The sequence below is a fragment of the Lentilactobacillus sp. TOM.63 genome, from assembly GCF_030361045.1.
Classification (GTDB): Bacteria; Bacillota; Bacilli; order Lactobacillales; family Lactobacillaceae; genus Lentilactobacillus; species Lentilactobacillus dabitei.
Genome location: NZ_JAUCAP010000006.1, coordinates 1 through 57671, shown reverse-complemented (window position 1 = coordinate 57671; position 57671 = coordinate 1). Strand labels below are relative to the sequence as shown.

Annotated in this window: 44 protein-coding genes, 6 pseudogenes and 1 other annotated feature (1 of these 51 running past the window's edge); of the genes and pseudogenes, 36 read left to right on the top strand and 14 right to left on the bottom strand. The window is 42.2% G+C overall.

The window, feature by feature from the left end:
- Window positions 1-751, bottom strand: the 5' portion of a protein-coding gene (locus QUF07_RS02140; protein ID WP_217162674.1) for a DHA2 family efflux MFS transporter permease subunit. 692 nt of this gene lie to the left of the window's left edge; only the first 751 of its 1443 coding nucleotides appear in the window; its start codon is at window positions 749-751; its stop codon lies off the left edge, out of view.
- A 295-nt stretch (window positions 752-1046) separates the two neighbouring features.
- Here QUF07_RS02140 and QUF07_RS02135 point away from each other — a divergent pair, with 295 nt between their 5' ends.
- The 4 genes from QUF07_RS02135 (at window position 1047) to QUF07_RS02120 (ending at window position 4998) form a co-directional block, all read left to right on the top strand.
- On the top strand, window positions 1047-1169 hold the full coding sequence (locus QUF07_RS02135; RefSeq protein ID WP_283812267.1) for a hypothetical protein: 123 nt from the start codon (window positions 1047-1049) through the stop codon (window positions 1167-1169).
- Between the two features lie 276 nt (window positions 1170-1445).
- Window positions 1446-3140 carry an oleate hydratase gene (locus tag QUF07_RS02130; protein ID WP_217162673.1) on the top strand — a complete coding sequence of 565 codons (1695 nt, stop codon included), beginning with the start codon at window positions 1446-1448 and terminating at the stop codon, window positions 3138-3140.
- Window positions 3141-3578: 438 nt separating this feature from the next.
- Entirely contained in the window at window positions 3579-3911 is a 333-nt protein-coding gene (locus QUF07_RS02125; protein WP_217342402.1) for a hypothetical protein, read from the top strand.
- Between the two features lie 223 nt (window positions 3912-4134).
- Window positions 4135-4998, top strand: a complete 864-nt coding sequence (locus tag QUF07_RS02120) for an SDR family oxidoreductase (RefSeq protein WP_289426685.1) — start codon at window positions 4135-4137, stop codon at window positions 4996-4998.
- Between the two features lie 266 nt (window positions 4999-5264).
- On the opposite strand, the gene QUF07_RS02115 is transcribed toward QUF07_RS02120, so the two are convergent.
- Both QUF07_RS02115 and QUF07_RS02110 read right to left on the bottom strand, forming a co-directional pair.
- Window positions 5265-6839 (bottom strand): MFS transporter, encoded by a 1575-nt coding sequence (locus QUF07_RS02115; RefSeq protein WP_217162667.1) that lies wholly within the window; start codon window positions 6837-6839, stop codon window positions 5265-5267.
- A gap of 36 nt (window positions 6840-6875) precedes the next feature.
- Complete coding sequence (locus QUF07_RS02110; protein ID WP_289426684.1) at window positions 6876-9371, bottom strand: DUF5695 domain-containing protein; 2496 nt, start codon at window positions 9369-9371, stop codon at window positions 6876-6878.
- A gap of 196 nt (window positions 9372-9567) precedes the next feature.
- On the opposite strand from QUF07_RS02110, the gene QUF07_RS02105 reads away from it, so the two are divergent.
- Window positions 9568-10491, top strand: coding sequence for a helix-turn-helix domain-containing protein (locus QUF07_RS02105; protein WP_217162663.1), 924 nt, complete (start codon window positions 9568-9570; stop codon window positions 10489-10491).
- 213 nt (window positions 10492-10704) lie between these two features.
- Complete coding sequence (locus tag QUF07_RS02100) at window positions 10705-10869, top strand: hypothetical protein (protein ID WP_289426683.1); 165 nt, start codon at window positions 10705-10707, stop codon at window positions 10867-10869.
- 255 nt (window positions 10870-11124) lie between these two features.
- Here the strand turns inward: QUF07_RS02100 and QUF07_RS02095 are convergent, their stop codons facing one another.
- Complete coding sequence (locus tag QUF07_RS02095; protein ID WP_217162659.1) at window positions 11125-12063, bottom strand: helix-turn-helix transcriptional regulator; 939 nt, start codon at window positions 12061-12063, stop codon at window positions 11125-11127.
- Window positions 12064-12416: 353 nt separating this feature from the next.
- Between QUF07_RS02095 and QUF07_RS02090 the strand changes: the two genes are divergently transcribed.
- The 3 genes from QUF07_RS02090 (at window position 12417) to QUF07_RS02080 (ending at window position 18466) form a co-directional block, all read left to right on the top strand.
- Window positions 12417-14597: a beta-L-arabinofuranosidase domain-containing protein gene (locus QUF07_RS02090; protein WP_289426682.1), complete on the top strand. Its 2181-nt coding sequence runs from the start codon at window positions 12417-12419 to the stop codon at window positions 14595-14597.
- Between the two features lie 29 nt (window positions 14598-14626).
- Complete coding sequence (locus QUF07_RS02085; protein WP_217162655.1) at window positions 14627-16993, top strand: hypothetical protein; 2367 nt, start codon at window positions 14627-14629, stop codon at window positions 16991-16993.
- An 81-nt stretch (window positions 16994-17074) separates the two neighbouring features.
- Window positions 17075-18466, top strand: coding sequence for a glycoside-pentoside-hexuronide (GPH):cation symporter (locus QUF07_RS02080; RefSeq protein ID WP_289426681.1), 1392 nt, complete (start codon window positions 17075-17077; stop codon window positions 18464-18466).
- A 249-nt stretch (window positions 18467-18715) separates the two neighbouring features.
- Here the strand turns inward: QUF07_RS02080 and QUF07_RS02075 are convergent, their stop codons facing one another.
- Together QUF07_RS02075 and QUF07_RS02070 are read right to left on the bottom strand one after the other, a co-directional pair.
- Window positions 18716-19051 carry a helix-turn-helix domain-containing protein gene (locus QUF07_RS02075; protein WP_289426690.1) on the bottom strand — a complete coding sequence of 112 codons (336 nt, stop codon included), beginning with the start codon at window positions 19049-19051 and terminating at the stop codon, window positions 18716-18718.
- On the bottom strand, window positions 19048-19656 hold the full coding sequence (locus QUF07_RS02070) for a cupin domain-containing protein (RefSeq protein WP_289426680.1): 609 nt from the start codon (window positions 19654-19656) through the stop codon (window positions 19048-19050). The genes QUF07_RS02075 and QUF07_RS02070 overlap by 4 nt, the downstream gene beginning before the upstream one ends.
- A 363-nt stretch (window positions 19657-20019) precedes the next feature.
- Between QUF07_RS02070 and QUF07_RS02065 the strand changes: the two are divergent.
- The 3 genes and pseudogenes from QUF07_RS02065 (at window position 20020) to QUF07_RS02055 (ending at window position 22966) form a co-directional block, all read left to right on the top strand.
- Window positions 20020-21997, top strand: a pseudogene (locus QUF07_RS02065) (glycoside hydrolase family 127 protein).
- A gap of 281 nt (window positions 21998-22278) precedes the next feature.
- Window positions 22279-22386: pseudogene (locus tag QUF07_RS02060) on the top strand (SDR family oxidoreductase); the annotation flags it as partial.
- A gap of 1 nt (window position 22387) precedes the next feature.
- Window positions 22388-22966, top strand: coding sequence for an SDR family oxidoreductase (locus QUF07_RS02055; RefSeq protein ID WP_289426689.1), 579 nt, complete (start codon window positions 22388-22390; stop codon window positions 22964-22966).
- Between the two features lie 65 nt (window positions 22967-23031).
- Here the strand turns inward: QUF07_RS02055 and QUF07_RS14175 are convergent.
- Together QUF07_RS14175 and QUF07_RS14170 are read right to left on the bottom strand one after the other, a co-directional pair.
- A pseudogene (locus QUF07_RS14175) lies at window positions 23032-23166 on the bottom strand (DapH/DapD/GlmU-related protein); the annotation flags it as partial.
- Window positions 23167-23417: 251 nt separating this feature from the next.
- Complete coding sequence (locus QUF07_RS14170) at window positions 23418-23552, bottom strand: maltose acetyltransferase domain-containing protein (RefSeq protein ID WP_430673522.1); 135 nt, start codon at window positions 23550-23552, stop codon at window positions 23418-23420.
- Between the two features lie 284 nt (window positions 23553-23836).
- Here QUF07_RS14170 and gdhA point away from each other — a divergent pair, with 284 nt between their 5' ends.
- The 5 genes from gdhA to QUF07_RS02025 all read left to right on the top strand — a co-directional run bounded on the left by gdhA (window position 23837) and on the right by QUF07_RS02025 (window position 30126).
- A complete protein-coding gene (gene gdhA, locus QUF07_RS02045; RefSeq protein ID WP_289426679.1) occupies window positions 23837-25183 on the top strand; it encodes an NADP-specific glutamate dehydrogenase in 1347 nt (448 codons plus the stop codon).
- 267 nt (window positions 25184-25450) lie between these two features.
- Window positions 25451-26002 (top strand): LemA family protein, encoded by a 552-nt coding sequence (locus QUF07_RS02040; protein ID WP_289426678.1) that lies wholly within the window; start codon window positions 25451-25453, stop codon window positions 26000-26002.
- Between the two features lie 21 nt (window positions 26003-26023).
- Window positions 26024-27025 carry a M48 family metalloprotease gene (locus QUF07_RS02035; RefSeq protein WP_217162645.1) on the top strand — a complete coding sequence of 334 codons (1002 nt, stop codon included), beginning with the start codon at window positions 26024-26026 and terminating at the stop codon, window positions 27023-27025.
- Window positions 27026-27393: 368 nt separating this feature from the next.
- Complete coding sequence (locus QUF07_RS02030) at window positions 27394-28572, top strand: trans-sulfuration enzyme family protein (RefSeq protein ID WP_217162639.1); 1179 nt, start codon at window positions 27394-27396, stop codon at window positions 28570-28572.
- Window positions 28573-28653: 81 nt separating this feature from the next.
- Window positions 28654-28894: a binding site (T-box leader), on the top strand.
- 230 nt (window positions 28895-29124) lie between these two features.
- Complete coding sequence (locus tag QUF07_RS02025; protein ID WP_217164277.1) at window positions 29125-30126, top strand: ketopantoate reductase family protein; 1002 nt, start codon at window positions 29125-29127, stop codon at window positions 30124-30126.
- On the opposite strand, the gene QUF07_RS02020 is transcribed toward QUF07_RS02025, so the two are convergent.
- A complete protein-coding gene (locus QUF07_RS02020; protein ID WP_289426677.1) occupies window positions 30114-30956 on the bottom strand; it encodes a prephenate dehydratase in 843 nt (280 codons plus the stop codon). The genes QUF07_RS02025 and QUF07_RS02020 overlap by 13 nt on opposite strands.
- A 285-nt stretch (window positions 30957-31241) precedes the next feature.
- On the opposite strand from QUF07_RS02020, the pseudogene QUF07_RS02015 reads away from it, so the two are divergent.
- The 6 genes and pseudogenes from QUF07_RS02015 (at window position 31242) to QUF07_RS01990 (ending at window position 37480) form a co-directional block, all read left to right on the top strand.
- Window positions 31242-32177 (top strand): annotated as a pseudogene (locus QUF07_RS02015) (alpha/beta hydrolase).
- Between the two features lie 293 nt (window positions 32178-32470).
- Window positions 32471-34222 carry a pyruvate oxidase gene (spxB, locus tag QUF07_RS02010; protein WP_289426676.1) on the top strand — a complete coding sequence of 584 codons (1752 nt, stop codon included), beginning with the start codon at window positions 32471-32473 and terminating at the stop codon, window positions 34220-34222.
- A gap of 355 nt (window positions 34223-34577) precedes the next feature.
- Window positions 34578-35051 (top strand): hypothetical protein, encoded by a 474-nt coding sequence (locus QUF07_RS02005; protein ID WP_217164279.1) that lies wholly within the window; start codon window positions 34578-34580, stop codon window positions 35049-35051.
- Window positions 35052-35410: 359 nt separating this feature from the next.
- Window positions 35411-35956: a DUF6933 domain-containing protein gene (locus tag QUF07_RS02000; RefSeq protein ID WP_217164280.1), complete on the top strand. Its 546-nt coding sequence runs from the start codon at window positions 35411-35413 to the stop codon at window positions 35954-35956.
- 138 nt (window positions 35957-36094) lie between these two features.
- Entirely contained in the window at window positions 36095-36961 is an 867-nt protein-coding gene (locus tag QUF07_RS01995) for a DegV family protein (protein ID WP_217164281.1), read from the top strand.
- A gap of 60 nt (window positions 36962-37021) precedes the next feature.
- The gene (locus QUF07_RS01990; RefSeq protein ID WP_217341764.1) at window positions 37022-37480 is read left to right on the top strand and encodes a DUF1836 domain-containing protein; all 459 of its coding nucleotides are present in this window, start codon (window positions 37022-37024) and stop codon (window positions 37478-37480) included.
- A 107-nt stretch (window positions 37481-37587) separates the two neighbouring features.
- Here the strand turns inward: QUF07_RS01990 and QUF07_RS01985 are convergent, their stop codons facing one another.
- The gene (locus QUF07_RS01985; protein ID WP_289426675.1) at window positions 37588-38562 is read right to left on the bottom strand and encodes a 2-hydroxyacid dehydrogenase family protein; all 975 of its coding nucleotides are present in this window, start codon (window positions 38560-38562) and stop codon (window positions 37588-37590) included.
- 179 nt (window positions 38563-38741) lie between these two features.
- Here QUF07_RS01985 and QUF07_RS01980 point away from each other — a divergent pair, with 179 nt between their 5' ends.
- The 4 genes from QUF07_RS01980 (at window position 38742) to brnQ (ending at window position 43618) form a co-directional block, all read left to right on the top strand.
- Window positions 38742-39446 (top strand): B3/B4 domain-containing protein, encoded by a 705-nt coding sequence (locus QUF07_RS01980; RefSeq protein ID WP_217164283.1) that lies wholly within the window; start codon window positions 38742-38744, stop codon window positions 39444-39446.
- 32 nt (window positions 39447-39478) lie between these two features.
- Window positions 39479-40711 (top strand): PTS transporter subunit EIIC, encoded by a 1233-nt coding sequence (locus QUF07_RS01975; RefSeq protein WP_249778663.1) that lies wholly within the window; start codon window positions 39479-39481, stop codon window positions 40709-40711.
- Window positions 40708-41577, top strand: a complete 870-nt coding sequence (locus QUF07_RS01970) for an alpha/beta hydrolase (protein ID WP_217342442.1) — start codon at window positions 40708-40710, stop codon at window positions 41575-41577. Before QUF07_RS01975 ends, QUF07_RS01970 begins: the two co-directional genes overlap by 4 nt.
- Window positions 41578-42214: 637 nt before the next feature.
- Window positions 42215-43618, top strand: a complete 1404-nt coding sequence (brnQ, locus tag QUF07_RS01965; RefSeq protein WP_217164286.1) for a branched-chain amino acid transport system II carrier protein — start codon at window positions 42215-42217, stop codon at window positions 43616-43618.
- Between the two features lie 91 nt (window positions 43619-43709).
- Here the strand turns inward: brnQ and QUF07_RS01960 are convergent, their stop codons facing one another.
- Both QUF07_RS01960 and QUF07_RS01955 read right to left on the bottom strand, forming a co-directional pair.
- A complete protein-coding gene (locus tag QUF07_RS01960; RefSeq protein WP_217164288.1) occupies window positions 43710-43880 on the bottom strand; it encodes a hypothetical protein in 171 nt (56 codons plus the stop codon).
- Between the two features lie 485 nt (window positions 43881-44365).
- Window positions 44366-44982 (bottom strand): annotated as a pseudogene (locus QUF07_RS01955) (isochorismatase family protein).
- Between the two features lie 191 nt (window positions 44983-45173).
- Between QUF07_RS01955 and QUF07_RS01950 the strand changes: the two are divergent.
- The 7 genes and pseudogenes from QUF07_RS01950 to QUF07_RS01920 all read left to right on the top strand — a co-directional run bounded on the left by QUF07_RS01950 (window position 45174) and on the right by QUF07_RS01920 (window position 50698).
- Window positions 45174-45821 (top strand): peptidoglycan recognition protein family protein, encoded by a 648-nt coding sequence (locus QUF07_RS01950; RefSeq protein ID WP_347339417.1) that lies wholly within the window; start codon window positions 45174-45176, stop codon window positions 45819-45821.
- A gap of 112 nt (window positions 45822-45933) precedes the next feature.
- Window positions 45934-46839 (top strand): metal ABC transporter solute-binding protein, encoded by a 906-nt coding sequence (locus tag QUF07_RS01945; RefSeq protein WP_289426674.1) that lies wholly within the window; start codon window positions 45934-45936, stop codon window positions 46837-46839.
- A gap of 166 nt (window positions 46840-47005) precedes the next feature.
- On the top strand, window positions 47006-48154 hold the full coding sequence (locus QUF07_RS01940) for an ArgE/DapE family deacylase (protein ID WP_217164294.1): 1149 nt from the start codon (window positions 47006-47008) through the stop codon (window positions 48152-48154).
- Between the two features lie 16 nt (window positions 48155-48170).
- Window positions 48171-49688 carry a YfcC family protein gene (locus QUF07_RS01935; RefSeq protein ID WP_217164296.1) on the top strand — a complete coding sequence of 506 codons (1518 nt, stop codon included), beginning with the start codon at window positions 48171-48173 and terminating at the stop codon, window positions 49686-49688.
- A gap of 317 nt (window positions 49689-50005) precedes the next feature.
- The gene (locus QUF07_RS01930; RefSeq protein ID WP_289426673.1) at window positions 50006-50137 is read left to right on the top strand and encodes a hypothetical protein; all 132 of its coding nucleotides are present in this window, start codon (window positions 50006-50008) and stop codon (window positions 50135-50137) included.
- Window positions 50138-50158: 21 nt separating this feature from the next.
- Window positions 50159-50485, top strand: a pseudogene (locus QUF07_RS01925) (DUF2975 domain-containing protein); the annotation flags it as partial.
- 9 nt (window positions 50486-50494) lie between these two features.
- A complete protein-coding gene (locus QUF07_RS01920; protein WP_054748295.1) occupies window positions 50495-50698 on the top strand; it encodes a helix-turn-helix domain-containing protein in 204 nt (67 codons plus the stop codon).
- Between the two features lie 406 nt (window positions 50699-51104).
- On the opposite strand, the gene QUF07_RS01915 is transcribed toward QUF07_RS01920, so the two are convergent.
- Both QUF07_RS01915 and QUF07_RS01910 read right to left on the bottom strand, forming a co-directional pair.
- Entirely contained in the window at window positions 51105-52241 is a 1137-nt protein-coding gene (locus QUF07_RS01915) for a GH25 family lysozyme (protein ID WP_289426672.1), read from the bottom strand.
- Between the two features lie 285 nt (window positions 52242-52526).
- A complete protein-coding gene (locus tag QUF07_RS01910) occupies window positions 52527-53477 on the bottom strand; it encodes a helix-turn-helix domain-containing protein (RefSeq protein WP_502878954.1) in 951 nt (316 codons plus the stop codon).
- A 531-nt stretch (window positions 53478-54008) separates the two neighbouring features.
- Here QUF07_RS01910 and QUF07_RS01905 point away from each other — a divergent pair.
- Entirely contained in the window at window positions 54009-55979 is a 1971-nt protein-coding gene (locus tag QUF07_RS01905) for a glycoside hydrolase family 127 protein (RefSeq protein ID WP_289426670.1), read from the top strand.
- Window positions 55980-56296: 317 nt separating this feature from the next.
- Window positions 56297-57493 (top strand): MFS transporter, encoded by a 1197-nt coding sequence (locus tag QUF07_RS01900; RefSeq protein ID WP_289426669.1) that lies wholly within the window; start codon window positions 56297-56299, stop codon window positions 57491-57493.
- Window positions 57494-57671: the final 178 nt, after the last annotated feature.

Genomic DNA, 57671 nt, shown 5'->3' with positions numbered 1-57671 from the left:
CCAGGGTGCCAATCACTTCAAGTGATGCCCAACCGGCTTCACTGGCTAAGCTGACACTGGTTACTAAGCCACCAAAGCCAAGTGCCGACAAGATGATTGAGAAAGTATCAACTTTTGGTTTTGAAACATTGCCAACGTTAGGCAAATACTTGAAAGCTAAATAGAAACCAACAAGCAGGAATGGAATAAATAGCCAAAAGATCCAGTGCCAGGTTAATAAGCCGAGGATCATGCCGGCTAAGGTAGGACCAATGGCTGGGGCGAACATGATGACGAGCCCAATCATGCCCATTGCGGAACCTAACTTATAAGGTGGGAAGATCAGGGTCGCAACGGTGAACATTAAGGGTAGGATCAATCCGGTGGCGATTCCTTGAATCATTCGGCCAACGAGTAAAATGGCAAAATTAGGTGCCATTGCCGAAATGATGGCGCCAACGATAAAGTCGCCCAAGGCAAATAAAATGAGTTGCCGAGTTGAAAACCAGCGTGAAAGCAGGGATGACATTGGCAGGACAATCCCGATAACCAACATGTAGCCAGTTACCAGCCACTGAATAGTTCCGATGCTGACGTGAAGCTCAGTCATCAGACTTGGTAGAGCGATATTGAGAGAGGTTTCAGAAAGCATCCCAACAAATCCACCGATTAGCATCCCAATCATGGCTAAAAATGGTTTGGCTACCGGTTTAGCGGCAGTTTGTTTCTTTTCTTTTGTTAAGACTTGATCTGTGTTTAATGATTTTTCCATGTGATAAAAATTCTCCTGTTCTAAATAAATGGACTGGACACAATCGATTACACTACCATAAATAAATTTTTCTCGTAAGCATTATTTTTATGAATACGTTTTCCAAAATGAAAACAGCTACCACGTTTCATGGCCGTTGAAACTGTTCTATGAAAGCGAGTTGACTGAATTAAATGTGGGTAATTCGTTCATTTTGGTGCTAGATCACTTATAATTAAGGTAAGTGTAGCAACTAATTTGATGGGTGCCACACAACTAATTTTAGATTAAATCAATCGGGCAAGGAGCGGATAATATGAAACACAAAAAGCTTTTGTTCACCGGTTTGGGCTTGATGGCTCTTACCATCTATTTCTTAAAATCAATCGGTTGGTTCGAGGACGACTCGCACTTGTATGATGAGTACGAGGCGAAGTAATTTGATGGAGTGAAGGACAGCTCCTCCAGGCAGAAACTTACGCCTAAGCACCCTAAACAAAAATTCCAGAACCGGGAATTCCTGTTTAGGGAGACTTACGCTCCAGTTTCTAACCGCCTGGATCCGCTCACTTATCTTAGGACAGCTGCGCAAAGCAGGAGTCTACACGTAAGCACCACAAACAAAAATCCTAAAAACCAGGATTTCCGTTTGTGGAGACTTACGCTCCGACTCCTAACCGCTTTGCTCCGCTCACTTTAAATTGGAGGAGATTACATGACAAAAAATAAAGCAATTATGATTGGTGCTGGCTTGGCCAATATGGCCGCGGCCGTATATTTAATTCAGGAGGGTCACTGGAAAGGCGATCAGATTACCTTCTATTCGATTGATGACCATGGCTCGAATGATGGCTCGCCAGCTAATGAAGCAGCTGGGGAATATTGGAATAAAAATCATCCGTTGGAAAACACCAAAGGCTACATTGCTCGGGGTGGCCGGATGCTGAATTATCGAACCTATGTTGATTTGATGGATCTCTTAGGCCGGGTACCATCGGCCACTGAACCAAATATGACTGCGGCAGAGGATACTCACGATTTCGATGCCAAACACCGGACATTTGACAAGGCCCGATTAATGGAAGGCGGCAAAGGAATCATTAATGGCGGCAAGCTTGGTCTTAATAATAAGGATCGGATGAAGTTGACCGAACTGATCTTGATGCCGGACTCTAAGGAAGAAAAACTCGATAACGTTTCAATTGCTGATTATTTTAAAGATGATCCGCATATGTTCACGACCAACTTCTGGTACATGTGGGAGACGACCTTTGCCTTTAGAACCCAGAGTTCAGCGCAAGAATTACGTCGTTACATGCACCAAATGATTTATGAATTTACTCAGATTGAACATTTGGTTGGCGTTAACCGAACTCGTTACAACCAGTACGAGAGCATTATGCTGCCTTTGATTAATTATTTGAAGAAGCAGGGTGTCAATATTGTCTTGAATCGACGGGTAACTGATTTTGACTTTAAGGATACGCCGATGCAAGATGAGATTACGGTTACTGGGTTAACGATGGAAAATACCGAGTCTGGTGAAACTGAGCACGTTGATGTCGATGACGACACAGCAGTGATCTTTACTAATGGTTCAATTACCGATTCGGCTACGATTGGCGATTTTAATACACCAACTGGTGAGAATATGGACTACGGCGCCGCTGCTGGGCTGTGGAAGAAGGCAACGGAACGATTCTATAATCTTGGTAATCCTGACAAATTCTTTGCCGACAGAAATGCCAGTGAGTGGTCCAGCTTTACATTGACGACCAGCAACCATATCCTACTCAATGAAATTACGAGAATTACAACTCAAGTTCCTGGAAATGCACTCAATTCGTTCATTTCCACTTCGCCGATAACTCCACTTGGCGACAAGGACGTCAACATGTCGATCGTGGTCCATCATCAACCACATTTCACAACTCAGAAGCCAAACGAGTCCGTTATTTGGGGCTATTTCCTGTACCCACGACGGAAGGGTGAATTCGTTGATAAACCATATATTGAGATGACTGGTAAAGAAATGGCAGAAGAATTAATTGGTCAATTATCAAAAGTTGATCCAGGCCCAGGCAATATTATGGATAAGAAACAAGAAATTATGGATAGCATCATTAACAATATTCCAGTTTATATGCCGTATGCATCGGCATTGTTTAATAACAGAGCCAAGGCAGATCGGCCAAAAGTTATTCCAGAACATTCAACTAATTTGGCCTTCACTGGTGAATTTGTTGAACAGCCATACCAAATGGTCTTCACGGAACAAAGCGCGGTCCGTTCGGGAGAAATTGCGGCTTACCACTTCGCCGGTGTGCCAATGGCTAAGTTAGTGAAAAATAAGCGCTACGATAAAGATCCAAAGACCTTGGCGAAGGCGACGAAGAAGATGTTTATGTAAGTAGTGTGCGGAGAGAAGCGTTTAGCTGCGGTAATATAAGGGCATCAACCCGAAAATCCTGGTTCTGGGATTTTTGGGTTGATGCCCTTATATTGATAGCAGCTGCTTCTCGGAGCACAATTCCACTATGTAACAAGGGTCCCGACCACAACCTTAGTGTGGGATTTTTGGGGCAATGCTCTTATATTGTTCGCACCGGTTTCTCTGCGCACGATTAGTCAATATAATTAATGGGAGGCTAAATAATGGGTGGGGATAATTTCCTGATACGATCATTGATGGGCGAGAACCTTTTGACTTTGGCCTCACTTCTTGTGAGTTATTATAAATTTTCGTGTAGATTATGGATTACTTATTAATGAAACTCACTGTACACTAATATTGAAAGCGATCTCACTTTCTTTGAGATCTGGGTTACTTTAATCAAGGAGATAGAGAATGAATAAATTTGTTTATGCACTTAGAATTTTATTCCAGGCCGTAATAATTGCTGGGATTTACTTTTTATACTGTTCCAATGCTAACGGTACTTTCACCCTGCGGCTTGATTTTGTTTTCGGCTGGCTGATTCTGTCATTAATAAGTCAGATCTATTTAATGCGGTTCCCGGGCTTATATCCAGTTTCGAAGGCGGTTGCCGAAGAAAAGGGTGAGCATATCGGTGAGTTTAATTTGTTTGTCGCGGTTGGCTTATTCTTGGTCTATGCTTTCTTAGGACCACTGGTTGCAGTGGGATTTTATTTTTGGAATAAACGACTTAGTGTAAATTGAAGCAAGCTATGTTCAAAGTTATTACCGGCCAACATCGCATTATGAACGGCTAACCCTAACCATCAGCGTCTGACATCGTAGGCAATAATTTAAAAAAATCGATCATCGCTATTGTGAGAGTTAAATCACATGCAAATGATCGATTTTTTACATTCGCCTTGTATTTTTGCAGGTAAACTAGCTATAGTAGAGTTAAGAAATTGATTTAGGAGGTATCGTGATTATGAAATTTGCTGTCACTGGTTCAACGGGTCATTTTGGTCAGTATGCGATGAAGTTTTTGCAACAAACCATCGATAAGGATGATGCTGTTGTGGCGCTGGCCCGAAATACTGATAAGGCCAAACAGCTTTACCCACAGGGCGTTGATGTGAAGCCTGGGGACTACGACGATGAAGCTCAATTAGCTGATTCATTAGCCGGTGTGGATCGGCTCCTGTTTGTTACATCCTTGCCAGGTGGCAAGACACCACGAGTTGATCAACATCGTAACGTGGTAAACGCTGCTAAAAAAGCGGGCGTTAAGTTCATCGCCTACCTCAGCTTTCCAAAGGCGGACACGTCGACAGCCCCGTTGGCTGCTGACCATCAAGCAACTGAAAAAATAATTCAGGAAGCTGGAATTGCCCATGCCTTTTTGCGAAATAACTGGTACGTGGAAAATGAAGGGACTTTCCTTCATGAAGCTAAAACTGGGGCTCCGTTTGTCTATGCTGCCGGGGATGGTAAGGTTGGCTGGGCGCCTGAAAAGTTATACGCGCAAGGTGCTGTTAAGGTTCTAACAACCGATAACCCTAAAGAAGTTTATGAGTTTGCTGGACCCATGAGCACCTATGCCGATTTGGCAGCTGCCATGAAGAAAGCTATCGGTAACGACTTTGAAGTGGCTAGTGTTTCTGACGACGAATACATGGCCAATTTACGCAAATATGTTCCGGATCAGGTTGATGCAGCATTGTCAATGATCCAGAAATTAATCCGTAACGGGGCTTTGGAAGAGTCGACCAACGATTTGAGTGATGTATTGGGAAAGCCGTTGCCATCACTAGATGAGGCAATTGCTGACTATCTTAAAGAGAACCGCTAATCAACTAATTGAATTTTTAGGATATAAGAGATTGGGACGAAAGGCGATTTGATCCCAGAATTTAAGTGAAAAAAAGTAATGCATTCTGGTTTTGGAATGCATTACTTTTTTGGCTTAAATTCTGGGATCAGCCGTTTGTCGTAAGTTTTATCAATATAAGCAGGGAAAGCTAAGTTACATCTATAAACACTTTGCCGACTAATGTCCCAGCCCCTTAATAGCAAATTAGGAGTTACTGTTCGGCTTTGTTTGAATCAAGTTCCTAATTATTTGTCCCAAACAGTGATTGAATCGTAATCTTCACCGGTTAATTCTTTTGTAACCGATTTGACTTTGCTTGAGGCTTCGGACATTTTGCCACCAGATTTTAGGCGAGTCACTTCCGCACTAATCAAATCCAACTTCGATTTATCCGCTCTGAATGAAAGACCATTGTATAAAGCAATTAAGAAGAAGAATCCTACTCCAACACTAATCATGAGCGTTAAAGTTAATTGAACAGTTGGTGACTGATTCACAGCACCAGTAGTACTACTCTTGAACCCAGCCAACTGAAGGATTCCTTCACCAAGAATATTGGTGATTACAAAACCGCCTTGTTCAAATAAGCCCGCGAGCGATGAAAAGGTTCCGGCTCGATTTTGACCTGTAAGTAAAGTATCTAAGACGGGTAAGGATGGAAAGACTGTTCCGGGGATGAATCCATATAACTGACCGCCAAAGATTGAGAAGGTTTGAACGATTAATAACCACATTACCATATGATCTGGTTTAATAAAGCCAAGCAGGCCAAAACCAACACAGGATATCATGGCCATTCCATAGGCAACACCGTACATATATCTTGGTGCATACTTATTAATCACGTAGCCAGCTGCAATCATTACGAAAATACCAACAAAAGTACTTAGTGATGACAGGTAGGCGGTTACTGACGCATTTAATCCTAATACATTAACGATGAAATACGTTAATATCAGGCCGCCTAAGTTTCCGGCCATTTGATCAGCACCATCAATGAATAAGTGTTTTCTAAAACTTTTAATTTTGAAAATTGAAAGGTAATCATGGGCGGTTTCTTTGAACTTGGTCCAGCGAGAGGCGGAAATATTAGTCCCTTGATTGTGTTCTGCTTCCATGAGGGCAGCTTCGTTCTTAGTAACAAAGTGTTCCCAAGTAGTGTAGTAAGTAATCAGAGCAAAGATAATTCCGACTGCTGAAAGGCCAATCTGGAGATACAGGTAAATCTTGGGATCGTTTTTGGGCCAGTTATTCAAGATCTGAGCCACAACGAAAGCAGCAATCGTATTGAGCAAAGCAGCAACGACACTGCGGACGGTTCCCATGATGGTTCTTACTTTAAACGAATCCGTCATTTCTGAGGGTAACGTTGTCCATGGTAAATGGATTGTGTTGAAAAACGCTAGTAAGACTGAGTAGGTAATAAAATAATACCAGAAGTTTAATCCGCTAATGGGAATCAGTGTCGCGTATACAAAGAAAGGAATGGTCATTAGGATGAAGAAATGTCGCCGGCCGTACTTGCGACCGAATTTAAACTTATATAGTGAATCTGAAAAATGACCAATCCAAAGGGCAACGCCAGAGGCTAACACCCGCCCGAAAATTAACATAAAAGCCACTTGTAATGGGGTTAACCCACAAAAATAGGTATAAAAATACGAAATATAATTATAGCAGATTAAACCAACTGCAGAGCCAATAAAGCCATACATACCAAAGCCGGTTGATCTTAAAATACCAATTTTACCCCGGGGCGTATAAATCTTTTTGCTTTGATATTCGTTCCAACCATCATGAATTTCATTTGTTTTTTGCATGTTTCCACTTCCCTAATTATTTAGAAACCAATTTCATTAATTGACGTTGTTTTTTGGTGATTTATTTGCAATGCTAAACGTGACTTCATCGCTAGTACGACTAAATTCATATGCACCACGGATTGATTGGGCACTGCTTGTGGGAATCAGATTAGCTGACGTTTTAACCCGGATGTTTTTGGGAGCAACGTCGCAGTTAGCAAAATGAAGTTGCAGCATTCCCTCACTAAGATCAAGGACAGCTGATTTGATTGGGACAACTTCTGAATCAATTTCCACGTCAAAATTGATAGTGTGGATAAACATGCGGTGTCTAAATGCATCAGTTGGTTCAAAGATAATCTGGCTATTATTCGTATTGAAATTGCCACCAAACGAAAGCCAACGAGTCGCGGATTGTTGGTATATATACTGCCCTGCGTCATGGGCATAGCCATAAAAAGCTTGGCCATAGTCCGATGTGTAAGGTTCAAATTCCATGAATTCAGGATCAGTTAGAAAGGCCATGGAGCCAAAGCCCTTCTGATCAATTGAACTTAAAGCGCTGGTTGAGGCAGCGTAGCCAACTTCCAGCTTAAATAAATTGGCTGAATCATGATATTTATAATTATCGAGAATGGGGATTGCGTTGAGGCTTGAACCGTAATGGTTAAATTCTCGGGTTATTTTTTCTCGTTTACCATATACGAAGGAATCAAAGTATCTCCTAGCGTCACCGTTATAGCCCCAGTGAGGGATGAGTGGTGTATATGCTAAGATGGCGTTAACCGTTTTGACCGCTTTGGGTTGGTCACCAAAATAATCACACCAGGTATAAACCTCTTCTTGACCGGTGGAGTCCCACGGCATTTCACTACCATATGGATATTGTAAGTTTGCCCAAATGTTATAGCGATATTTCATGTATGATTCAAAGTGATTGGCTTGTTTAGTCCACGCTTCATTCTTTAAGTCCTCAAGGATTGATTTATGAATACTGCCAACCATTAAGCCATATTGTTCCAAGTAAAGAAACGCATCCTTGCCGCAGAATTGATGCATTGCCATGACGGTTTGATAGGCTTGGTTTAGGTACCATTGCCAATCATGGTTGGTAACTAGGCCATCATAATTTCTTGCAAGTCGATACATCACCCAATAAATAGTAGCTTGGTGAGGATAGTTATAAGCACGCCAAGTTTCTTCAGAGCGGGATTTATTCCAACTGTACATGATGTCGTTGTTCATATAATACAAACTGGCCCGAATGCTGTAATCTTTGTTTTGCAAGTGCCTCCAAAGAACATCATCAACATATTGTTCTAACATGTGGACTTGGTTTTTATTTGGCATATATAAGTTCTTAATTGCCATTAGAAGATTGGGACCGGCACCGGCTTCATCGGAATCACCTGAAATGTATGATCGAAATTCGTCCAGTACTTGGCGGTTTGTTTCATTATCATAGGTGACAAATGAGTGTTGGCGACCGTATTTATCCGGTTCAGCAAGCCATTGGTGAGTTTCGTGGAATCTTGCTAGTTGCTGCACTAATTGTTCGGCCGCGTCTGTAACATAATAATTAATGGTCTGGGTTGTATGATCGGAATATTCAATCACAATGCGGGCTTGACCAAAGTAGTCATGTAGCCGGCTAAGCAGATAAGCATGGTGAGAAGAGCCGTTTGTAATCTTAATTGCAGTTTCTGGGTCGGCATGGATTCTAGCGATATCTTTATCGGTGTGAATTGTTAATTCTGCTTGTTCTTGGCCGTGGAGTACATAACCTGGCAGACTGGCAACACTGGGAATGCTGTTTTCGATTAATGTATTGGCGATTTTATCTGGAGTGGTCACATCAATGAACTTTAAGGTAAATGTCTTAGCCTCACCAGTTTTTAAGATAAATGAGCTGGGGGTGTTCCACTGACGCTTACCATCCCAATTGGTATCGAAGTAGGCTTTGGAAAACGCAGTCCATTCATAAAATCCTTCAAAGTGAACATCGCGTTTGGTTTTATCATCGTTAAGGGGGCGGTAAGCTTCAAATGGTGTGTTACCACCATTAACAACTAGTAACGTTGGCTTTCGACCATTGAGCCGTGCAACTTGGAGATAGCCAGCATCCTGGCCGATATATGGGTCAACAAACGAGCTATTGTTATGGCTTTCCTCAAGTGAGTTATCCGTAAAGATTTGATTAAAGATCATTGCAAAGCCCAAGCCACCAACTTCAATGTTATTTTTGCTTGAATTTGTTATTCTAGTAGTGAATAAAACGCTATCATTTTTTACGATCCAATCACGATCAATCTTGAGAGGGGCAGTTGTCAAATCTTGATCATCTTTTGTTGTGTAAAATGACCACTGCTGTTGGTTGACCGGCCGAAGGGCTAACTGGACATCACCCAGTTGGTAGTAATCCGAGCCGGAGCAATTGACCTTGGCCTTACTGGTGGCAAAATCAAACCACTCTTGGTTCTCATCTTGGGCTGCAAGTGTCTTTAACAGATTGGAATTAGATTGAAAACTTTCGATTTTTAGGTTTGCCATTTTAATTTTCCTCAATTCTTTGTTCCGAGAATATTGTGGTACAATTCATACTCGTCAGTATGAACTTGTAAGCGATCACCTACGAGTTAAATTGTAAGCGCTTGTTCTTTTTATAAAAACTCACATTTTCGTATAAAAAGTATCTTTTTTCACTTTGTTGATGAAGTAGTGAAGATCATAAAGGAGGATAAAGCTGATGGAATATGGTTATTATCAGTTGGGTTATCCTATGAAACTAGTGGAGTGTGGTCACTTCATTACTAAGCGGGGGTGGACCCATAAGGTGTCTACTCGAAAATCTGATACTGAGATTCTAATTGGTCTCTCTGGGGATATCCCGCTTGCAATTGGCAGCGAAAAATTTAACTTAACTGCTGGAAAAGTCTTGATTAATTTTCCGACTGAAACAATTTTTGGGAGTACCCCGGTAACGGTGTCTTCTGATTTCTTTTGGATCCATATTATCAATCAGGCACCGCTTAATATTGCAAAAGAAGGGCCAACCAAGCCTATTCCGGAGAACTTAGCAATTCTACCGAGATCTTTTCAAATGACTGAACCTGATCGCTGCTTGGTCCTGGCAACGCAATTACTAGACATTGCCCATCATCAAGGGCATGCCTCATCGGCGGATTATGCGGCCACTTTATTGGTGACTGAACTTGCTAATGATTATTTGAATCAGGTACAATCTGATACCACTGATGAAAGTAAAGTAATGCAAATCAAGGAGTGGAGCCGGCTAAATATCAATAAAGAACTAACGGTTCGAACCATCGCTGATCATTTTGAAATCAACCAAAATTATCTGGCTGCTATCTTTAAAAAAGTAACGGGTTCAACTGTTAAGAAGTATTTGAATAAACTTAAAATCGATCAAGCCAAGTACCTATTACTGACGACTACCTTATCGGTGCAAGAGATATCGGAGAAAAGCTATTTTAACGACTACAAATATTTCTTTCGAATTTTTAAAAAGAATACTAATTTAACACCGGCAAAATATCGTAATACGTTTACAAGCACATTCCTGAATAACCCAGATATTGATCCTGGCTATGACATCGGTAAAATTGTGTCGGTGCTGGAAAAGGGAATTGATGAAAAGAAGCTATTTTAAAAAATGAGATGTTGGCTATTATAAAAACAAACTGATGAGGGCGTAGGGATATCTGGATGAATGACGTGGATGCTTCACTTAAATACCCAAATAAAGTCAGGTAGCTCTTAGAAGAAGTCAAAATAAAGCACCAAACGTGATCTTTTGTGAGTGTCATTTTGGTAAATAAAGAACGATCATGAATATGAGGGATCATTATTAGACGGGGTTGGGGTGCTTCAAACCGAAGATGTTCAAGTGGCTCGAGAAAATGAAGATGAACTTTATCTAACTGATGAGATTACTTGGTCCCCAACCAATATGAAGTTAATTCCTTATTATGCATGGGCGAACCGAGCGGAGGGCCAAATGCAAGTTTGGCAAGCCATTAATCGGTAGTTAAAGTTCTCAATATGGGCTTAAGGTATATTAACCACAGAATTGCTCGGTGCTTCATTAATTGCCGGTGCGAAAATCGATTTGACCTCAGAATTTAACGAAAAAGACCAATTATTCCTGATTTTGGAATAGTTGGTCCTTTTCGTTAGCCGCTTGTCGCAGCTTTTATCTTAGGTGGTCAGGACGATTTAAGTGAATGATTACCGACTGGAAATTAATAGATGCGCCGGTCTTCGATCCCAACGAAAAAAGGCTTTAAATTAATTGGGTGCCATGGGAACTTTCCGTTGTTGTGTGAAGCTTCAAGCTGATGTATTTCTTTCGGTACTGGGATGGTGACATACCGTAGTGCTTTTTGAAGGCCATTGAGAAGTAGTACACGTTTTGATAACCAACTCTAGTGGCAATCTTACTAATTTGGTCCGAAGTTAATAGTAGGTACTTGGTGGCTTCTTCTAGCCGATATTTGGTTAATAACATATTAGGGGTAATTCCGAAAGTTTTCTTCATATAAATGGATACAGAATTAGGGTGGATATGAAATTGCTTTCCAAGTTCTTCGTAAGTGATCTTTTCATCATAATGATCTTCGATGTAACGTTGAATTTTGTTGGCAATCATAACGGTTGGCGATTCCTGAGGGGCCTGGACCTGAATCAATTGCAGTAAATCAATGAAAAGCTGTTGCGCTTTCCAGAATTCAATTGAGTTTTGAGTGGTGTCCGAGTGATTCTCGTTGGATTTGCGACTATTGGTAAAGATTTTTTCAATCATTGAAAAAATAGTTGCTTCATTAGGAATGGGCTGCTGTTTTTGGAGAAACAACGTTACCATTGAAGTGTAGTAGTGAATTGCGGGGACTGGAATTAACGACTGGACCTGCTTGGGTTCGTTGGATTGAACATAGTTACCAGCCGTTGCAAAATGGATCCAATAATATTCCGTTGTTTCATCGATTGGTTTCCATGAATAATGATGATGCTGAGGTTGTAAAATAAACATTTCACCAGCACGAACGGTATACTGATTGTCATCTTCGGCAATGTATAGGGCTCCACGTTGCATAAACATCATGACGAAGAATTGAAAATTTCTACGATTAGGGTGACGTTCACCTGGTTTGAAAATGACATGCCCACTCTGAATATAAGTTGGGGTTGGCAGACACGAAATTGACAAAAATTGTTTAGCCATATTAGACTCCTCCACTTGCTTAGCGAGTGATTAATTATTTGCTGTTAATATTAGTATAAAAAATCGTTTGGATATCATAAAAATAAGGCAAATTTATCTGTTTGTCAAATTGCTGATAAGTGATTTTATTGTAAAAATCACCATAAATGCCGGTATTACCGCCCGAAACCCTTGTGCAGCAATAAACAAGGCAAAATGGCCAAATATATATTTTTTTATAAAAAGGCGCTCTAATATTGGATTCTAACCACTGCGGTTATGTTGTATTCTATTAATCGTAAGCGGTTGCAATGATATGCAAATTCATAACGACGTTGTTGAAACCCATTTTTTATCAGAAAAGACGAATCAAAATGAAACCGGTGTCATATTATGATGTTAAATATTTACCAGGTTCGACTTTAAAAGAGAAGTTCGAGCGCAACGTTAATTGGATGTTGTCCCTCACACCTGATCAGTTACTGTATAACTATCGGGTAAATGCAGGACTAGATACTAAAGGCGCTACGCCACTAACGGTATGGGAATCACCAGACTGGTTCTTTAGAGGTCACTTTACTGGTCATTATCTTTCAGGGGCTTCTAGAAGTTATGTTGAACTCAACAATATGGAAGATACCAAAGAAGCGAATGAACTAAAAGATCGGGTCAACCAAATTATCGATGGCTTGAAAGAATGCCAAGAGAGATTCGATACATTTGAAGAATTCCCAGGTTACTTAGCTGCTGAACCTTCAAAGCGCTTCGATGATGTTGAAAAGCTTCGATTCAATGGTAACCATTATGTGCCATATTATGCTGTTCAAAAGTTAATGGATGGCTTGATGGACGCTTATGAATATGCTGGTAACCAAACTGCCTTGGAACTTGTCATGAACATGACTCATTACTTTGAGAAACGAATGGAACGGCTTACGCCAGAACAAATCAATGCAATGATTGATACTCGGTGGTACCAAGGCAAAGGCCACTACATTTATCACCAAGAATTTGGGGCCATGCATCGAACATTACTCCGCTTGTATGAAATGACTGGTAAGAAGCAAAAAGATATTTTCGATTTAGCTGAAAAATTTGATCGTAAGTGGTTCCGTGACATGTTAATCAATAATGATGATGAATTAGGCTACTACTCATGTCACGCAAACACCGAATTAGTTTGTGCCGAAGGAATGCTAGAATATTATCATGTGACTGGCGACGAGAATTATAAAAAAGGCGTTGTCAATTACATGAACTGGATGCACGATGGCCACGAATTACCAACTAAAGGCATTTCAGGTCGTTCAGCATATCCAGCACCTGCCGATTACGGTTCAGAACTATATGACTACCCAGAAATGTTCTTTAAGCACTTATCTAAGTTAAACGGCGAAAGTTGCTGCAGCCATGACTTGAACTTCTTGAGCTCAGAATTATTTGCTGATACTAAGGATGCTACTTTGCTTGATGATTATGAAATTCGGTTTGTGAATGCAATCATGGCTCAGCAGAATAATGACAGCGCTATCGCTGAATACCTGTATAACTTGAGTGTTGCCCCTAACTCAACCAAGGAATACAGTCACACTGGCTTCTGGTGCTGCACTGGTAGTGGTACTGAACGTCACTCAACCTTAGTCGACGGAATCTACTACACCGACAATCACGATATCTATGTTGGTCAATACTTCGATTCAATTCTTGATTTGAAGGACCAGGGTGTCACCCTTACTCAAGATTCTCATTTCCCAGAACAACACTTTGCTCACATCACTGTTGAAGCTGCAAAGTCACAAGAATTTACGATTTATCTGCGAATTCCAAAGTGGAGCAAGACAACGACAATTTCCGTTGATGGTGAAACTGTTGATGCAGAACCCAAGAATGGCTTTGTTGCTATTAAGCGTACTTGGGGCAAGAAAGCTGAAATTACCGTTAACTTTGATTTCGAACTGCGTTATCAAACCCTTGCTGATAGATTTAACCGAGTTGCAATCTACTACGGCCCAATCTTATTAGCAGCTCAAACAAAAGACTTACCAGCCTCAACCAAGCCTGCTAAGGAATACTTGAAGGATCTTGTTAAGGTTGAAGGTAAGAATCAATTCCGGCTTGCCGGCACCAACATCATCTTTAAGTCACTGCCAGCAATTCCTGGTAGCACCCCATATAACGTTTATGTAAAAGTTCCTGACGAAAAGGTTGCAACTGTGATTGATACTCAAAACGATAGCGACAAGCCAGTGAATGAAGAACGTGAATGGACATTGGCCGTTGACCCAGAAAAGAAGAACTATTTGAAGATTACTTATGATCGCTTAGATGGTGATATTTATAGTTTCCAAATTGAAGATGATCAAAAGGTTCTCTTTACTCAGACCATGAAGAGTGAAGAATGGCCAGAAGATTCATACTACATCTATCCACTACCATTAGATGCAACTAAAGGCAAAAACAAACTCAATATTAAGATCAAGCCACTCGATTACGAAGGTTTGAACTTTGATATTGCAAACATTAACAAGATTGAATCAATGGTTGCAACAAAATAATTAATCAAGACGCCAGGAGGGTTTTATAAATGAAGTCGGATTTTCTGACAGTAGCACAAAGTAAACGAGGAGCAATTACCAGCTTTAAGCTCAACGACGACAAATCAAATATGAACTGGGTGATTGACCCGGATTATCTCGAGTCCCTCGGATATGATGACTTAGATAAACTCTTTGGTGAATTCAATATTACTGTAAATGGTCAAAAGCATCGAAGCATTGACCAGATACCTGAAGTTACCGGTGATGATACCCATAGTACGGTGACTTTCCAAGTAGCCGGGTTAACGCTGAAACAGAATTTCGAACTTGAAAAGGACGCATTTAAATGGGACTTTTCAATTCAAAATGGGACTCAAGAAGATGCCACTATTGAAAACTTAGGCCTTTGGATTAGCTTAGCTTACGTCATGTTTAGAGATAAAAATGTTAAGCGTAATGCGAACCAATCAGTTGCCGTTTTCCCACAGATTTCTAAGAATTACACCAAATTGGCTGCTGTCCGTCGTGACAATACCAACCCGAATCTGGGAGTCTACCAAACCAAGGGAAAAGTGCTCTCAGTGGGAACCTTCAACGATTACACCAATCGGTTCTTTGAAAATGTTTCGCCTTCATTAGATGGTATGTTGTTCCACGAAATTGTCCTGGCAGGTGGGTATGACGATGATCGTCGGCCACACCACGACTGGATTTATCCGCAAGATAGTCTAATTCTTAAAGCTGGTGAGACGAAGGATTGGGAGTTCTACCTCAAGCCATTTACCAGCCACCAGAACTTCTATGACATTGCAACTAGGGACTTTGGTCATCCTCGGTTCTCGTTTGAACCAATGATTTCTCAAGGCTCCGATCAGATCTTTACTGTCAAGTTGGCAAAGGATCAGAAGCTTCAAAAGATTTCAGTTCGTTACAAATCCGGCCATCAAACAATTGACCAGGATATGACCAGCGATTTGAAAGACGGTCGCTTGGTCTATCAACCTGAAGGCTTGGGAGAACATCAAGTGATCCTATCATTCGATGATGGTACGGTTGATATGGGTGTCTTCAACGTGATGAGTTCAATCAATGAGCTGTTGCGCAATCGAGCAAATTACGTTTCTGAACACTCATATGCAGGCAAAGACGGCAAGGTTCCATACAGCTTCGGCCCTGTTTCTAATCAAGGCGAGTCGCTTGGTAAGATGACCTTCATCCTTCAGGAATGCCTCTTGGATGACAAAGTAAAGGACGCCGACAAACAAATTGCTCAGGTTGAAGAAAGTGCTGTAAAGTACGTCCGCGAAAAGTGGTTCGTCAATGGTGACTTCCGAAAGCCAGCTAAGCTCTACGGTGACTTTTACCGCTTGATGGATCTTGAGTACATTGCCCATATGTTCTACCTGTTGTCGAAATGTCCAGCAGCTTCATTAAAATTGAACAAGCCAAATGATTACTTATCATGGGCTGCTCAAGTGTTCGATGTTCGGGTCAACCCGGACTTGAATGAAGATGAGCGGGCTAAGACTGAGGCACAGATGCTTGGAACCTATGGTTTATATATTGAAGATTTACTAGCAGATTTAAAGAAAAATGGTTTGGATAAAGAATACTCAGAAATTTCGAAGTCATGGAAAGCCGTCACAGACCGGCTGGCTAAAACCAGCAGTACCTTAGATGCTGCAATGACTGAACATTTCTTTGACAATGCTGGCTTTGGTCCAGCTGCCAGCGCATTAGCCCTTACCGGCAACGTTGGCGCAGCTAAGACCTATGGCGAGTTGCTAAAAGCCAATATTGGTTTTAGTAACGACTTCCGGTCACAGAGTCCAGATCGTTGGTGGGAAGCATTATCTTACATGATTCACGCACTATGGGGTGGCTTAACCGCCGCATCTGCTCAAATTACAGGTGAAGAGCTTGCCGATCCTGAACTCGTTGAAGCAGCTTATCGGGCAACCGGTGCGATCCTCTATATGTATGATTCAAATGCAACAGCAACTGATCGAATGCTTGAACCAGGTGAGGCCGCTTCGACTTATAGCATCGCGGGTCCCAATTTGAACAGACCTGATCTTTCACGGAATCGATTCGGACAATCAATCTTTGCTTCAGACGGTGGCATTTTTGCCAGATTGTTCCCCGATGGTTACACGGGAGAGGATGACTGGGACATGGGTGAAGAACTCGTTGCCTTCTTAAATGGTTTTGGTCAAAAGACTTACATTTATCAAGACAAGAATAAAGGACTGACAGCAATCAATGGTCGAATCAAACCGCTAGACGATAATCGCTATGAGGTCCAAAGCTTTGCACCATATATCAGTGAATACATTAATTTGGACAAGAAAGATGTATTCAAGAGTAATCAAGACAATGTCATATTCAACGCCGCTACAGGAACGTTCGAATAGGCTGATGATTCACTTGGGGAGGTGATGACAAGATCCACCTTGTTCTGCAATTATAAACTTATATGATAGGAGATATTCATCATGGACAATACTGCCAAAGCATCAAATGCCGGCAAAGACAAAGCGAATGTCAAACTATCAGTTTGGGAAAAAACAGCTTATTCCTTTACTGATATGGCCGGTAATTTACTATATGTTACAATTTCTAGTTACATTCTTTACTTCTACACCGATGTGTTCGGAATTACTGCTGCAGGTGCCGGAATGATTTTGCTGGTTGCACGTTTCTTCGATGCAATTAGTGCACCAGTTTGGGGCTCAATCGTTGACCACACCCATACTAAATGGGGTCAAAGTCGACCTTACTTCTTATGGTTAGCCATTCCATTTGCCGTTGCAACATTCTTAGCCTTCACTGCGCCAGGATTGCACGGATCTGCTAAGTTATGGTATGCCGGGTTTACTTACATCCTAGCTGCCGGAGTTGTTTATACTGGTATTCAAACACCAATTACTGCTATTCTTCCTAGTTTGACCACGAATGGTCAGGAACGGATGAATGCCAACTCATTCCGAATGGTTGGTGGTGCCCTTGGTTCATTTATCACAAGTACCTTCGCTTTGCCTTTAGTTGCTTTCATGGGTAAAGGTGACGATAAAGTTGGTTTCATGTGGACAATGTTCTTCTTCGGTATCTTAGCCGTTATCTTGCTCTTCTTAGCATTTAAGGGTATGAAGGAACGAACAATTGCCGTTCAAAAGCCAATTCCTTTCAAAGATTCTTGGAAAGCTACTGTTGGTAACGCACCTTGGTACATTTTGGTTGTTTCATTTGTTATTTACTGGGTTGCTCAATCAACTCGTAACGGAATCTCAGTTTACTACGCTAAATACAACTTGGGTAACGAACAATTAACTTCTGTATTTAACGGTCTCCAAGTCCTTGGTATCATCGCTACTATTTCAATTCCATTTATTGTTAAAGTAACCAACAAGACGATGACCATGATTATCGGTTTGGCAATTGGTGCCTTTGGTCAATTAATGATGGGATTTGTTGGTAACAACTTCACTCTTGTTATCGTTGCTTGGATTATCGGTATCTTCGGTGCTTCAATCGCCGTTGCCATGCCATTTGGTATGTTAGCTGATACTGTTGACTTTGGTGAATGGAAGACAGGTATTCGAGCTCCTGGATTCTTGACTGCCGTTGGTTCTGCCTTCTGTATTCAATTAGGTTCAGGCTTCGGTGCCTTCATTCCTTCAAAGATCATGGCTGCTGCTGGCTTCGTTGCTAACAAGACTCAATCTGCTCATGCTTTGAGTGCCATTCACTTCACATTTATTTACTTCCCAGTTATCGTCTATGCGATTGTTGCTGCCATTATGTGCTTGTACTTCAAGTACGAAAAGATGGAGCCACAAATCAAAGCAGACTTGGCTGCTCGTCATGCTAAGGAAGCAAAAGAATAATTTCGAATTAATTAAGTAAGATTATGTGGGCATCCTTCCTATTGGATGTTTCAAGCGAAACCCCATTCGTCATAATCGATACTCAAAAGATTCAAGAGGATTTGTTTGATGCACACTTTCTCTCGTTCAAGAAAGTGACAAAAGGTTGTTATATAGGAAATAAAATGGTTGGAACCATCTCGCAGGGATGCTGGACGGTTCCAACTATTTTTTATACAAAAATTTAATCCCTGGTAGTTGCCTGCTTTTTTACGATTCTTTAGGCGTTCCCGGATCCTTATCATGATCCAATTTCTGGGTGATTTCTTCTGGGATGGGTAAAACGGGGTCAATGACTTGATTATTGTGGTAGATCTTGCGGTACTCACTTCGAAATGAGCTCGGGGTCACCCCGGTCACTTGTTTGAATTGCTTCATAAAAAGCTTGTCGTTCGAGAAATAGGCGTACCCACTAATTTCTTTGATGGATAAATTCGTTCTAATAAGCAGTGCTTGGGCAGTCTGAATTTTTAGTTGGATCATGTAATGTTTTGGGGACATACCGACAAACTTTTTGAACAGCCTGGAAACGTATTGGCGATTCAGTTGGGTTTCGTTTGCGATATCAGTGAGGGTTGGTGATCGATAAATGTTCGCTCTAATCCATTCTTTGAGCTGATTGACAACTGTCCGATTTTTTCGTCACTTTCAGTTTTGTTAGCCAAATTACCAATAACGGTTAGGATAAGCGTCATTAACAGATTCTGTTGCTGAGTGCTGTATGTGCCTGAAACGTCGACTGCCAGCAACTGATGGGTGAGGATCAGTAACTCGTCTAAACTTTGGAGGTGGTAGCTGTTATCGATGATGAGATTTTGAATCTCATGTGGGTTGTCGAGACTCTGTGATTGATCTTGGCTAGCAGCTGGCTTCGTTGGCAGCAGAAAATGAAGCCAGTAGAATTCAATTGATCGATCGCTTGGTTCGGTTCCTTTCATTGACGTGTAGGGCGGCACAATGTGAATATCATTCGCATTTAAGGTGACAGTTTCATCTCCGACTAGCAGGTTGATTGGCCCTTTCACGCAAATGATTAATTCATAATCACCATGGTGATAACGAAGTTTATGTTTCCAGCCAGCATCGGCCGAAAAATTGCCACCAATCATAAATGTCACAATTTCATTTTTGGGAAACATAACGCTATCCAACGTGAACACCTCCATCTTTTGACTGTCTAAACTCAGTGATTTAATTGGTATCGTATTTATCCACCTAAAATCGATTTTGGCTTCCCAATTAATCAACAGGTAAATTCAGTAATTTTTACGTCGTTGTACCACGGGGAATTAAAAATCTCCTAGTGAATAATTCTGTCAAATCAAGCTTACCACATTGGAAATGAGAGCGGTAACGGAAAAGCCACTTTTTGACACTAGATGTATTTTTTTATAAGTGTTAATCCGTACTTGGAACCGCTATCATTATAAGTGTAATCAAGCCTGATTAATTGAGATTAACACATTGATCAATCATGCCAAATTGATTGGTCGTTTGAAAGGATGGATTTAACGATGAAACAATTAACTAAAATTCAATTAAATGGTGTTCAAATTACTTCGGATTTTTGGAACCGCTATCGTAATTTAATTGCCAAGGACTCCGTTCCGTTTCAATGGGATATGATTAATGACAAAGGCAAAATGGATGTGATGAATGCTGACGCGGCTGGTGGAGCAGCTGATCACAGTGGCGCCATTGAGAACTTAAAGATTGCCGCAGGACGGGCAAAAGGCCATCACTTTGGGTACCCATTCCAAGATACCGATGTATACAAGTGGTTGGAAACGGTTGCCTATGTTTTAAAATACAATCCAGATCAAAAGATGAAAGAGGAAGCTGATTGGACAGTTGATTTGATTGCCGATGCCCAAGATCCTGATGGTTACTTGTCAACTTACTTCCAAATCGATGCGCCTAAACGGAAATTCAAGCGGCTGCAACAATCCCATGAGCTTTATTCAATGGGACACTATATTGAAGCTGGGGTTGCTTATTATGAATCAACGGGCAATCAAAAAGCACTAGATATTGCTGAAAAAATGGCCAGCTGCATCAATAATCATTTTGGCCCTGAAGATGGCAAAATTCATGGATACGATGGTCATCCTGAAATTGAATTGGCCTTAGCCAAACTTTATGAAACAACCCAAAATAAAACATACTTGAAATTGGCGGAATATTTTGTTACCCAACGGGGCCAGGATTTGAATTTCTTCAACGCCCAAAATGAGGCTGATGGAATTGATAACGACTTCTTCCCAGAGCTTCGGACAATTGGCGATCGTTATTACTTTGCAGACAAGCCAATTACTGAACAGACGGATGCTCATGGACATGCCGTGAGAGTGCTCTACTTCTGTACCGGATTAGCTCATGTGGCCAGAGTTAGCCATAACAAGCCGTTATTAGACGCTGCCAATCGACTCTGGAACGATATCGTTAAGAAGCAGATGTATATAACAGGCAATGTGGGTCAAACCGCGACTGGCGAAGCATTTACTTACGATTATGACCTTCCAAATGATACTGATTATGGTGAAACATGTGCTTCGGTTTCAATGACGTTCTTTACCAAACAGATGTTAGTTAATGATTTTGAAGGCAAATTTGGTGATGTCATTGAAAAGGAAATTTTCAATGGTGCCTTGAGTGGCATTGCGCTTGATGGCAAGCATTATTTCTATGCCAACCCATTGGAAGCTGATCCATTAGCCAGCAAGTTAAATCCTGGTAAAAAGCATATTGCATTGCGGCGATCTTCATGGTTCGCATGTGCTTGCTGCCCGGCTAATATCACCCGGTTGATTGCATCACTCGATCAGTATTTGTACGAAGTGAAAGATGATGTCATCTTATCTCATCAGTTTATCGCTAACGACGCCAAATTTAATAATGGCCTTGAAATTAAGCAAACTGGGAATTTCCCTTGGGATGGCAACATTCACTACAGTATTTCAAATCCAAACAAAAATAGTTTTAAGTTTGGGATCCGAATCCCTGCTTGGAGCTTGGACAAATATTCGGTTAAAATGAACGGTAAGCCAGTGGAGTCAAGCTTACAAAAGGGTATCCTGTACTTGAATATTGATGATGAAACGGCTGAAATTTCTGTTAAGTTGAACATGGAAGCTCGCATAGTCCGCGCAAGTACCCGGGTAAGTTCTGATACGATGAAAGTTGCAGTTCAACGAGGCGCAATTGTTTACGCGGCAGAAGGGTGTGGATAACGAAGAGCCACTCTGGTTATATGTTCTTGATCAGAAGCCAACTTTCAAGTATGACTATCGGGCCAACTTATTGAGCGGGGTTGGTGTCTTAACGACCGACGATGTTTATCGATTAGAACTTGATTCTGAAGATGATGCGCTGTATAGCTTTGATCAACCTAAGGGCGCTAATAAGAGTCATCTCACATTGATTCCATATTATGCTTGGGCTAACCGTGATGAAAAACAAATGACTGTTTGGTTTAAGCAAAATGGATTTTAATAAAAAGCCAATGTAAGAACACAGATTGGTGAATTGGTGGAAGCTTTCTGAAATCTTGATTGAGGTTTTTGGAAGGCTTCTTTTTGGGTTGAAACGGCTAGGCTTCTCAAGAATGGGTGATTCATAATCCTAAAGATACTAACCAGTACATTTCTGCCTCATGGTCGGGATACATTCTGTTGGCCTGGGGAACCTTGTCAACTGGAAAGTAATTTGACTTAAAACCAAGTTCAGGTAGTAATCTATTTGTAGAGGAAAATCTTAGGGGGGGAAAAATACAGATGGAATCTTTGCAGAATAAAGTTGCAGTGGTCACCGGTGCCAGTTCTGGTTTTGGTCGGGGGGGGACAGCAATCGCCTTGGCGGAAGCTGGCGTAAATCTTGTTTTGGCTGCCAGAAGAGAGGCAAAATTGGCCAAAGTTGTTGCCCGATGTCAAAAGCTGGGGGGTCAAGGCGGTTTATTATTCAGGAGATGCTCAAAAAGAACAAACGGCAAAGATGGTCATTGAAAATGCAATTAAAGAATTTGGAAGAATTGATATTCTTGTGAATAATGCCGGGATTGGGCGCACCCTTTCAATTCAAGAGACTACGATGGCAGATTTTGATTTGGTTATGAATACCAACGTGAGAAGTGCCTATGCATTTACAAAATATGTCGTGCCCGACATGGTGAAACAGCATGATGGCCAAATTATTTTGACCTCCTCAGTTACTGGAATTGTTGGTCATCCTGATGAGACGGTCTACACTTGTAGTAAGTTTGCGCTTCGTGGTTTGGGGCAGGCGCTTGATAAGGAGTTACTTGATAAAGGTATCCGAACCGACGTCTTCTGTCCCCATGCCGGGGCCACTGAATTTGAGTTGGGATATGGCAGAACTGCGGCTGGCGGAGTCGGGTTTGAAGATGTGGGGGCAGTTTCATTAAATGGTTATCGTTGTGCCAATTCGGATTCGGTGAACAGATAGCAATTGATTTCTAAGAGCCCCTCATTCTTCAATTGGGGGTAGTTTTCGAGTGATCTTTGCAGGACGCCGCCAATTAACGAATTATCAGGGACGTCCTTGGTGACGACTGCACCAGCGGCAATGACAACGTTGCTGCCAATGGTGACCTCTGGCATAATCGAGACCTTACCACCGATCCAGACGTCGTTGCCGATTGTAACCGGGAGCCTTGAGCCATGTAGTGACGGCGAGCTTTGGCATCCAAGGGATGATTAACCGTGTAAATGTCAACATTGGGGCCAATCATGACGTTGTGCCCCATTTTGACAGGGGCAATATCTAGGATGGCCAAATTATAGTTGCTTAAGAAATCTTCGCCAACTGATATATTTTTCCCGTTATCGCAATTGAACGTTGCTTGAACTGACACCCGGTTGCCAGTCTTCCCGAAGATTTGTTTAATCTTTTCGGTTTACTTTTCTGGTTGCGTGGCAGGAATCTCATTGAACTCCTGACAAAGTTTGGCCGCATTGGCTTTTCGAGCAGCTACCTCATCATCAAGAAAGTAATAAGGTTCACCCGCGTCTAATTTTTCTAGTTCTGACAAGTTATCTCCTTCTTTGTTTTAGATTACAATTATTAGTCTACAACTTAAACCACTGTTTAAGTCAGGATCCACTGATTGAGTGGAAATGAGATACTGCAGCTACAAATAAGTGATAAGAGAAGTTACCCAAAATAGTGCTCATAATCAGTAAAATTAAGAGATCTTGATGTTAATTTGCAAATTTTTGAACAAAATTTCATAAAATGTGAATACTTCTAATCAAAATTCTGGTAACATATAACACAATGATGTAAGTTTAGAATTTCAGAAAGTGGGAATGTTTTGTGAGTAATGTGAAATCGTATATTGAATCGGTAAAAGATGAGATCCAACGACGTGACCCAGACCAAACAGAATTTCAAGAAGCGGCTTTTACCGTGCTTGATAGTTTGGAACCAATGCTGGCAGACCATCCTGAATATGTGGAAGCTAATTTGTTATCGCTGTTAGTTGAGCCTGAAAGAGTGATCCAATTTCGGGTTCCATGGCAGTCTGACGATGGGAAGTTCCACGTTAACCGGGGCTTTCGGGTTCAGTTTAATTCCGCAATCGGCCCATACAAAGGTGGCTTAAGATTGCATCCAAGTGTTAACTTGAGTGTTGTTAAGTTCTTGGGCTTTGAGCAAATTCTCAAGAACAGCCTAACTGGTTTGCCGATTGGCGGGGCTAAAGGTGGCAGTGATTTTAACCCCAAAGGAAAGTCTGATTCAGAAGTGATGCGTTTTTGCCAAAGCTTTATGACGGAGCTGCAACGCCATATTGGCCCCGACCTAGACGTTCCCGCTGGTGACATTGGTGTCGGCGCCAGAGAAATTGGTTATCTGTTCGGTGCTTATAAACGATTAAACGGTTACCAAAACGGCGTTCTGACTGGCAAAGGGTTAACCTTTGGTGGCAGCTTGGCCAGAACTGAAGCAACCGGCTTTGGCCTGCTGTATTACACCAACGCGTTAGTTAAAGCACAAGGTGATACACTGACCGGTAAGCGAATTAAAATTTCCGGTTCTGGAAATGTTGCCACGTATGCGGTTCAAAAGGCAACTGAGCTCGGTGCCAAAGTGGTGACCGTTTCTGATTCCAATGGCTACATTTATGATCCAAAGGGAATTGATTACCAAGTTGTTAAACAGATCAAGGAAGTGGAACGGGGCCGGATTCGGGAATATGCTGACCGCGTTGCCAGTGCGGAATATCATGGTGGCTCCGTTTGGGACTTTGATGTTGATTATGATATTGCCTTACCTTGTGCGACTCAAAATGAAATTAACAAGGATCAGGCTAAGCTGATTGCCAAAGATGGTGCTAAGTATATCTGTGAAGGGGCTAACATGCCAAGTTATCCTGATGCCATTGCGGTATATCGGGACAGTAATATTCTTTATGGCCCTGCAAAAGCGGCTAATGCTGGCGGCGTGGCAGTTTCCGCGCTTGAGATGAGTCAAAATAGCGAACGACTGGCTTGGAGCTTTGAGACGGTTGATAATCGCCTTCAAGACATCATGGAAGATATCTTCGAAAAATCACAAGCTGCCGATAAAAAATATCATTTGGATCAAGATTATCAAGCCGGGGCGAATATTGCCGGCTTTGAAAAAGTTTCCACTGCTATGCTTGCGCAGGGATTGGTATAAGCGGGTCACCCACAGCTGGATCATTGATTAAAGGATTATAACTAATAATGGCTGCCAGACGGTCAGCTGGTTTCGTTGACGTTCTCAGAGGATGTTAAAGATCAGGCTGATGGCTTGGCAGCTTTTTTTACCTAAATCCTGGAATCAAATCGCCTTTCATCACAATCTCGTAATCTTTAATTTGCTGATAAAAACAGGTTATAGCCCTTTAGTAATCTGGGCGACTATGGTACATTTGATACCAAAGGACACAAGGAGGAAAAGATCATGGGACTAATCATAACCGGCGTCATCGTTGTGCTGCTGATCATCTGGATCATTGCCTTATATAACGGCTTAGTTAGCCAACGAAACTTAGTGGATGAGGCTGCCAGCCAAATCGACGTTCAACTGCAACGGCGAGGGGACCTGCTGCCGAACTTGCTGGAAACGGTTAAGGGATATGCCAAACACGAGCAGGAAACCTTTGCCAAAGTAACTGAAATGCGGACACAAATTACGGATCCCAATGCCAGTCTAGGTGACAAAGTTAAGGCCGATAATGAACTGACTGGTGCTTTGAATCACTTATTTGCAGTTTCCGAAAACTATCCTGAATTAAGGGCAAACCAAAATTTCATTGCACTTCAAGAAGAACTTTCCAATACTGAAAACAAAATTGCCTTTTCCCGCCAGAATTTCAACAGTAACGTGATGGTTTATAATAACAAGATTCAAACCTTCCCAAGTAATTTAGTTGCTAAATTCGGAAACTTTGCGGTTCGCGGTTATCTTGAAGTACCTGAGAAGACCAAAGAAGTTCCTCAAATGAAATTTTAGTAAAAAAGGAGAACTAGCCTGATGGATACCATAAATCAGCAAGTTCAACAGAATAGAAGACGGACGTGGCTGGTGATGGCCGGCTTTATGCTGCTGATCTCCCTGATTGGTTTTGCAATTGGCTGCATATTTGCTTACCAACAAGACCCGTTCGACATTATGATCGCGGTATATACTATGATTGGATTTTTAATTGGAGCCGTCATCTACTCCTTTTTTGTGTATTTAAACGTTACCAATATCTTGATGAAATCCAGCAAGGCGACTAAATTGCAAGAATCAGACGACCCCCAATTGTTCAATATTGTGAGTGACTTAGTCGTTGTGGCGAATATTCCGATGCCGGATTTGTACCTGATGGCAGATCCCTCACCGAACGCGTTTGCGACCGGCCGTGATCCAAAGCACGCTGCTATTGCGGTTACTAAGGGGTTACGCGAGATGATGAATCGTGAGGAACTTGAAGGGGTCCTTGCTCATGAAATTTCGCATATTAAGAATTATGATATTCGGGTCTCATCAATCACCGTTGCACTAACCACATTCATTGCCGGGGCTGGAGCAGTCCTAATCGTTGCCGGTATCAGTCTGATGCGCGGCGGCCGTTGGGTTGGCTGGTTTGGTGGCGGTGATGACCGTAAGGATTCTAATAACTCTTGGTATCTGTTTTTGGCCATCATGACATTTGGCTTTATTATTTGGCTGGGCGGATGGATTATCCGAATTATTGGGGTGCCGATTGCCCAAATCATGCAGTTTGCCGTTTCCCGCCAACGAGAATCTTTAGCTGATGTTTCTGGGGTCAACTTGACCCGCGACCCGCAAGGATTAATCGATGCATTGACTCTCCTCAAGACTGATACAACCCCAACGTCAAACCCAACTTCTAAAGGGGCTGCTCTTTATATTAATGAACCAGTGACCCGTCAAGGGAAGGCCCCATTCTTAGTCAAGATGTTTGATACCCACCCACCACTCGATGAACGAATTGCCAGACTGAAGCGTTTATTAGGTGAGAAATAATCGTTGGTAATTTGCCCTTGACACAGGCCAGAATCGGTCGTAGTATTCATTACAATAAATCTCATTTAAATCTAATATTTATTTGCGACGAAGAGAAGAGTAGAAAGACCAGTACTGATAACTAGCGACCATCGACAGTGAAAGGGTGGCCAGGAACGTTTTTTGAAGATGAGCTCTGAGCAACTATCAACAGTGCAAGCTGGCGGTACGTGGGAATCACGATAAAATTCCGGGCATGATTGTGCCTTTGAGGTGTGAACGGTAACGTGAACACAAATACGGGTGGTAACACGATGGAAGTCGTCCCTGTGCATTAATTGATTTAATGCGCAGGGGCGACTTTTTTATTTTAGAAAGGGGAAATTCAAATGTCAGAATTCAATACAAAGTTAGTTCATGGTCAACCAGAATATGATAATAATACCGGAGCGGTTAATGTGCCAATTTATAACTCGTCAACCTATGTTTATCCAAATGCAGATGCAAAAGTCAAATTTGATTATGAACGTTCCGGCAATCCAACGCGCAGTTATCTCGAGAATCAAGTCGCTTTGTTGGAAAACGGCGTTCGTGGGTTTGCATTTTCTTCTGGCTCAGCAGCAATTCACTCGGTTCTGTCAATCTTTTCTCCAGGCGATCATATTATCATTGGCAAGAACATCTATGGTGGGACATTCCGAATTATTAATGACTTCTTCAAACGCTGGCAGCTTGAATTCACCGCTGTGGACACCCAGAATCCTGAAGAAGTCCAAGCAGCTATTCAACCGAATACCAAAGCGATTTACTTTGAAACGTTTACTAACCCACTGTTGCACGTGACCAGCGTCAAACAGATTTCGAAGATTGCCAAGGCCCACAATATTTTAACCATCGTCGATAACACGTTCTTAACGCCTTATCTGCAACAACCACTCAATTTGGGGGCAGACATTGTCATTCACTCCGCGACTAAGTACCTTGGTGGCCATTCGGACGTGGTAGCCGGAATTGTGGTCGCCAAAAATGAAAATATTGCCAAGTTAATTTACTTTAATCAAAATAGTATTGGTGCTACATTATCTCCACAGGACTGTAGTCTGATCCGGCGGGGCATTCAAACTTTGGCGGTTCGCATGGATCGGCATTTGAGTAATGCAGCCAAAATTGTTGCCTTTCTGCAGAAACGGCCAGAAATTACCAAGCTGTATTACCCGGGCATTGACGATGGTAGCCGTGATCATGAAATTGCCGCCGACGAAACCAATGGATTTGGTGGCATCATCTCGTTCGAATTGAAGGATGGGTTGGATTCAACCCAATTTGTGAACGGTCTGCATTTGATCCAACTAGCGGTTAGCTTGGGAGCAGTTGAAAGCTTGATTGAATTACCATACAAAATGACCCACGCGGAATTGTCTCGCAAGGAACAACTGAAGGCCGGGATTACGACACAGCTTGTCAGATTATCAGTTGGAATTGAAGACCCTAAAGACTTGCTCAAGGACTTGGAACAGTCGCTTAATCAACTCACCCGTGCGTCACTCAAGAAAGAGGCAGTCAGGTAATTAATTTAAATTAGTTAAAATGAGTGTTGACAATTAAAATACAATGAGTTAGATTATAAGCACATTAAAATTTGATTGAAATTAAATGCAGTGATGAGGAGAGTAACTCAGCTGAGCCATTTCAGGGAGTCCCAGATAAGTGAGAAGGGATAATGGTTGACTGAGCGAAAGTAGCCTCTAAGCAGTAGATGCGAAGTAATGAGTATCTATGGTGTGCACCCCTTAAAGTGCCAGTGTATCGCTAGTTTTGGCTGTACATGATGAGACGGTTTGTGTGAGCAAATCGTGAATAAAGGTGGTAACACGCGTAAGCGCCCTTGATCTTATATAAAAAGATCAAGGGCGCTTTTTTTAGGACAGCTACGCAAAGCAGAAGTCTACATGTAAGCACCTTGGCCGTAAATTCCAGAACAGGGAATTTACGGCCAAGGAGACTTACACTCCGACTTCTAACCGCTTTGCTCCGCTCACTATGTTAGGACAGCTGCGTCAGGCAGAAACCTGACTCTGCTCACTTTTCAATCAAAAATATAAAAATGGAGCGTGATGTTTATGAAATTTGCAATGATTGGTGCAGGAGCAATGGGGTTACGTTATGGTATTTTACTACAAGAGGCCGGTAATGATGTCACATTTATTGATACATGGCAGCCACATATTGATAAGATCCGTGAACAGGGCGGCGTTTATCAGATGCGGGATCATCAAGATCGGCATTTAGTCAAAATCAAGTTGGAAACTCCTGAATCTTATAATGGCGATCCAGATATGTTAATTTTCTTCACCAAACAAATGCAGTTGAACGATTACTTAAAACGCTGTTCACACTTCTTCAATGATCGGCAATATGCCTTCACCTGCATGAACGGCATGGGCCATATTGAGAAGCTCCAGAAGTATTTCGCGGATGACAAAATCATCGGTGGGACTGCCTTAATTGCCACCGTTCTTCCTGGTCCTGGTGAGGTTGACTTCATGGGTAAACGTGGTGCTGGCAAATTAAACATGTGCCCACTTACCGAAAAGCCGGATGAAATGACCCATCGCTTGTTCGATGAGTTACAAAAAGCCGACATGAATCCGACTTTGACTGACGACTTCACTGGCACCTTGATGACGAAGGTAATCTTTAATTCCGTTATTAATACCATTTGCACCATGTTTGAAATCCCAATGGGTGAATTTGGTAACTTCCCCGGAGCTACTGACATGGCGCGGCAATTGATTGATGAAGCCTATGACATTTGTGCCAGAGCCGACATTCATCTGGTTTCCAGTAGAAAAGAGGAGTTACATGCAATCGATATCAATACCCGAATTGACATGCCACTTCACTACCCATCCATGTATCAAGATATGACCAAGGACCGGCCAACTGAAGTCGACTATATCAATGGGTACATCGCTGATCTTGGGCGCAAGTACCACTACGAAGCCAAAACCCATTTATTTGTTACCCAAGCGGTTCATTTGGCAGAGTTCCATCGGCAAAATTTGGCTAAACAACGGGCGATCAAGGCGCACCAAGCAGAACCTCAAGCTCAAACGGCATAGTAGCCAAGGAGGTGAACCTGATAGTTTGAAGCCAATTCTTTGAGCGTCGCGAATATTTCCTCCTGTTGATCGCGATTCCCAGAGACTTCAACGTAGAAGGAATACACCCCTAACTTAGCTTTTGTGGGCATTGACATTAATGTCACCAGATTTAATCCTACCTTGGCAAAATAGCCAAGAATTTCGTAGAGCGTGCCGGAACGGTCATTGGTGGCAGGTGTGATGAACAAGGGTGCTTTAAATTGATTCGTAGATAAAGCCACTTTAGAAAGGGTTGCGGCAGTGGCGGGGTTGGCTTTGAAGATAATGAAGCGGGTGCGGTTATCAAATTGATCAGCAACGTTATTCAGCTTCAAGGCACTGGAGACTTCCGTTAACTGAGACTGCGGAATGATGGCGGCGTCCCCTGGTTCACCAGATCTGAACTTTTCCAATGAAACCATATTTGATGAAGTCGTTATGATTTGGACACTAGGTAATTTTGATAGCAGTTTTTGGCATTGGCCTTCCGTCTTAAACTGCACATAGATTCGGCTTATTTTACTTAATTGATCAACGTTAGCCACTAACCCAAAATCAACTGGGATGGTGATTTCGCCGATTTCCGTGACGTTGGCAGTCTGCAAACGTTGAAGCGTCGCGGACACATAACCGTCAAGCTGGTTTTCCAATGGTAACAAGCCGATGTTATCACCAGAAACCGCTTGGTAAACCTGATCAAAAGTGGGGTGGTAGTCAAACGTAACGTTTGAATCTGGCTGGGTTGCTAAATAAGCTTTTGCGGCCGCGTCGGCAAAGGTGCCGGCAGGACCAAGAACTGAAAATTTCATTGGGTGACCACCTTTATAGTAAGGATAATGTAGTATTTTCATCCATCATATCAAACAAAGAATCAAAATAAAATCGCCAACGAAAACAATCTAAGATGAGATCCAGTTGGAAACTGATTCATTTCAGCTTCTGGTTGGATCTCATTTTAGGTTGTTTCAGATTCTAAATAGGAATAATCAGATGGGAATCACATTCGTTTTTTAAACAAGAGTAAAGGTGTTTGACTTGCTGATGTTAACTAATTAATATAACCAGTATCACGAAAAAGGAGTTCGAGAAAATTGATGAAGATGCCATCGTTAAAGCCATTATTAATTCCGCTCACGGCAATTACCGCCGGAAGTGCGTTTGTCAGTTATAAATTATTCAATTTTGCATTCAAGCGTGTCGACTACGTTCCCGAAACTTCTAAGGAAAAACAGAAATACGCGGATAAATATTACGAATACGTTGACTGGTTCCATTCTGTTCCATCCGAGGATTGGTATCTCAATGAAGACAATCCTGATCAGAAGATGGTGGCCACCTACATTCCAGCCCAAACAGCCACTAAGAAAACGGTAATTATCGCTCATGGATACAAGGGCAATCGGGAAACTATGGCGAACTATGCCAAGATGTTTCGCAGGATGGGGTACAATGTCTTAACCCCAGATGACCGGGGCCATGGCGAAAGCGCCGGCTAATACATCAGCTTTGGTTGGTTGGACCGGCTCGATTATCTGCAGTGGATTCATCGGGTGATTGATCATGTCGGTGCAGATAGTCAAATCTTACTATTCGGGGTCAGTATGGGTGGCGCTACGGTTGAAATGCTTTCCGGCGAACGGTTGCCTGATCAAGTTAAGGCGATTATTGCTGACTGTGGTTACTCAAGCGTTGAAGAGGAACTAACCTATCTATTGAAGAAACAATATCACTTGCCTGAATATCCTGTTGAACCAATGGTCAGTGAAATTAACAAGCGGACGGCTGGTTTTGGCTTGGAAAATGCCTCATCTGTCAAGCAGTTGGCAAAGAATCAACGACCAATCCTGTTCATTCATGGGGAAAAGGATACTTATGTTCCTGCCAATATGGCCTATGAGAACTATCATGCCACTCATGCGCCGAAACAAATTTGGATTGTTAAGAATGCCACTCACGCCGAAAGCTTTTGGCGGGATCCAGAGGCCTATCGGAAACGGATTGGAGAATTCTTGAATACGTATATGAAATAAAGCTGTGAATAAGTACCGAACAGATAGCTCCGACAATAATGATTCAATTGAAATTCCGGTGAGGATTTTGATTGGGGCGTTTTTATGAATTAAATGGGTGCTTTTTGATGTTTGGTGAGCCTATATGGCCGAAACGTGCTCCAGTTTCTAACCGCTTGGTTCCGCACTCTACTTTTTAAAAGTAAGTCTAAATGTTAGCATTTTATTCTCTTAAGATTATACTTAGTAGTTGAACAACCGAATAGCAACAATGGAAGCGCTTGTGGTTATTTGGATAAAAAGGAGATATTGCTATGACTAAGATGATTGCAGGACAAGCTTTAGTAAAGGTACTTGAAGACTGGGATGTCGATCATGTTTACGGAATTCCTGGTGGTTCAATCAACCATACCGTCGAAGGTCTGTACCTTGAAAAAGATAAAGTGAAGTACATTCAGGTACGTCACGAAGAGGTGGGCGCAATTGCGGCTTCAGCTGATGCCAAGTTTACTGGCAAGATTGGCGTTGCGTTTGGTTCAGCTGGTCCTGGTGCCACTCACTTGTTCAACGGCTTGTACGATGCCAAGATGGATCACGTGCCCGTTTTAGCACTGATTGGTCAAGTTCCCCAAGCCGCAATGAACACCAACTACTTCCAGGAAATGGATGAAGTACCGATGTTCAGTGACGTCTCTGTTTATAACAAACAAGTCACAACGGCGGACCAAATTCCGTACGTTGTCAATCAAGCAATCAAGGAAGCCTATCGGCAAAAGGGCGTTGCAGTCGTTGTTCTGCCTGAAAACTTAACGGCAGAAGAAATTGACTACAAACCAACCCGGACACCATTGACGGTTGCTGACGACTTCAAGCAAACAGTTGATCCATCAGCTGTTAGCGATACCCTTAAGATGATTAAAGAAGCTAAACGCCCACTAATTTATGCTGGCCGTGGCTTGCTGGGTGCTCGTGACACCTTAACGAAGTTCTCAGAACAATTCAATATTCCAGTAATGAATACCGTTCCAGCAACTGGTGTTATCAGTACCGATCATCCAAACTTCATCGGGACGACTGGTCGATTAGGTACTAAGTCAGGATTTGAAGCCATTCAAAACGCTGATTTGATTTTGTTCTTAGCATCAGAATATCCATTTGCCAACTTCTGGCCACAGGATACTAAGATGATTCAAGTTAACAACAATCCTTACGATATTGGTAAACGAATCGACGTTGACTATGCGGTGATTGCTGATGCCAAGAGCTATCTGCAAGCATTGATTGATACCGGTGAAAGCCGACCAAAGGATGCTTGGCTGGAAGCTAACCAGGAAAACAAGCATAACTGGGATAAGTGGATCGATAGCTTGGCTGATGACGACAGCGATGGTTTGAACGCTGAATCAGTTACCAAGAAGATCGCTGAAATGGCTGGGCCTAATGATACTTATGCTGTTGATACTGGAAACGTATCAGAGTGGAGTGTCCGGGGCTTGCCAATGAACAAAAACCAACGTTTCGCAATTTCTGGTTTGTTTGCAACCATGGGCTTTGGTATTCCCGGCGGCATGGCTGGTGCTTTGAGTGTGCCAGAAGGCCAAGCTTGGTCACTATCTGGTGATGGCGGCTTCTCAATGGTTAGTCAAGATATTATCACTGAAGCCCGTTATGGTCTGCCCGTTATCAACGTGGTCTTCTCAAACGACCGCTTTGGATTCATTTGGTATGAACAGATGCAAACCAAGCAGCACTTCTACGGTGTTGACTTGACCGACGCTGATTGGGCTAAAGTTGCTGAAGGACTTGGTGGAATTGGCTTTACGGTTAAGAACATCAAGGATCTTGATGAAGTCTTTGCTAAGATTAAGGATTTACAAGCAAATGGCAACACTAAGCCAATCGTTATCGATGCCAAGATCAAGCAGGATGATCCGGTCGCAACTGCCTTCATGCCACTGGATCCAAAGACATTTGGTGAAGATACTGCCGATGCGTTTGCTAAGCAATATCACATTGATCGTAAGCAACAACCATCTCTAGGCGAAATTTTACGTGGTAAAGAATAACAGCTCAAAGTCGCGGCCATTGGTGCCGATGATCATCCGATGACCGTAACATAACAACTCTACAATTGAAAAGTATCCGTTTGCTGAAAGGTGGCGGGTGCTTTTTTCGTGTCTAATATATCAATATTACAAATGTTACAAAATAAGACTACTCAGCAAGCCCGGAATTTCCGAACAATAACGCTTGTGAATTGTTGCTATATTGCCGTTGTAATGGGGGTTTACATGATTGATACATGCATTGTTACCGGTTACTTAACTTTTTATTAAGAGACACCATATTACAACAATGTTTCATTGGCTTTGATTTGTAACGTGCCATAATGGGTGCATCCAATAAAGGGAGGGATTTATTATGAAGAAATTTGCAACGATGATTACCGTAGCTTCACTGGCTTTACCATTGGCACTTGCTGCGCCATTTGCAGTAACTTCAGCATTACCTGCTGCTAATGCTGCAACAACGACAACTAAGACACCTGCTAAGAAGACTGCTACGACAACTACTAAGAAGCCCGCCGCAACTACTAAGACAGCAGCTACCAAGGGCGTAACTTATACCATCGCCAAGAACGGTGTTAAGAACTTCAAAGCACAAAGTTATCACATCAAAGCAAATGTTAACGTTTATAAAGGCTTCTTCTATGCTGATGCTGGCAAAGTAACCTTCACTAAGAAGGGCGTTTTAAAGGGCGGCGTTACATATAAAGTCACCCGTTCAGTTGCCGTTACCAAGGGTAGCAAGACAAGCACATTCTTGTACGTAAAGGGTCAAGGCTATGTTTCAGCAGCTCAAATGACTAAAGGTCCTTACATGCAAGCTGATTAGTGATTAATATCAATATTGAGCTTCATCCTTCAATGTACTGGTCAATGACAATTAACGTTGTCGTTGGCCTTTTTGTTTAGTGAGCGGAGCACATTTCTGCTAGGTTGCCAAGAAACTCTAATCCCTGGGCTTGGATTTTTGGTGAAGGAGACTTAGGTGCAAGTTTCTGCTTTGCGGAGCTGTCCTAATCTATGTAATTGAGAAGTCTAACACCAGAAATCCGGGGGTGGGATTTTTGTGGCGAAGGCTTAGATGCAGGCTAAGCCTTTTATAGTGATGGACTCAGCCACTGCATGGTAAAATAACCTTATGATCTTGATTTTGTTGAAAGTAATCTTGATAGAAGGTGGGGAGCTTTAATGATCATTAATCCAACAAAGAAGGCATTGCCAATCTTTTCTAAATTACCCAAGGTTGGTGATAGGGAGGCTGGCAAACAGGAAAGCGGCGACTATCCATTCTTCTCGTGGACAGCCAATTATTTCAATTTTAATCGGAAGAAAATCGTGGTGTTAATCAACGAGCTCACCTATTCACCGGTTGTTTTGGTGGACATGAATGCCGAAAACAAAAAGCACATTTCAGAGTTTTTCAAGGAAGGGTTGCGGCTTACAATGGCTCAAGCTGACGTTGATTCCAAATATGTGAATCACTATTTGATTAAAATGGGACAGATTCGGGTTAACGCGGCAGCAAACAAATCGATTCTCGGCAAATTGGGGCAGTATATTTTTCAACTAAAAGTCGCAATCTCGTACTCTGATTACGACATTAATGATCAACGGTTGGCTGAAAAGATGACCAATCATTTGGCACAGTTAATTGTCAGAGGTGGCGAGAATGGCGATTATCGTAGGACTTCTGAGGCTCTGAGAACTGCGGTTACGCAATATTTAGCATCGTAATTCCCAAAATATCCAAGGTTAGGTTTCACACTAATCTTGGATATTTTATTGTTCGATGGTATTGACAACTCACTAACGTAGTATAGAATACTACATAAATAGTATTAAAAACTATGTATCTCAAAGAGGAGAAGTTACATGTCTGAAAAAATTGCCTTGTTAGTTGATTCTGCATCGGATGTGCCACCAGAAGCCCTTGAAAAGTACGATAATATTGGGGTGGCGCCAATGTTAATTAGTATGGCTGGTAAGGAATATCGGGACAATGTCGATATCACCCCAGTTGAATTTTACGCGGAGCTGGAAAATGCAGTTAAATTACCAACGACCGCCGCGCCAACTCGAGGTAGCATTCAGCAGCAGCTCGATACTTTAAAAGAGCGCGGCTTCGATCATTTTATTGGCATCACCATTTCTGCCAAATTATCAGTTAGCTTTAGTCTGTTTAATCAAGTTGCCAAAGATCAAGGTGGCGTTGAGATGGCAGTTATCAATACCAAGAATATCGGCATTGGCAGCGGTCTATTTGCCGTCTATGCGGAACAATTGATCGATGCAGGTAAACCATTTGCAGAAATTGTGAAATTATTAAATGACGCTGTTTCTGAGAGTCGCATTTTCTTTTATATCCCAAGCTTGAAATACCTCCGCGCAGGTGGCCGAATTGGCCGGGTTGCGGGCTTGGTGGGTTCGTTATTGAAAATTAAGCCAGTGATTTCTTGCGATCAAGATGGTGTTTATTTCCCCATCACCAAAGCTCGAACGGAACCAAAGGCAATTTCTCGGATGGTTAATTTGGCGGCCGAAGTTGTTAAAAACGCAGCAAATGTCCGCATTGCAGTGGTTAATGGCGCCGATGAACCTTTAATGGAAAAAGTGAGCGATCAATTGCATAATTTGTTCCCAGACGATAAAATTTATAAAGGAAATGTTTCACCCGTGCTCGGTGTTCATACCGGTCCGGGATTGGTCGGAATCGCTGTTCAAGTTGGCGATCCATTTTAAAGAAAAGTAGGAGTAACCGAATTGATTGATAACCCAAAACGATCTTCAATTAAATTACCGATGTGGGATGAGTTGCCAAACTTCGATCTTCATTTGGATCAACTGTTGGATCTGACCAATCAGTATCTCACTCCGATAATTGGCAGCAAGATTACCAAAACAATGATGCACAATTATTTCAAAGCAGATATCATTGTGCCACCGACTCGAAAAAAATATTGGCGAATGCAACTGGCTGGCGCGATTGTGGTTGGCTTGTTGAAAAATATTTTTACCCTCGCTGAAATTCAAGCGGGATTGAAAGCACTCTTAAAGGACAGCTCACCCAAGACCGGCTATAATAACTTTGTCTTGATGTTCAACGAGCAGGCCGCCCAATCCGGCACGGTTCCAGCGGCGTTGAACAGTTTAGATTTGAAGTCGGCTAATAAACCAACAATCATGCAATACGACGCGGTTCAATCAATTTTATTTTGGCTGGCAGCCAAGAAACGGTTGGAAGAAGCGTCTAAAGAGTAGAAGAAGTCTGCGCAAGATTAGAAAAGAGCCAGTTCCAATCAAAAATTCATGCGAATTTTGATTGGAACTGGCTCCTTTTTTGATTGATGGCTTACTATTCAGATGGACTAAAGGGTCACATCATTGACAATATAATCAGGTTTTTCACCTTTATTCATCGCTACCATATTCTTTGCGACAATCTCAGCCATTGCATCACGGGCCTCCACCGTCGCATTACCGATATGCGGTGTCAAAATGACGTTTTTGAGTGACTTGAAGCCATCATCAACTTTAGGTTCATGCTCGTAAACATCGAGCGCTGCCCCAGCAATATCATGATTTAATAAGGCTTCATAAAGGGCGCCTTCGTCAATAACTGGACCCCGGGAGGCGTTAATTAACATGGCACTGTCCTTCATTGCCCGGAATTGTTCAGCACCGATCATATGGTGGGTAGCTGGGGTTGCCGGTACGTGGAGGGTTAAGACGTCAGCGTTCTCAATGACTTCATCAACACGGGCAAACTTGGCGCCTAACTGGGCTTCCACGGTCGGATCGAGTTGCTTCCGCTGACTGTATAGGATGTTCATGTCAAAGGCGTGCATTCGTTTGGCAACGGCTTGACCAATTTGGCCCATGCCAATAATACCTAACGTTTTGCCGGCCAATTGGTGACCGAGGAAGAAGAGGGGAGCCCAACCAGAAAAGCCTTCTTCACGCATCAACTTATCGCCCTCGACAATTCGATGAGCCAAGCTAATCATCAATCCGCAAGTGACTTCCGCAGTTGACGTAGTTGAGACCTTGGGGGTGTTGGTGACTGGAATGCCCTTTGATTTGGCGTAATCCGTGTCGATGTTGTTAAAGCCAGCGCCATAATTGGCGATTAATTTGAGATTTGGGGCGCTGTTAATCACGTCTTTATCAACTTGAGTGGACAATGGGGTGATCAGGAAGTCCTTATCTGCCACGCGTTTGATGAGCTCATCCTTGGTGATCAATGCACCGCTATCGTCAAATACATCAATGTCTAAATCGGCATCTTTTAAAATGTTCAATGCCTGTTCAGGAATCCGTCCCGCAATTAAAACCTTTGCCATATTCTGTCTCCTCCTTAAATTATATACAACTTCATTATAGGTCATTTAAGGTGATGAATGGAATCGTTTACGCTTTGAGCTGGCTAAAGTTGACTTTTGATTTGTTCATTGTGAATAACTGAATTAAAATAAGGGATGAAGTGTGGTAATGCTGAAATCATTAAATGAGGTGGAATAAGATGAGCCAATTTACTGTCCAACCAAGCTTTTGGAAAATTTTTCCGGATGTCAAAATTGCGGTGATTACGGTTCACAATTTGGATAATCATGATAAGGGACAAATGCCACCGGAACTGTTGGCAGAAGCCAATGATCAGGTTGAGGATCTAATTCCCAATGAACCAATTAGCGCTAACCCACTGATCCATGAATGGCGAGAAGCTTTCAAAAAGTTCAAAACAAAGAAGGGTGCGCGGTTTGCGGTTGAGAACCTGTTAAAGCGGGCTAAGAAAGGCAATCCAGTCCGCAGCATTGATCCCTTAGTGGATATCTATAACGCGATTTCTTTGCGAACGGGGTTTCCGATTGGGGCACTTGACCTGAATAAAATTCAAGGTGGGATTAGTCTGGAAGTTGCCAGGGGCGGCGAACCTTTTACTGCAATCGGTGAAGATGAGGAAGACCCCGCCTTACCCGGCGAAGTCATTTATCGAGATGATGAAGGGGCTACCAGCCGTTGTTGGGCGTGGCGGGATGCCAAACGAGTCGAAGCCACGGACGATTCAACTGATATTTTGATGTATTCGGAATGTTTGAAGCCGGAGTGGCGGGAGAACCATGAGCGGGCAATGACAGAATTGACCGGCAATATTGAGAAGTATTTGGGAGCTGCGGCAAAGATCCAGTATGTGGCTCGCAATCAGCCGATGGTGACTTATAAATAAAAAGTTGATCTTCATTAGGGTGGTCTTAAAAAATGAATCGATTATTGATGCTAACAGCTAGCGCTTATCGCAGTAAAGTCGTCCAGGTAATCGAACAAACTTTTCAATTGTTATTCCCAGTGATTTTACTTGGGAGTTCAGCTGAGGTCTTACAGTTTGTTTTTTTGACTGCCAGTGGGTATGTCGCGACAATTTTTAATGTCCCTCAATGGTTGCCTTTCGACCGAGAGCTTTCAGTTTTAATGGGGACGGTCTATCACTGTACGCTTGGAATGGTTGGCCTGTATAGTGCTTATGGGACTTCTTACTTTACCGTTAAAGTGTATCGGCGGCAATCTTCACCAAGTGCGGGTTTAATAGGACTACTAGCGTTCTTGATGATTGCGTTTGAACCTCGAAGCGGTGGTAGAGTTACCTTTAATCTGCCTTTAATGGCAGAAGGGTTACTAGTGGGTGTGTTGGTTGGCTATGTTTGTGGTCGAATTTTGATTGCGTTTAAAAATCAGCAGACTGATTGGGGAGAAATGATGTGGCGGCTAGCCCTCATTTTTGCATTAGCCCTTAGTGTGAACTTGCTGATGAGTTTTTTAAGGCGAACGGGGGCTCTTTCAATTCTGACGGTTAGTGGGCCACAGCCAACGTCAGGGCATACTTTGGCCTTTGTCTTAATGATGGGGGCGTTAACGGAATTGTTATCTTGGATTGGAATTGGGGGACCGTTTACAGCCAACCCGACGTTCACGGATCCAGCCTCAATTGCGAATTTAAATCATGCTTTAAAAGCGGGATCACCTTGGAATGCCCCTCACCTATACACTGATACCACGCTATTTCACAGCTTTGCTAACTTTGGCGGTAATGGCGTGATGTTAGCTTTGATTATTACCATTTTGATTTTTTCAAAACGAGCGGACAGCCGAACTGTCTCGAAGTGGTCAATCTTTCCAGCCGTTTTTAATAGCCATTATGCCATGATGGTGGGGATTCCAGTCTTATTTAATCCGATTTTTCTATTGCCATTTATTCTAGTGCCCGTCGTTAATATGACAATTGCTGCGACGCTTTTGGCGCTACATTGGCTCCCAGCGGCTGTTTATCCAGTTCCAGCAGGTACGCCGGGACCCTTAATCGCCTTTTTAGGAACAAATGGTAATTGGGTATCATTATTACTGGGAATCTTCTTAATTGTGATTGATGTTTTAATGTACGCGCCATTTATCAAGTTGGCTGAAAGGGTGCAAAAAAGTGCGGGTGAGTTGAAATGACATGGCAGAAAAAACATTGGGTAGTCGCTCTAATAAGCATTGTTATGGTTATCGCTGTGATCGTTGTATCGCTTCAATGGTCGCGAAAAAGCGTTTCACAATTAGCCCAGCGTCATAATTCAACGTTAGTTCCACTGATCATGATTCCGGGAAGTTCGGCGACAGAGAACCGGTTTGACTCGTTAGTCAAAGCCTTAAACATGAATCGAAGAAATCCTCATAGTTTACTGAAGATTCGAGTGGCTAAAAACGATCAGTTAACGTTTTCTGGTCAAATCCGCCCCCGGGATCGCGCGCCAATTGTTGTCGTCGGATTTGAAAATAATCAAGACGGTTATTCAAACATTAAGAATCAGGCGCGTCAATTTAACATTGCCTTTAAGGCTTTAAATAAGCGTTTGAGTTTTAGTCGGTTTGAAGTGGTTGGTCATTCTAATGGTGGATTAATTTTTACCGTTTTTCTTGAAAAGGATTATTCGCAGTATGCCAATGAGGTTCAAGTCACAAAGCTGATGACGATTGGGTCACCATTTAATTTCAATGAACGTAGCATTAATAATAAAACCCAGATGTTATCTGACCTCATCAAAAATCGGCGGGAACTGCCCACTACTTTAAATGTCTATTCGGTCGCTGGGACACAAAACTATACCTCTGATGGGATCGTTCCTTTAATGAGTGTGATGGCCAGCCGCTACGTTTTTCAAGGTCAGGTGAAGCACTTTACAACGGTGACCGTGTCAGGGTCGGATGCCCAACATTCAGATCTCCCCCAGAATCGCCAAATCGTGAGTCTGATTAACAACTATATGTTAACGGCTAAGCGGCGATACCGAGTTCAACCGAATGAACCAGAACTTCATTAGTGATTTAAGCGAAATTTCAGTTTTCCCTATTGACATCGCCACGGTAACCGTCTAAGATAAACGTTAAATTAATGAGAGAACGCTGTGAGAAAGTTGAGTAGCATTTTTACATCCGAAAGCGAGCCTTGTTTGGTGGGAGAAGGCAGGACAAAAAGTGTGAAAATCCCTTTTGAGCGATGCACCGAAGAAATTAAGTAACGTGCATTGGTGACACCCATTATCGTGTTAGCGTATCGCCTTTTGAGGCCGTACGTGAAAGGCAGTTGTAGTGATATAACTGCAAATATAAGGTGGTAAAGTGCACATAGGCGCCCTTAATTCAGTTAACGCTGAATTAGGGACGCCTATTTTTATGGAGTGAGCGGATCCAGGCGTTTAATAACCGAAACATAAGTCTCCACAAGCAGAAATCCCGCCTTTGGATTTTTGTTTGTGGTGCTTATGTGCAGGTTATTGCCTGGAGGAGCTGTCCTCAGCGCTGTAACCGAATACCCACACCCACACATTATTAATTTCTCAGTGTCCCCAGCGTTTTCCAAATCTAAATGAAAGGTGATGGTTTTCTTGAAATCTCAGATTAGCAACGGTCCGATTAAGTGCTTTGAAAAAACGTATTTACTAAAGGAGTTCATCAATTATGAAAGATTTACAAGATTTAAATCCAAATCCGTTAAGGAAACGTGATTACTTTGTCGTCAGTTCGATGCTGTTTGGTTTGTTTTTTGGTGCCGGTAACTTAATTTTCCCAATTCATTTGGGTCAACTGGCAGGTTCTCATTGGGTGTTGGCAACACTCGGCTTCCTCGTGACTGCGGTGTTACTACCATTACTCTCGGTGCTGGCGGTTGCCGTTACCCGTTCTGAAGGAGTTTATGATATTGGTAAGCCACTTGGCCCAGTATTTGCCTTGGTGTTCATGATCATGATTCATGCAACCATCGGGCCATTATTCGGGACACCTCGGACGGCTACCGTTCCATTCAGCGTTGGTGTGCAGCCACTATTGCCAGCGTCAATGGCCCACGTTGGTTTACTCGTATTCTCAGTCGTATTCTTTGGGTTGGCATTTCTCATTTCATTCAGAGAATCTAATATCATGACGACAATTGGAAAAGTGTTAAATCCATTATTCTTGCTGCTATTATTTAGTGTTTTCCTACTTGGTTTCACGCATCCAATGGGTAGTGCCGCTGATCAAGCTGCTACGGTTGCTTACAAACACGCTTCATTCTTCAACGGTTTCTTGCAAGGCTATAACACGATGGACGCCTTGGCTGGATTAGCCTTCGGGGTAACTGTTGTGACTGCTGTTCGTCAACTTGGTAAAACGAAACCCAGCAGTAACGCCAAAGTAACTGCAAAAGCTGGCGTATTCGCGACGGCCGCTATCGGTTTTATCTATGTTGTTTTGATCTGGTTGGGAACGACAACCTTGTCTACTTATAAAGTTTCCGCTGATGGCGGGGTTGCCTTCAATCAGTTGGTCACTTATTATCTTGGCGGCTTTGGTCACGCATTACTGGCCACTTTATTGACGGTTACTTGTTTGACGACGGCCGTTGGGTTGGTTGCAGCATTTGCTCAAGACTTCCACAAGCATTTTCCAAAGGTTAGTTACCGAACTTGGTTAAGTTTCATGTGCTTGGCATCGTTTGGGACTGCCAACTTTGGCCTTGATACAATCATCCAGTGGTCGACACCAATGCTGATGTTCCTGTATCCATTCGCAATGGTCTTAATCTTGCTGTCAGTATTTTCACCGTTATTTGACCGCGATCCAGTTGTTTATGCGTTGGTCGTTGGTTTCACAACTGTACCAGCCGTACTCGACATGGTTGCAGCATTCCCACCAGTTGTCAGCCAGAGCGCCTTTGGGCAGGCTTTAGGTACCTTCCAAGCCCATGTCTTACCATTTGCAAGTCTCGGGATGGATTGGGTTGTCCCAGCCGCTATCGGTACAGTTCTTGGATTAGGCTATCATTTCTTACGGCCAGTCTTGGGCAGAACCCGGGCAACGAGTTCTCAGTCAGAAGATAACTAAAATTAGAAAACCTATTCTTTATTTTAAAAGTAAAAGAGCTTGCATCTTGGCAATTATGCTGAGATGCAAGCTCTTTGTATCGTGACGATGATTACTCATCCTTAAGCAATTTGTACGGCTTGACTTTTCCATTACGGACGTCGTTGGCTCTGCGCCGTAACTCAGCCAGATTTTCAGGGTTGTAGAAAGGGTCGCTTGAAATATGGTCAGTCGTTGATAGCTGCTTTTGTTCCTTTTCTGAGTGTTTTTGAGGGTCAGACATTTTTGGACCTCCTTGCGACGTAGATTTATCTGGTGAGAGGCAACGTCAGTTAATAATGCGATATATCTGGACTGAGTTAAAATGTGTTCCACCACGCAGCACAGTCCATACTCTGGATTAGGACCGCTCCGACGCAACTGATGCTAAAATCTAAAGGGCTTTGAACTCAAACCCAAAACCGGGGTTTAAGTCCAAAGCCCTTTAGGTACCGCATCACCCGTTGCTCGTCGCTCACTGGTTTAGGACAGCTCCGCTAAGCAATAACCTGCACATAAGCACCCCAAGCAAAAATCCAAAACCAGGATTTCTGCTTGGGGAGACTTATGCTCCGGTTATTAACCGCTTAGCCCCGCTCACTTATTTAGGACAGCTGCGTAAAGCAAGAATCTGCATGTAAGCACCTACCGAAAAAATTCCAAAACCAGGAATTTCCCCGATAGGAGACTTACATTCCGATTCTTAACCGCTTTACTCCGATCACTGAATCACATCGGAATAAATCCGCCATTTTCCGTCATCAACTTATTAAAACCAGTAACCGTTTCGGTCCGATTCCAATCCCGCTGCAGTTCACAAAGCATTTGTGGAATTGTAATTAAATGAGCACCGGCTTGTTCCGATCTTCTTAATGCGGTTTCGTGGGCGATCGTTGAAGTGCCGCCAACTGCATCGACAACTGGATAAACTTCATAGCCTTCCTTAATTGCATCAAGGGTTGGGAAGGTTAAGCAAGCCTCAGTCCATAAAGCGATGATAATAATTTTCTTACGGTTCGGGGCTTTGACTGCCTTGTTATACTCCTTATCTTCCCAGGCATTGATCGACGTTCGGTCATAGGAAGGGTGGAAATCGCCGACCACTTTTTTGATTGAAGGAATTGTGTCATTTTCTGCTTTGCCGTTGGCTCTGACAGTTGTCAAAACAATTGGTAATTTGTACAACTTGGCAACCTTAGCTACCATCGTGGCGTTAACAATCAAATCGGCATGCTTCATTGAGCCAATTGAGTTAACTTGTAGGGTTGATAATCAATAATTGTTAAAAGAGAGTTTGAAGGTGAAAGCAATTCATCATCTTTACCGCGTCTGTCCATACTTGTCATAACAAAGAAAACCTCCTTAAGGTATAAATCCTGAATTCGCTTTCATGATACACCGAAATGGTTTTAGAAACCACGGAATTTTGTAAAAAATAACAGGCGCTTGCAAGTTTAGCTGATTGAATTATGATAGAAAGTAATGATATAAAGACAAAGCGGCGATTTAAGAAATGAAAAATAAATTATTACAATTTATGGTGATTCTTGTAGGGTTACTGATTGGTTTTAGCCTTTATAACCCCTTGGTAAAGGCATCGGCCGTTAATAACTATATTGCGAGTCATCAGATTTCCCATGTATCGATTACTAAGAAAATTTGGGGTGGCTTCCCACATTATAAATATCGCCACGGCAAAAGTAAGCCGGAGGGCGTGGTCGTTCATGAAACGGGTAATTCCCGCTCAGATATCTTTGATGAAATTGCCTATATGAAAAAGAACTATCGAAATGCCTTTGTCCATTCTTTTGTGGATGACGATCATATTATTAATATTGCCAGCACCAAGTACCTCTGCTGGGGCGTTGGTTATCCCGGCAATGCTAGGTTCATGCAATTCGAACAGATTGAAATGCATTCGAAAAAGAATTTTGCCGAGGAAGTAGAAAACGCGGCTTACTACACAGCATACTTACTCAAAACGTATCAATTGAAGCCAAATGATGCCTGCTATGATGGTAAGGGAACGGTTTGGTCGCACGGAGCGGTTGCGAAATACCTGGGTGGCTCAGACCATACCGATCCAACCGGCTATTATAAGAAATGTGGGAAAAAGTATTTTCATCAGTCGTATACAATGAAACAATTTTATCATTTAGTTCTGACCAACTATCATAATTTGTAAAGCTCCATAAAAGTTATTTGTAAAAATGAAAATTTTTATTTACAAATGGCTTTTTTTATTTTATGATCTAAAGAGTAATCAGTACCATTTAAAAAGAGGAAGAGGTAATTCGATGTTACATAAGTTGTCCAAGTTTAAGTTATTATTTGTTGCACTTCTGGTTGTTGGCCTTGGTGTTGTTGCTGCAGGCTGTTCCAATCAAGGCTCATCAAGTAACGGCAAAATCAAGATCACCGCTACTACTGATTTTTATGGGGAAGTTGCTAAGCAGGTTGCTGGCAAGCATGGGGATGTCACTTCAGTCATTACAAACCCTAATATTGACCCCCACGATTATCAGCCAACAACCAAAGTGGCTAAACAAACAGTTGGCTCAAAGATTGTGATTGCCAATGGGATTGGCTATGATGGCTGGATGAGCAAACTCGTTAAGGATAGTAAGAAGGTCGACTACATTAAGGCTGGCGAAGACTTGATGGCTAAGCAAAATGGCGATAATCCTCATCTTTGGTATAACCCGGCAACGATGCCGAAGTTAGCCAATACAATTGCCACCAAGCTTGGTAAGCTTCAACCAAAGAACAAGGCCTATTTCAAGAAGAATGCTAAGAAGTATATTGCGTCATTAAAGCCAATTAATGATAAGATTGCCCAATTAAAGCAAGTTGCTTCAACTAAGAAGAACAAGGAAGTTTATGTCAGCGAACCAGTCTTTGACTACGCCTTGCAAGCGATAGGCTTTAAGGTCGGCGATGCTCAATTTGAAAATGATACCGAAAAAGATGTTGATCCTTCACCACAAACAATTAAAGATATGCAAAACGGTATCAAAAATCACAAGATTGCATTCTTTGTATTTAATAAGCAAGTTGACGATAAGACAGTGAATAACTTAGTTGCCTTGGCCAAGAAGAATAATGTGCCTGTTTTGCCTGTAACTGAAACTCTGCCGGCAAACAAGGACTATGTTCAGTGGATGGATAGCCAGTATTCACAATTACTGAATATTTTGAAATAAAATTCACATTCGGTGTCAGTTTCGCCAATTTGAACAAAATTTGTAATTAAATATGCAACATGGTATGTTAACTCTTGATGGTCTTTCAACTATCAAGAGTTTTTTACTGTAATCCATGTTATCATTTTCACATGATCTAAAATACATTTTTGAGGAGCTGAATGGAGTGGAAAAACAGAAACAAATTGATATTTTGTCAAATTTAATTGCGATTCAATCCGTTAATAATCATGAGGATCAGGTTGCTGATTATATCTCATCGCTTTTTGAGCCTTATAAAAGCCAAGGTGTCAAAATAGAGCGGGTAACCTATGCCCCGCACCGAGATAGCTTGATCGTCACCATTGGGAAGGGTGAGAAGGTGCTGGGGTTTTCCGGTCACGAAGACGTTGTTGATGCCGGAGACCGCCAGGCTTGGAATAGTGATCCGTTTAAAGCAACCATTAAAGATGGTAAATTATATGGCCGTGGCGCAACGGACATGAAGAGCGGCTTGGCAGCGTTGATTGTCGCGATGATTGATATGTTGGAAAGTGATTCCGTTCCCGGTAAAATCAAACTATTTGCAACCGTTGGCGAAGAAACTGGGGAATACGGGGCGGCCCAACTGACCAAGGAAGGCTACGTTGATGGGATTGGCGGCATGTTAATCGCCGAACCTGGTAATGAGATGAGCGAGGTTGGCTTTACTTCCAAGGGCGTTATTGATTACATTATTACCTCAATTGGTAAGGGGGCTCACAGTTCTCAGCCGGAAAAAGGGGTTAACGCGATCGACCATTTGATTGATTTTGCCAATGAAGTCAAGCCGTTAATGGCCCAATTTAATAAAGTCGATCCTATGTTAGGAAAATTAACCCACGTTCAAAGCCTCTTTAATGGTGGTGAGCAGATTAATAGTGTCCCTGCGAAGGCAGTCATTAAGGGTAACATTCGGACAATTCCAGAATATCCCAACAAAGTTGTTTTTGATGCCTTAAATAATTTGGTGGGTAAACTGAATCAAAAAGAAGGTTATGAATTAAGCATTCGGTATAGTTTTCCTGAAGAAGCCATGCCAGGTGATGCCAATTCACCGTTTATCAAATTAATTAAAAAAGTTCATGATCAAATGTATGACAAGCCTTTAGTTGCGAATGGCCAATCTGGCGCCAGCGATGGTTCCGAGTTCTTACACGCTAAAGGTGATTTTAGTATTGCCTTATTAGGCCCGGGCAACGGAACCGCTCATCAAAGTAATGAATACGTTGATGTGGCGGTTTACCACAAATCGGTCGAATTCTATAAGCAGTTCGCAAGCGCATTTTTTGAATAAAGTGGGGTGAAATTGAATGGATCATTCTAACCAGCCAACAAAGCATCGATTTAAGATGCCATCGGCGTTCACAATTCTCTTTGGAATTATTGTATTTATTGCCATTTTAACCTGGTTCATTCCAGCCGGAACGTACGCGACGACTGCTGACGGGAATCTTATTAGCGGTACTTATCACACAGTTGCCAGCCATACCCAAGGCTTATGGGATGTGTTGATGGCCCCGATTATTGGGATGATTGGCAACAAGCAGACCACCGGCGCCATTGAAATATCAATGTTTATTCTAATCATTGGTGGTTTTTTAGGAGTTGTCAATCAAACCGGTGCCCTGGATGATGGCATCCGGGCAATTGTTCACCGATATACTGGTCACGAAAAACGATTGATTATTATTTTGATGATTCTCTTTTCGGTCGGCGGTTCAACTTATGGGATGGGTGAAGAAACGATGGCCTTCTTCCCATTGCTAATTCCGATCATGATGGGGGTCGGTTATGATTCGTTAGTTGCCGTGGGGATTATTCTATTGAGCACTCGTGTCGGTGATCTGGCTTCGACGGTCAATCCGTTCGCAACAGGCGTGGCATCTGGAATTATTAAGATTTCTCCAGGTGTGGGGTTGTTTTCTCGGATCATTTTACTGGTAATTGTAACTGGGATGGCAATTTGGTTTGTCATTCACTATGCTGAAAAGGTCAAAAAAGATCCAACCAAGTCTTTAGTTTATAATCAGCGCCAAGAAGATATGAAACGTTTTTCGGTGACCGATCGAACCAGTGCGCCAAAGCCATTAACTAAGGCTCAAAAACGAGTTCTATGGGCTTTTTGCTTAACTTTTGTGATTATGATTATTGGTCTAGTTCCCTGGACAAGTATTAATAAAAGTTGGAATTTCTTTGACACGTTTAATACCTGGTTAACTGGAAACGCATTCTTTGGAACCGTTCTTGGAAAAGATATTCCATCTCTAGGCAGCTGGTACTTCAATGAAATCACGTTGCTGTTTTTGTTCATGTCAATTGTTATTATGTTCATTAGTCATATGAAGGAATCTCAGTTTATCAAAGCGTTTATGGATGGGATGGCTGATTTGTTGAACGTTGCCATCATTGTTGCCGTGGCACGGGGAATTCAAGCAATTATGAATAGCGGTATGATCACTGGCACAATTCTTCATTGGGGTGAAACTGGCTTGAGTGGGCTACCTAAGCCGGTATTTGCCATCTTAGCGTTTGTCTTTTTCTGTGTTTTATCATTGTTAATTCCTTCCAGCTCTGGATTAGCTGCAGCGACAATGGGCATCATGGGATCGTTGGCGGCCTTTTCACACGTTGAAGGCAGTGTTGTCGTTTCTGCATTCCAGGCATCATCGGGACTGATCACTGCCATTACCCCAACATCGGCTATTTTAATGGGGGCTTTGGCATTATCGCACGTTAGCTTGACGGTATGGTGGAAGTGGACGGCTAAATTAATTGTTTCGTTGTTTGCGGTTACGTGTGTTTTCTTAGCCATTGTATCGGTTATGTAATTTATTTTGATTAGAGGCTGAGACATTAGTCGGCAAAGTGTTTACAAATTTCTCCTTTTTATATTGATAAAACTTGCGACAAACGGTTGATCACCGCCGTTTAAGCCAAAAAAGTCATGCATTTTACAACCAGAATGCATGACTTTTTTTGGCTTAAATTTTGGGATCAAATTGCCTTTCGTCTCAATCTCTTAGGCAATTTAGTGTCATGATTTATGAATCATTAAGGAAGTCTAATACTTATTGAAAAACATATAAAAATAGTTGAAAGTCGACTATTATTTATTGAAAATCAATAAATAATTGGAGGCCATATTTTGAAAATTAAAACACTGTTCCTAAAGTTATCGTTAGTCTGTATTGGGATAATTATTGCGTTGCTCTGCGGCATCGCATTTCCCCGGACGTTAGGAAAATTAAGTGATATCTACCCACAAATTGGTTGGTAATTATATGTATTTGCTTTTTTCCTATACCTATCCGCGGTATTTTTCTACATCGCTGAGGGATATGCTTACCGAATTCTTCAATTAATTGATCATGATAATGTTTTCTCTGGCCAGGCGCTCCAGGCAATTAAGCGAATTAAGTATGCATTGGCGGGGATGGGGATTTGCTACATTTTTTTCCTGCCAATGGTTTATCAGCTTGCCATTGCTGAAGACGCGCCTGGATTGGTTTTGATGATGGCGATTGTTGCAATGATTCCGTTCGTTGTGTCCGTCTTCGCAGCAATTTTGGAAAAATTACTTGAAAAGGCAACTCAATTGAAACTTGAAAGTCAATACACGGTGTGAGGTGAGAAAATGGCAATTGTGGTCAATTTAGATGTGATGTTAGCAAAACGAAAAATGTCTGTTACGGAACTATCTAAGGAAGTTGGCATCACCATGGCGAATATTTCAATTTTAAAAACTGGCAAAGCCCGGGCAATTCGGTTTTCGACCCTTGATAAACTGTGTGAGGCGCTGATGTGCCAGCCGGGTGATTTGTTGGAGTATCGGGAATAATTACTCGTTGGAACATGATTGTTGTGAGCGGTAGAGGCTCGGAAATTCGCTGACGAAAAATCACTATCGAGACGTGATGGCAATTCCAAACCGATTTTGAATCGAGTGAGTGTATTGAATTTAAAATAATTTGGTAAGAAAATAGGCCAAAATAAAACTGGTAGTCAGGATCGAATAAAAAAACCCATGACTACCAGTTTCACGTTGATTTTAGAACTTACCTATTTGATGTCTGAAGCACCTATCCAGGATCGCATCACCCAGTAATTTGCCATTACATTGAGTAAATGCGCTCCGACGCCCCTAATCCCTCCTGCATAAGTTAAAGGGTCCAACGATGAACAAAAGGCGTTCACCATTGGACCCTTTAACTTATGCTCCGGGATCACCCAGGGCTTGTCGCGCTCTACTTCAGATAGCCTCTCCAAATCCAGCCACCATGGTTTCCCGTGGTGCTCTTGACATGATAATAAATTGCATAATGACCGCTATTCTTCTTATATAATTTCTCATGCGCATCGGTGACCCAAGTGACGTTTGGTAATGCTGAATTATACCCGTAACGAGTGCCAAGATGCTTGGAATAACGCGCTCCCTTGGTGGTCGTATAGTAATGTCTGCCCATGTTCTTTCGCCAAACCAACTTAACCGATGCAGACCGCGAAGCCGAATATTGTTTGCCGGCTGATGGACCCGGTACCAAGACAACTTGGGGCTTCTTTGATGCATGGGTGGAAGTTGGCGTCGTGCTGGATGCACTCGATGAACTTGCGGCACTGCTACTGCTTGAGGAAGACGACGTGGCAGTACCTGATGTATTAACAATTCCTGAATTTAAGTAGTAATCATTATTCATTGAGCTGACATCCAGATTCTGGTTGATACTTGGGAAGCGGTAATCAGATGCCCACTGCCAGGCATTGGCGTTGGGATATTTGGAGCCGCTGGGCTGGTTCGGATAGTCAGCAATCCAGCCAGCATTCGTCGCATTGGTATCAACGTGAACTCCGAGCCAACTTGCCATCGTGTACAGATCGGTCTTATTGTAACCAGCTTGGTTCAATGCGGCGTCAAATGCTGCCAGGTTGGCATCATTGTCAGCTTTTGACACTTGCGCCAGTTCACTTGATTCAAAATCGGTGACCATGACAACGTTGGTCGAACTTGTCACTGATTTCACAGCGTTAATAAAGTTTTGAGCTTCGGCTTGAGCTTGGTCAGTTGAAGTAAAGTGAGCAAAATGATAAAAATTGATGCTTAAGCCAGCTTGTTGGGCGTATTGCACCTGTTGGGAAAGGTATGGATTCGCATATCCCGTTCCTTCTGAGGCTTTAATCGTGACGGCTTTAACCCCGTTTGAGGCCAGGGTTTGATAATCAGCGGCGGTTAAATTGCCCTGCCAGCTGGAAACATCAACCATGTCGGTTTTTGGTAAATTACTTGAAGGATAAAGTGCGGCGTTTGCATTAATCGAACTACCCATTAATATTCCGCCTGCAACTAATCCTAAAATTGCCAAACCAGATTTTCGGTTTATTTTCATACTTTTTCACCCTCATTTAAGTATTGTGTTCACTTGTGATACTAACACGAATAGCCGGTTTACAGAAGAATTTCCACTTAGATTTATCCTTTTTGCGATCTAATGAAAAACGCCAGTAAATTAATAGTAATACTCCGGCGGTAATTGTAATCGTTGTAATATTATTGGCATCTGGTGGGTACTAACTCGCCACGCAATTACGATTAAAATAAGTTGGAAAAATTAGGAGCGAATCACCTGACCAGCAAATCTGGTTTTTAAAAATTTCATGATAAATTCCTCTATTTATTCAGGAATATCGCCATTTTCCGGGATATAGTCAATCGAATCAGCAATCCGCTTTGGAATTGGAATTTGTGGGTCAACGTGGGGATTGTTCAGGTGAATCAAATTATAAGACTTGCGGTATTCACTTGGAGAGAGGCCCATTTCACTCTTGAAGCGGCGCATAAATACCTTTGGATCATTGAAGTATGAATTATCAGCAACCTGTTTGATTGGCATTTCTGTCCGAACAAGTAATAAGGTGGCAACCTCGATTTTGACGTGATTCAGATATTGAAGTGTCGTCATGCCGGTGTAGCGTTTGAATAATCGGGTTAGGTAATCAGGGTTGAGGTGGATCCGATCGGCAATTCCGGCAACCGTCAAGGTGCTGGACATGTTGGCCCGGATCCACTCCTTCATGTAATTGATGCGGGTGCTATCCTTACTAGCATCGGGGCGATTAAAGTAAGATTTGTATAGTTGAATCAATAAAGCAGATACAAGGTAATCGCGCTTTTCAATAAAGGATAGCTCATTGTGGATTGACAAGATCTGATGAATGAGAATGGTTGCTTCTTCATAATCTTGGAGCTTGAAATACATTGGTAAAAAAATTTTGCGCTTCTTACTTTGCTTGGCCTTCACTTCGGCCGTCATGATATCTTCATCCGAATTCACAGTATCTTCTTTGTGCTGTGAGAAAAAGTGCAGCCAGTAAAAGTCAACGTCAGCTGGGGAATCTTGATACCCATAAAATGTGGTAAATGGCGGAACAATCAGAACTTCATGAGGTTGCAGTGTATACCGCTGGTCGTTGATTTGAAGATAAACCGGTCCTTTAATACACAAAATTAATTCATAATCGCCTTTATGATACATTCTGCGATGACGCCAAGGCCCATGGGCAACAAACTCACCTCCCTTGTAGTATAGAAGTGTTTTTTCTAGTGTAAATGTGGAAAATAACATCATAAACGCCTCCCTAACACTTAATCGGAAATAGTCACCAAACATCCATAAACGGATCAAGTAAGCAAATGTCGGAAATGAGTGCCAGATATCATAAAATTATGCATAAAGGCATTTCATAAGCGACTTATTAGTAACTCATAATAGTAACTGGTCGGATTACATCACCTGTTTTGCTATTATAGCCCTTTTTTTCTGTTTTGAAAACGGTTACTATTTAACTTGTAAATAGGAAATGGATAGGAAATAGTTCTTTGGGCGGAGGAATCTTTGATAGAAAGGAAGTTGAAAATCATGTCGATGGCTAGTCCAACAAGAAGTTCACCTCCTTGAATAATGATCCTCAAATTTAGGAATTAGCTGGATGGTTTATTTTAATCGTAAATGAAAGCGGTTAAATGAATTCTATATATGCGCCGGTGGTTTTCACCATGAGTTCAAATGCAAAGGTTGACGCCAATATGGCGAGTACTCAAGCATAGTGATGTCGTTTACAATTAATTAACAATACCTTTAGGAGGAAATATTAAAATGCAAGTTTATTCAACGCCAAAATTAAATAGTGTCAAAGTTACTTCAGACTTTTGGAAACATTATCGTGAACTCGTCGTTAAAGAAGTGCTTCCTTATCAATGGAAAGTGATGAACGACGAAGCTGATATTTCAATTTCTGAAGATCCCCAAAACAATGGTCAAGACATAAATAGTCATGCCATTGCCAACTTAAAGATTGCGGCTGGGCAGATGAAAGGCCATCACTATGGCTTCCCATTCCAAGATACCGATGTCTATAAATGGTTAGAGGCGGCAGCTTACTCATTTGGCTACCACCCAAATCCAGATCTCAAGAAGATCACTGATAATTTGATTGATTTGATTGCTGATGCCCAAGAAGACGATGGCTATCTCTCAACCTACTTCCAAATTGATGCACCCGAACGTAAATTCAAGCGCCTGCAACAGTCCCATGAACTTTATACAATGGGTCATTACATTGAAGCTGGTGTTGCTTACCATCACGAAACCGGCAATCAAAAGGCCTTGGATATTGCAAAGCGCATGGCTGACTGCATTGACAAGAACTTTGGCCTAGAAGAAGGCAAAATTCACGGTTACGATGGTCACCCAGAAATTGAACTTGCGCTTTCTCGTTTGTACGAAGAAACCGGCGAGAAACGTTATCTTGACTTAGCTCACTACTTCTTGAATCAACGGGGTCAAGACCCAGCCTTCTTCGATAAACAGATTAAAGCTGATGGGGATAGCCCTGACCGTGATCTAATTGCTGGGATGCGTGACTTCCCTCGGGAATACTACTTGGCCGCAGAACCAATCAAGGATCAAAAGGTGCCTCAAGGTCACGCGGTTCGCGTTGTTTATCTTTGCACAGGAATGGCTTACGTGGCTCGTTACACGGGTGATAAGGACTTACTTGCAGCCTGTGATCGTTTCTGGAACGATATCGTTAAACGGCAAATGTACATCACTGGGAACATTGGTCAAACCACGACTGGTGAAGCATTTACCTACGACTACGATTTGCCAAACGATACCGATTATGGTGAGACCTGTGCTTCAGTGGGAATGTCATTCTTTGCTCGGCAAATGTTAAATATTCACGCCAAAGGTGAATATGGGGATGTCCTTGAAAAAGAATTGTTCAACGGTGCCTTGAGTGGCATGGCACTTGACGGCAAGCACTTCTTCTATGTAAACCCACTTGAAGCTGACCCAAAGGCCTCAAAAGGTAACCCAGGTAAATCACACGTCTTGACTCATCGGGCTGACTGGTTTGGCTGCGCTTGCTGCCCAGCTAACTTGGCTCGGCTAATTACCTCTGTTGATGAGTATCTGTACACCGTTAACGGTGACACCATCTTGTCACACCAATTCATTTCAAATGAAGCTGAATTTGATGATGGCTTGAAGATTGTTCAAACTAACCACTTCCCATGGAGCGGTGACATTCACTACGAAATCGAAAATCCTAACGACAAGTCATTCAAGTTAGGCATCCGAATTCCGAGTTGGTCGGCTAACTTTGACTTAGAAGTGAACGGTTCTGCTAAGGACTTACCTGTAGAAGACGGCTTTATCTATCTTAATGTTGATGACAAGTCATTAACCATTGATTTGAAGCTTGATATGGATGTGAAATTCATGCGTGCAAGTAACCGGGTTAGCGATGACTTTAATGAAGTTGCCATTCAACGTGGGCCAATCGTCTACGCTGCAGAACAGGCTGACAACCAGGCACCACTTTCGCTTTATGAAGTCACCCCAGGCGCTAAGACTGAATATAAGTATGATGAAAAGCTTTTAGATGGTGTTGGCGTTGTGAAGGTTACCGCCAAACGTCAAAAGATCGATGACGACAATGCGCCACTATATGTTGATGCGACCAAGCCGGTTGATTCTGACTCGACTGAACTTACCCTTGTACCATATTATGCATGGGCTAACCGTGAGAATGGTCAAATGAGGGTTTGGTTGAATAAGTAACCCAAGATTGATTAACTGAATACTTTAATTCAAGGAATCACTGAAAAGAGCAAACTTTTTGGTGGTTTCTTTTTGTATGAGAATACAATTGTTGACTAAAAACTAATGGATAGTCCCATTTTTCGGTAGCCAATGTAAATTTTCCTTAGTTTTGACAATGCTTATATCGATAATGAAAGCATAATATCGTTTTCATTATCAAAAAATCTCATCTTCCTATATCACTTATGACCGTTATGCCCTATAATACTAGTGATTATGAGGAATTATTGGAGTGATCCGATTGGCTGTGGGATTTGATTTGGAGGCAATTAATTATGAAAACTATGAAAACAAGACCTGAAATGGTAGCTTTTTCCATTTTGGCATTATCATTACTACCGATGTCGACGGGGGCAACTGCCGCAACGATTCCGGGATTAATGAAACAATTTACGGGTGTTTCTGCAGAGACGGCAGAATTATCGGTGACAATCCCATCGTTTACGATGGCAGTATTCATTGTGATTAGTAGCTTCATTATTAAAAAGATCGGCACCAAGAAGATCGTTCTCACTGGAACAGGGCTAACTACATTAGGAGCGATTGTTTCGATGGCGGCGCCAAACATCAGTTTTCTATTGGCCGGGCGGGCTTTGATGGGAATCGGCATTGGATTATTCAACGCCCTTTGTATTAGTTTGATTGATCGTCTATACAGCGGCCAAAAACGGGAAAGACTGCTTGGGTTCCAGAATACCTTTCAGGGCCTTGGGGCTGCTGGGGGTGCATTAGCGGTGGGACTCATATTGATGGTTGCAAATTGGAAAATGGCATTTGGCTTTTATCTGATTAGTATTCCATTGTTCCTGCTGTATCTGATATTTGTTCCCGAAATCAAATTTGATGATGAAGATGTTCAGGATGCCCAGAAAACTGATTCCAAAGTACCATTAACTTCTAAGTTCCAGTTTGGTTATTACTGGATTGTGTTATTCATTGTCATGGTCTTTTATATGACAGTTAATGTGAAGCTCCCTTCATATATACTAAATAATAATTTTGGTTCTTTGGCCGTCGGATCTAGTGCCGTTGTTATTCTGTCAATTGGGACAATAATCGGTGGCTCGATTTATGGGATGGTTTATGCCGTTTCAAAGCAGTTTACTTTGCTACTTTCAATTTTCATTGAAGCCGTGAGTGTTTTCGCAATTAGTGCTGCTGGGTCGTCCTTGACCTGTCTCATCGGTGCCTTTGGCGTAGGCTTCAGCTTTGGTCTCTTCATTCCATTCATTTTTTCGAAGGGACTGTCATTTGTGCCTCAAAAATATAGCAATGATGCAACGACGATATTGATGGTCAGCACCAATTCTGCTAACTTTCTCTGTCCATATGTTAGTAAACTGATTAACGTGGGCGGGACAGATCATAGCCTGTTCTTTACGGCTGGCATCATTGCGACGGTTGTATGCATCGTTGAGTTGGCCAAAATATTGGCTAATAATAAACCAAGAATTTCAAGACAGACAATCTAATGATCTAAGAGATTTTTTCTGTTAGATGACCTGTGATGATCTGCAAAGCAATCTAAGATTAGTCGGCAAAGTGTTTATAAATGCAAATCAGTTTTCCATTCCCTGATTTATTCATAAAAATACACAAAATACCCATCAAACACATGTTTCACGCGTTTGATGGGTATTTTGCATTTTC

What these genes read in the sequence shown, in the direction of transcription:
- QUF07_RS02135 (WP_283812267.1), top strand. Translation starts at nt 1,047, where the DNA reads ATGAAACACAAAAAGCTTTTGTTCACCGGTTTGGGCTTGATGGCTCTT.
- QUF07_RS02130 (WP_217162673.1), top strand. Translation starts at nt 1,446, where the DNA reads ATGACAAAAAATAAAGCAATTATGATTGGTGCTGGCTTGGCCAATATG.
- QUF07_RS02125 (WP_217342402.1), top strand. Translation starts at nt 3,579, where the DNA reads ATGAATAAATTTGTTTATGCACTTAGAATTTTATTCCAGGCCGTAATA.
- QUF07_RS02120 (WP_289426685.1), top strand. Translation starts at nt 4,135, where the DNA reads ATGAAATTTGCTGTCACTGGTTCAACGGGTCATTTTGGTCAGTATGCG.
- QUF07_RS02115 (WP_217162667.1), bottom strand. Translation starts at nt 6,839, where the DNA reads ATGCAAAAAACAAATGAAATTCATGATGGTTGGAACGAATATCAAAGC.
- QUF07_RS02110 (WP_289426684.1), bottom strand. Translation starts at nt 9,371, where the DNA reads ATGGCAAACCTAAAAATCGAAAGTTTTCAATCTAATTCCAATCTGTTA.
- QUF07_RS02105 (WP_217162663.1), top strand. Translation starts at nt 9,568, where the DNA reads ATGGAATATGGTTATTATCAGTTGGGTTATCCTATGAAACTAGTGGAG.
- QUF07_RS02095 (WP_217162659.1), bottom strand. Translation starts at nt 12,063, where the DNA reads ATGGCTAAACAATTTTTGTCAATTTCGTGTCTGCCAACCCCAACTTAT.
- QUF07_RS02090 (WP_289426682.1), top strand. Translation starts at nt 12,417, where the DNA reads ATGAAACCGGTGTCATATTATGATGTTAAATATTTACCAGGTTCGACT.
- QUF07_RS02085 (WP_217162655.1), top strand. Translation starts at nt 14,627, where the DNA reads ATGAAGTCGGATTTTCTGACAGTAGCACAAAGTAAACGAGGAGCAATT.
- QUF07_RS02080 (WP_289426681.1), top strand. Translation starts at nt 17,075, where the DNA reads ATGGACAATACTGCCAAAGCATCAAATGCCGGCAAAGACAAAGCGAAT.
- QUF07_RS02040 (WP_289426678.1), top strand. Translation starts at nt 25,451, where the DNA reads ATGGGACTAATCATAACCGGCGTCATCGTTGTGCTGCTGATCATCTGG.
- QUF07_RS02035 (WP_217162645.1), top strand. Translation starts at nt 26,024, where the DNA reads ATGGATACCATAAATCAGCAAGTTCAACAGAATAGAAGACGGACGTGG.
- QUF07_RS02030 (WP_217162639.1), top strand. Translation starts at nt 27,394, where the DNA reads ATGTCAGAATTCAATACAAAGTTAGTTCATGGTCAACCAGAATATGAT.
- QUF07_RS02025 (WP_217164277.1), top strand. Translation starts at nt 29,125, where the DNA reads ATGAAATTTGCAATGATTGGTGCAGGAGCAATGGGGTTACGTTATGGT.
- QUF07_RS02020 (WP_289426677.1), bottom strand. Translation starts at nt 30,956, where the DNA reads ATGAAATTTTCAGTTCTTGGTCCTGCCGGCACCTTTGCCGACGCGGCC.
- spxB (WP_289426676.1), top strand. Translation starts at nt 32,471, where the DNA reads ATGACTAAGATGATTGCAGGACAAGCTTTAGTAAAGGTACTTGAAGAC.
- QUF07_RS02005 (WP_217164279.1), top strand. Translation starts at nt 34,578, where the DNA reads ATGAAGAAATTTGCAACGATGATTACCGTAGCTTCACTGGCTTTACCA.
- QUF07_RS02000 (WP_217164280.1), top strand. Translation starts at nt 35,411, where the DNA reads ATGATCATTAATCCAACAAAGAAGGCATTGCCAATCTTTTCTAAATTA.
- QUF07_RS01995 (WP_217164281.1), top strand. Translation starts at nt 36,095, where the DNA reads ATGTCTGAAAAAATTGCCTTGTTAGTTGATTCTGCATCGGATGTGCCA.
- QUF07_RS01990 (WP_217341764.1), top strand. Translation starts at nt 37,022, where the DNA reads ATGTGGGATGAGTTGCCAAACTTCGATCTTCATTTGGATCAACTGTTG.
- QUF07_RS01985 (WP_289426675.1), bottom strand. Translation starts at nt 38,562, where the DNA reads ATGGCAAAGGTTTTAATTGCGGGACGGATTCCTGAACAGGCATTGAAC.
- QUF07_RS01980 (WP_217164283.1), top strand. Translation starts at nt 38,742, where the DNA reads ATGAGCCAATTTACTGTCCAACCAAGCTTTTGGAAAATTTTTCCGGAT.
- QUF07_RS01975 (WP_249778663.1), top strand. Translation starts at nt 39,479, where the DNA reads ATGAATCGATTATTGATGCTAACAGCTAGCGCTTATCGCAGTAAAGTC.
- QUF07_RS01970 (WP_217342442.1), top strand. Translation starts at nt 40,708, where the DNA reads ATGACATGGCAGAAAAAACATTGGGTAGTCGCTCTAATAAGCATTGTT.
- brnQ (WP_217164286.1), top strand. Translation starts at nt 42,215, where the DNA reads ATGAAAGATTTACAAGATTTAAATCCAAATCCGTTAAGGAAACGTGAT.
- QUF07_RS01960 (WP_217164288.1), bottom strand. Translation starts at nt 43,880, where the DNA reads ATGTCTGACCCTCAAAAACACTCAGAAAAGGAACAAAAGCAGCTATCA.
- QUF07_RS01950 (WP_347339417.1), top strand. Translation starts at nt 45,174, where the DNA reads ATGGTGATTCTTGTAGGGTTACTGATTGGTTTTAGCCTTTATAACCCC.
- QUF07_RS01945 (WP_289426674.1), top strand. Translation starts at nt 45,934, where the DNA reads ATGTTACATAAGTTGTCCAAGTTTAAGTTATTATTTGTTGCACTTCTG.
- QUF07_RS01935 (WP_217164296.1), top strand. Translation starts at nt 48,171, where the DNA reads ATGGATCATTCTAACCAGCCAACAAAGCATCGATTTAAGATGCCATCG.
- QUF07_RS01920 (WP_054748295.1), top strand. Translation starts at nt 50,495, where the DNA reads ATGGCAATTGTGGTCAATTTAGATGTGATGTTAGCAAAACGAAAAATG.
- QUF07_RS01915 (WP_289426672.1), bottom strand. Translation starts at nt 52,241, where the DNA reads ATGAAAATAAACCGAAAATCTGGTTTGGCAATTTTAGGATTAGTTGCA.
- QUF07_RS01910 (WP_502878954.1), bottom strand. Translation starts at nt 53,477, where the DNA reads ATGTTATTTTCCACATTTACACTAGAAAAAACACTTCTATACTACAAG.
- QUF07_RS01905 (WP_289426670.1), top strand. Translation starts at nt 54,009, where the DNA reads ATGCAAGTTTATTCAACGCCAAAATTAAATAGTGTCAAAGTTACTTCA.
- QUF07_RS01900 (WP_289426669.1), top strand. Translation starts at nt 56,297, where the DNA reads ATGAAAACTATGAAAACAAGACCTGAAATGGTAGCTTTTTCCATTTTG.